Raw genomic sequence first — 57671 nt, 5'->3', positions numbered from 1 at the left:
CCGGTCGAACTGGCCTTCTCCCTGCATCGGTGGCTCACCGCGGAAGTGGGCCGGTGGGGACCAGCCGGGAGCGGACGCTGAAACGCGCCGTCAAGATCGACATCGTTTCATTCTGATATTAGAAGTCGTCTACGTGATATCCGGCCACGTAGGCGTTCGAAAGCAGTGCGCCGTGACATTCCGCCGTCGAAGGGCCGAACCCGATCGGAACCCAGAACCCGACGGTGTACCAAAAGGAGGAACCGGACGCGCAGTGGGCAACCACCCGGTAGGTTTCCGAGTGTCTCGGCAAGGAGAAACAGGTCGTGGAAATGCCCTCGCCGAAGAGGATTCCATAGCGGTTGCTGTCGCAGCCGTAGGGCGGGAACTGGTCTTCGGTCGCCGCGGAGGCCGGTGAGGCGGCCAAGAATACGGCCGCCGAAAAGGCGGCCATGACTAAAGCGGCGATTTTCTTCTTCATTGCTTTCTCCCGCGGCTCGTTCCCAATGGAAAGCCCAGATTAGCCGCACGGAAGAATTGTCGTGAATTCATCGGGCAGGTGAAACGAGAACGCGTGCGGTGAACCGCGCTGCTCCGAAAGAGCGTCGCCCGCCCCTCTTCTGAGTTCCCGGCTCCCCTTTTGGCCTAGCGTCGCCGGTAGTGGGCCGGCGACGTGACCGTGGACCGGTCCTCATAGGACCCGGGCCTGCCGCGGTCGACGTGGAACGTCGTCAGGGTGCTCACCGGCGAACGCGGGTCGCGCCGGTCGCCGATCACCCGCATGTGCGTGCTCCAGCGGCGCGGGGCGACCTCGTAGACGTCGTAGCCGTACCGGTCGCCCTCGAAGTACTTGAGATGCGGGTTCGCCGCGCCCATCTTCGGCCCGTTCGTGGCGTTCCATTCGGGGGAGTAGGCGCCGGAGGTGACCGAATGCGCGGTGAACTCCGTGCCGATCACCGGGGTGGCCGGATCCGCGAAGTCCGGGCGGATGTCGTCGACGAACGCGGAATGCCAGTCGCCGGTGATCACCACGAGGTCTTCGAGGCCGCTCTGGGCCACATGGGTCAGCACCTCCTTGCGTTCGGCGAGGAAGCCGTCCCATTGGTCCGTGAACATGTAGCCGCCGCCGGGCTTCGCGAGCTGGCTCAGCATGATCGAGTTCACCCAGCAGTGCCACGCCTCGCCGGCGCCGGTCACCTGGTCCTTGAGCCACGCCTTCTGGTCCGCGCCGAGAATCGTGCCGTCGGGCAGGTTCTGTGCCGACCGGTACTGCCTGAGATCCAAAATGGACAGGTCGAGCAGGTCGCCCCAGCGGCGCTGCCGGTGGATCCTCGGCGTCGAGGGGTGGTCCGGGCGCACCGGCATGTGCTCGAACCAGGCCTGGTACGCCGCCGAGCGACGCGCCCGCAACGACGGGGTGGTACCGCTGTAGTCGTTGACGACCTCGTGATCGTCCCAGGTGATGAACCAGGGGTGGGCCGCGTGGGCGTCCCGCGACGAAGGGTCGGATTTGTAGAGCGCGTGCCGCCGGCGGTACGCCGGCAGGGTCAGCACCTCGGGGCCTTCGTGGTCGCGCAGCGGGTTCCCTCCGACCTGACCGTGCTCGTAGACGTAGTCGCCGAGGTGGACGACGAAATCCAGGTCCTCCCGCGCGATCCCGGCGTGCGCCGCGTAGAACCCGTCGTGGAACGCCTGGCAGTTCGCCGAGGCGAACCGCACCCGCCGGACCGGCCCGACCGGCGCCGTGCGGGTGCGGCCGACCCGGCTGACCTTGCCGAGCGCGTGGAAGCGGTAGTAGTACCGCGAGCCCGGCTCCAGGCCGGACACCGGGACGTGCACGCTGTGCCCGGCCCCGGCGGTGGCGGCCGTCGTCCCGCGCGCCACGCGGCGGCGGAACCCGCGGTCGGTGGCGACCTCCCAGGCGACCTCGACGGTGTCGTCCAGTGGCTGCTCGAACTCCATCGGCTTCGGCGCGAGCCTGGTCCAGAGGGCGACGCCGTACGGGACCGGGTCGCCGGACGCGACGCCGAGCGTGAACGGCGCCTCGTCCCAGGTCGCGCCCAGCGCCACCGCGGCCTCCTCGGCCTGCGCGACCGTCATCCGCGAACTCAACGGCCAGGCCAGCCCCAGCGCACCGGCGGTGGCGGCGCCTCGCAACAGGTCCCGGCGGTCGACGGACATCGGTGGTCTCCTCGGCTCGGCGGAATCGCTCTCCGACACCGAACACTGCAGAGATGACCGGGGGCCCACGCGAGAACGAACATCAGACGGTGATGACGACCTTGCCGCGAGCGTGCCCCTTGCTCGCGTAGCGGATGGCTTCGGGCACCTCGGCCAGTGAATAGGTACGGTCGATCACCGGCTTCACTTTCCCCGCCTCGACGAGCGCGCGCAGCGTCTGGAGATCGTCCTGATTCTCCGTGGAGAACAGGCCGCGGAGCTTCTGCTTCACGAACGGTCCGAGCGACAGTGCCCGCAGATTGCGGCCGACCGGGCCGATCCATTTCCCCTCGCCCTCACCTCCGACGATGACGAGAGTCCCTTGCGGGGTAAGAGACCTGCGCAGCGAGGTGAGCGAGCGGTTGCCCGCGGTGTCGAGGATGAGATCGTAGCCGCCCCCGAAGTCCTCACGCGTGTAGTCGAAGACCCGGGTCGCGCCGAGCGAGCGGACGAGGTCGACCTTGCCCGTACCGCACACACCGTCCACCTCGGCGCCGAACGCCTTGGCGATCTGCACCGCGAAGGTGCCCACGCCACCTCCCGCGCCGATGACCAAGACCTTCTGCCGGGGTGCGACCCGCCCTTTGTCCCGAAGCGCTTGGAGCGCGGTGTAAGCGGAGATGGGGACGGCCGCCGCTTCGTCGAAGCCGAGCCGCTCGGGCTTGCGGGCGATTCTGTCCACTGTGGTCAGTGCGTACTCGGCGAAGGAACCTCGGCAGGTGCCGAAAACCTCGTCGCCGGGGCGGAATCGCGTCACGTTGGCGCCGACGGCGTGCACGGTACCGGCGAAGTCCAGCCCGCGGACGCGGGTCTTCGGTCTCCGTACCCCGAAACCCATCAACCGCACCAAGTACGGCGTTCCCTCCATGAGGTGCCAGACTCCGGGATCGACCGCCGCCGCCCGGATCCGCACGACCACACCGTCGGGCCCCGCTTCGGGCCGGGGCAGATCTGTCAGCTCCAGGACGTCGGTGGTGCCGTACTCGTTCTGGACGATCGCCTTCACGGCGGCCTCATTTCCTAGTCGGGATAGTGGAAAACGTCGTCGAGCCCGACGCCGAACACCCGGGCGATCCGGAAGGCCATCTCCAGGGACGGCGAGTAACGGCCCTGTTCGATGGCGATCACCGTCTGGCGTGTGACGCCGATCCGGTCCGCTAGTTCCGCCTGGGTCATTTCGCCCTTGGTGAACCGCAGAGCGCGGATGGAGTTCGTGACCTTGGTCGGTTTCACCATGCCTGGAATCCCCAGCGGTAGGCGGCGATCTTCGCGATCGAGCCGAGCAGTGAGGACAGGACGAAGGCGAGGTACACGGTGTTGGCGATCCAGAAGTGGTCCAGTTCCGCCATCGCCATGACGAGCGCCGCGATACCGCCGAGCACGACGAACGATTGTCCGATGTGCTCACCGAACCGGCTAATCTCGCGGTCGCGCTGGTCTTTGCCGCCGGCGTCACGCGGCGCGGCGATCGCCGCGCCGATGTGCAGCACGATCGAGGCCACGATGGCCGCCCCGACCGTCCACAACAACGTCGTCACGTAAGGGACGTCGACGAGCGGGCCGGAACTTGCCCGGCGGAGAACGACGATCAGGTATGCCGCGTAGGCGAAGACCGTGACCACCGCCATGATCCACGCGCGTTTCTCTTCCAGTGCCACGACATCCAAAGTAAAGAGTTCTAGACACCATGTCAAACATTCTTTACTCCGACGCGATCCACGACTTCCCCGGCCGCATAACGGAAAACCCCGTGCCGTCCTTGTGTGGCGACGACGGGCGATGGGTCAGGCTTCACAGGGGGAGTGGATCGGCCGGGCCTCGTGAGTGGTAGGGACGGTTCTATTGAGGGGTACGGCAACGGTGTCGAGTGGCGTGTCCGTGAAGGCCTCCTTGCCTACCTTGAGGGTCGATGCCAGGAACTTAAGGCCGGTGGAGCGGTCGCGTTTCAGGCATGTTCGCCCAGTTCGACTCCAGCAATACCGCCTGTTCGGGCGGTGATGGTTCGCCGACGCGGTTGGTGGATCCGTGAAGGCCTCCTTGAGGGACTCTGAGTCCCTCAAGGAGGCCTTCACGGACTCGAGAGCACGGGCAAATGATGCCCAATCGGACAATTCGACGCGGCGGGCGTCCTTTATGGACGGTCGGAGAAATCTCGGGCACTGCCGCTTAAGTTCCTGGCATTGACCTTGAGGGTAGGGAAGGAGGCCTTCACGGACACCCGAACGGCATCTGCGGCCAGGCGCACCAGCAGTCATGGCGGCGCCGCGTGAAGGCCGTGAGCGGTACATGATGGCCCCCTTCCTTGCGCTAGGCGCAAGGAAGGGGGCCATCATGTACTTGGGTCGACCGCCCGGCCGGGCTTCAGGCGTCGACGGTGAGGGTTTCTTCGAGGGTCGCCCGGTGCGTCGGCTTCGCCTCTTCGTAGCGTCGGCGGCCCTCGTCGGTCACGACGACGAAGATCCCTCGCCGGTCCGACTCGCAGAGCGCGCGCTGGACGAGTCCCTCGCGCTCGAGGCGGGCGACGAGTCGTGAGGTGGCGCTCTGGCTCAAGTGGACGACCTCGGTCAGATCGGCCGCGCGGCACTTGCCGACGACGCAGGTCACCAGTCGTTCGAGGGCTTCGAACTCGGTGACGCCGAGGCCGTGGCGCTCCTGAAGGCGGCACTCGAGCCGACCGAAGACCGCCGCGTGCCGGGCGGACAGTTCGCGCCACTCCCGCAGCAGGTCTTGTTCGGCGACGTCGCTCACGCGGCCCAAGATAGCATGCACGTGAATTTTATGCAAAGTCATTAAATGCGCTTGCATTAGATGCGTGTGCATGTACTGTACGGATCATGAGTTCTTCCGTGCAGCTGTCCACCAGCTCGACTAGGTGGGACGCGCGCCTCTGGGGTGTCCTGCTCACCGTGTCCACCGTCGTGGGCCTCGACGCGCTCGACGTGTCGATGGTCGGCGTCGCCCTCCCGTCCATCCAGGCCGAACTCGGCCTCTCGACCAGCGCCTTGCAGTGGATCGTCAGTGGTTACGTCCTCGGCTACGGCGGTCTTCTGCTCCTCGGCGGGCGCACCGCCGACCTGCTCGGCAGGCGCCGGGTCTTCCTTGTCGCCGTCGCTGTCTTCGCGCTCGCTTCGCTGCTCGGCGGCCTCGTCGACAATGGCGCGCTGCTGATCGCCACCCGCTTCATCAAGGGGCTGGCGGCCGCGTTCACCGCGCCGGCGGCCCTGTCGATCATCACCACGACCTTCCACGAAGGCCCAGCCCGTAACCGGGCGATCAGCATCTTCGCCGTGTTCGGCGCCAGCGGGTACTCCGCGGGCCTCGTGTTCTCCGGTCTGCTGACCGAGGTCGGCTGGCGCTGGACGTTCCTGCTGCCGGTGCCGATCGCGCTCGCCGCGTTCGCCGCCGCGGTCAAGCTGATCCCGAGCTACCGGCCCGAGACCGGGGGCGGCTACGACTTCCCGGGTGCGATCACCGGTGCCGCCGGTTCGCTCCTGCTGGTCTTCGCCGTGGTCGAGGCGCCGGAGATCGGGTGGGCCGCGCCGCGGACCCTGATCTCGTTCGCTCTCGCGCTCGCCCTGCTCGTCACCTTCGTGATCATCGAGAAGCGCAGCAAGCACCCGCTGCTCCGGCTCGGCATCCTGCGCTCCGGCCCGCTGGCCCGCGCCAATCTCGGCGGCGCGACGTTCTTCGGCGCCTACATCGGTTTCCAGTTCGTCGTGATGCTGTACCTGCAGACCGTGCTGGGCTGGTCCGCCCTCCAGACCGCGCTCGGGTTCCTGCCCGCCGCGCTGATCGTGGCCTTCGGCTCGCCGAAGATCGAGCCGCTGATCGACCGGCTCGGCACCTCGCGCACGATCCTCGCGGGCGTCGTCGCCCACGTCATCGGCTACGCGCTGTTCCTGCGGATCGACGAGACCTCCAGCTACGCCGGTTCGGTGCTGCCGAGCATGGTCCTGCTGGGCATCGGCTTCACGCTGGCGTTCTCTTCGCTGAACATCCAGGCGACCAACGGGATCTCCGACGACGAGCAGGGCCTCGCCGGCGGCCTGCTGAACACGTCGATCCAGGTCGGCGGCGCGATCGGCCTCGCCGTCGTGACCGCGGTCCTGACCGGCAACGCGGGTGGCGCCACCGGCCCGGCCGCGCTGCTGAACGGGTTGGCGCCCGCGCTGACCGTCGTCACCGGCATCGCCGTGATCAGTGTCCTGGTGGCGCTGTCCGGAGTCGTCGGCCTGCGCAAGGCCGAAGCCCGCTCCGCCGTCGCCGAACCGGAGTTCGCCGCGGCCGAATGATCAGGGGGTGAAGTGCCCCTTCCCGCGCTCGGGGGCGGGAAGGGGCACTTCGCTACCAGCGGATCGGCAGGGACTTCAGCCCGTTCTGGAAGTTCGACCGCAACCGCACCGGTTCACCGGCGAGTTCGACCTCGCCGAGCTGCTCCAGGACCGCTTCGAACATCGCGCGCAACTGCACCCTCGCCAGCTGGGCGCCGAGGCAGAAGTGCGGGCCGTGCCCGAAGGTCAAGTGATCATTGGGCGTGCGGCCGATGTCGAAGCGGTCCGGCTCCTCGAAAACGGACTCGTCGCGATTCGCCGCCGAGAACCAGACGACGACTTTGTCCCCCGCCCGGATGTCCACATCGGACAGAACGACGTCTTCGGTCGCTGTCCGGCGGAAATGCATGACCGGCGTCCACCAGCGCAGCATCTCTTCCACCGCACCGGGAAGCAGTGAACGGTCGGCGAGCAGCCGCCGGTACTGATCCGGATGCGACAGCAGCGCCAGCATCCCGCCGGGGATGCCGTTGCGCAGTGTTTCGTTGCCCGCCACGGAGAACAGCCAGAACAGGTTCTCGAACTCCGCGATCGACACCCGCCCGCCGTCTTCCACGTGACCCATCAGGTTGCTCATCACGTCGTCGCCGGGATGCCGGCGTTTGTACTCGCCGAGCGCGGTGGCGTAGGCGTAGAGATCCGGCATCCCTGCGCGGGTGCGCGGATCGGGCATCGCGCCGCCCGGCCCCGGAACCGGCCGCACGGCCAGCGCCGTTCGAGCGAGATCGGTGACCTCGCTCGCTTCGACGGTCGCGCTCACCGCGTAGTCGGCGTCCTGGTAGCCGATGACACGATTGCTCCAGTCGTACATCAGCCGCCGGTCCTGTTCGGGGATCCCGAAGACCTCGGCGAGCGTCAGCAGCGGGAGATCGGCGGCGACGGCGGCGAAGTCGCACTCACCGTCCGCCTGGACCCCGGCGATCAGCTCCCTCGCCCAGCCATGGATCCGCTCTGTCAGCCTGCCGACCGCGCGCGGCGTGAACGCCTTGGTGAGCAGGCCCCGCAGCCGGGCGTGCTCGGGCGGATCCATGTTGAGCATCATCCGGCGGACGTAACCGAGGTCCTGCTCGGTGGCCGGATCCCGGATCTGCGTCCCGCCCAGGCGTGACGAGAACAGCTTCGGGTTCTTCAGCACGTACTTGACGTCCGAATGCCGCAGCACGGCCCAGAAATCGTCCACCCGCACGACCGGCGACTCCCGGCGCAGCGACGCGAGGTGCTCGTACGGCACGCCCCGCGTGTACACGTCCGGATCGGTGATCACGGCTCCGACACTAGCCCGCGGACGGGGGACTGCGGAAAGATCCGTCCGGTGGACACGCTGAAGATGCGCACCGCCGGAACCGAAGGCCCCGCCGTGCTCCTGCTGCACGGCCTCGGCGCGACAGGCGCGGTGTGGGACGGCCTGATGCTGCAGCCCGGCTACCGCTGGCTGGCGCCCGACCTCCCTGGGCACGGGGCGTCATCACGCCTGGCGCACTACTCCTTCGGAGGCCTCGCCGGGGCGGTCGCCGACGTGCTCCCGGAACGCGGTCCGCTGCTGGTGATCGGCCACTCCCTGGGTGGGGTGGTCGGGCTCGCGCTGGCCAGCGGGTGGTTCGGGCTCCGGGTCGACGGACTGCTCGCGGTCGGCGTCAAGGTCGAATGGAGCGAGTCCGACCTCGCGAAGGCCGCCGACATGGCGGCGAGACCGCCCAGGGTGTTCCCGGCCCGTGAGGACGCCGAACGAGCGTTCCTCAAGATCGCCGGCCTGACCGGACTTGCCGAAGCGGATCCCGACGGCGTCGTCGAAACCGAAGGCGGTTGGCGGCTCGCGCTGGATCCCCGCGCGTTCGCCGTCGGCGCGCCCGACATGCCCGGCCTGCTCGGCGCGGCACGCTGCCCCGTCGCCCTCGCCGCCGGGACACACGACCCGATGAGCCGTCTCGACCAGCTGCGCGCGCTCAGCCCGGCTTCCGCTGAACTTCCCGGACTGGGCCACAACGCCCATGTCGAAGACCCGGCCGTGCTTCTGGCTTTCCTCGCGCAGTTCGCCGGCTAGCGCCGGATCCGCCCCAGCACGGCGATGCCTGCGGCGATGTCACTCGCCGGGCTCGCCCCGTAGCCGAGGACCAGGCCCGGATTCATCGGCCGCTGACAGTGCCACGACAGCGGCTGCACCTTCACACCCTGCTCCAGCGCGGCGGCGGCGAAGTCGAGATCGGAGAACTCCGCGTCGAAGGTGATGGTCAGGTGCAGCCCGGCGGCGGCGCCGTGCACCACGGCGTCCGGGAGATGGGTCCGGAGCGCGTCGATCATCGCGTCCCGCCGCCGGCGGTGCCGCTTGCGCACGAACCGCAGTTGCCGCTCCATCTCTCCGGACTCCATGAGATGCGCGAGCACCAGCTGCGGGAGGACGGCGTTGCCCAGGTCGGCGAACCGTTTGGCCGCGACCACCTCGTCCCGGTACCGCGGTGGCACCAGCATCCAGCCCACCCGGAGCGCGGGCGCGAGCCACTTCGACACGCTGCCCGCGTAACAGACCTGCTCGGCGAGCATCGAGCGCAGCGCGGGGACCGGCGGACGGTCGTAGCGGTGCTCGGCGTCGTAGTCGTCCTCGATGATCAGCCCGCCGTCCGCGGCCCAGCGCATGAGTTCGCGACGGCGTTCTCCGCCGAGCACGACGCCGGTGGGGAACTGGTGCGCGGGAGTGAGCAGCACGGCGGGTGCGCCGCTGCGCACGAGCTCGTCGACGTCGATGCCGTCGTCGTCGACGCGGATCGGCGGCGTCGCCAGACGACGGTCGTGCAGATGCTGCCGCGCACCCAGCGAGCTCGGATCCTCGACGGCGATCTCGGAGATCCCGTTGTCGCACAGCACCTGGGCCAGCAATCCGAGGCCTTGCGCGACACCGGCGACGATCAGCACGTCGTCGGCGTCGGCGGTGATGCCCCGGGTGCGGGCGATCCAGTGCGCGATCGCCAGCCGCAACGCGGGCGCGCCCCGCGGGTCGCCGTAGCCGAAGTCCGCCGCCGAGAGGTTGTTGAGCACGGTGCGTTCGGCGCGTAGCCAGGCCGTACGCGGGAACGCCGTCAGATCCGGCACGCCGGGGGACAGGTCGATCCTCGCCGGGGTCGCCCGCAGCGAGTCGAAGACGCCGATCCCGGGGGCGGGCTGGAAGATCGTGCCCGCCGACGGGGGACCGGGCGTCGTTTGCTCCTTGGTCCTCGCCGGTGCCGCGACGACCACCGTGCCCGCGCGGCCGCGTCCGGCGACGTGACCGTCTTCGACCAGCCGCTGGTAGGCCTCGGTGACCACGCCGCGGGAGACCCGCAGGTCCGCGGCCAGCGCCCTGGTCGCGGGCAGCCTGCTGCCGACCGGCAGGCGGCCGTCGGAGATGGCGTGCCGCAACCGCGACGCCAGCCAGTCCGACCGGCGCCCCGGTGGTGCGTCCCCGATGTCCAGCTGCAGGAAGTCCGAGCCCTCGGCAGTCACCCGATCATTGTGTCATTCGGGCTCGTAGGCGAGGTTCGGGCGGAGCCACTGTTCCACAGTGGACAGTTCGACGCCGCGGCGGGCCGCGTAGTCCTCGACCTGGTCCTTGCCCAGCCGTCCGACGGTGAAGTACCGCGACGCGGGGTGGGCGAAGATCAGCCCGCTGACGCTCGCCGCCGGCGTCATCGCGAAGGACTCCGTCAGCGCCATGCCGAAGCTGCCCGCGTCCAGCAGGTCGAACAGCTCCTGCTTCTCGCTGTGGTCCGGGCTCGCCGGGTAGCCCAGCGCCGGACGGATACCGCGGAACTTCTCGGCGTGCAGGTCTTCCAGCTTCGGATCGGCGTCCGGCTCGAACCAGTCCCGCCGCGCCTGGAGGTGCAGATGCTCGGCGAACGCCTCGGCGAGCCGGTCCGCGAGCGCCTTGACCATGATGGCGCGGTAGTCGTCCTGCTTCGCCTCGAACTCGGCCGCGAAGTCCTCGGCACCGAGGATGGTGACCGCGAAGCCGCCGAGGTGGTCGCCCGCGCCCGCCGGGGCGATGTAGTCGGACAGGCACCGGTTCGGCCGCTCCAGCGGCTTCTTGGTCTGCTGGCGCAGCATCGGGAATTCGACGCCCGACTCCAGGACGATGTCGTCGCCCTCGGAGTGCGCCGGCCAGAACGCGTACGCGCCCTTCGCCTGGAACCGCTCCTCGGCGATGATCTGGTCCAGCAGGGTGTTCGCGTCGTCGAACAGTTCCCGCGCCACCGGGTTGTCCAGGATCGCCGGGTACTTGCCCTTCAGCTCCCAGGCCAGGAACAGGAAGGTCCAGTCGATCATCTCGCGCAGTTCGGTGAGTGACGGCGAGACGTACCGGACGCCGGTGAACGCGGGGGTCGGGATGTCGTCGAAGGAGACCTTCTCCGGGTTGGCCCTGGCCTGCTCGACCGTCAGCAACGGGGTCCGCTGCTTGTTCGCGTGCTGCACGCGCAGCTGTTCCTGATCCTCGCGGTTCTTCTTGTCGAGGATCTCGGCACGGTCCGGGTCGAGCAGGTCACCGACGACGCCGACGACGCGGGAGGCGTCGAGGACGTGCACGGTCGTGTTCTCGTACGCGGGCGCGATACGGACCGCGGTGTGCTGGCGCGACGTGGTCGCGCCGCCGATCAGCAGCGGCAGTTTCAGCCCGCGCCGCTCCATTTCGGCGGCGACGTTGACCATCTCGTCCAGCGACGGCGTGATCAGGCCGGAAAGCCCGATGGCGTCGGCGCCCTCGGACACGGCGGTGTCCAGGATGACCGAAGCCGGGACCATCACGCCGAGGTCGATCACCTCGTAGTTGTTGCAGCCGAGGACGACGCCGACGATGTTCTTGCCGATGTCGTGCACGTCGCCCTTGACCGTCGCCAGGACGACCTTCCCGTTGCCCTGGCGGGTTTCGATCCGGCCTTCGAGGCGCGCCTTCTCCTTCTCGGCCTCCATGAACGGTTCGAGGTAGGCCACCGACCGCTTCATCACGCGCGCGCTCTTGACCACCTGCGGCAGGAACATCTTCCCGGACCCGAACAGGTCGCCGACGATCTTCATGCCGTCCATCAGGGGGCCTTCGATGACCTCCAGCGGCCTCGGCAGCTTCTGGCGTGCTTCCTCGGTGTCCTCTTCGATGTAGTCGACGATGCCGTGCACCAGCGCGTGGCTGAGGCGCGCCTCGACCGTGTTCTCCCGCCAGGAGAGGTCGACCGTGCGCTTGGTTCCCTTGCCGCTGACCGTTTCCGCGAACGTGACCAGCCTGTCGGTGGCGTCTTCACGCCGGTCGAAGAGCACGTCCTCGACCAGTTCCAGCAGGTCCTTGGGGATGTCTTCGTAGACCGCGAGCTGCCCGGCGTTGACGATGCCCATGTCCAGCCCGGCGCGCACCGCGTGCAACAGGAAGGCCGAGTGCATCGCCTCGCGCACGACGTTGTTGCCGCGGAAGGAGAACGAGAGGTTCGAGATACCGCCGCTGATGTGCACGCCGGGACAGCGTTCCTTGATCCTTGGCAGCGCGTCGATGAACGCCTTGGCGTACCCGTTGTGCTCGGAGATCCCGGTGGCGACCGCGAGCACGTTCGGGTCGAAGATGATGTCCTCGGCGACGAAACCGGCCTGCTGGGTGAGCAGGTCGTAGGCACGGGCGCAGATCTCGACCTTCCGGTCGGCGGTGTCGGCCTGGCCCTGCTCGTCGAAGGCCATCACGACCACGCCCGCGCCGTAGTCGCGGATGCGCCGGGCCTGCTGGAGGAACTGCTCCTCGCCCTCCTTGAGACTGATCGAGTTGACGACCCCCTTGCCCTGCACGCACTTCAGCCCGGCCTCGAGGACGGTCCAGCGCGAACTGTCGATCATGATCGGCAGGCGGGCGACCTCGGGTTCGGTGGCGATGAGGTTGAGGAACGTGGTCATCGCTTTTTCGCTGTCGAGCAGGTCGGCGTCCATGTTGACGTCCAGCAGGTTCGCCCCGCCGCGGACCTGCTCCAGCGCGACGTCGACGGCTGCCTGGTGGTCGTCGGCCTCGATCAGCTTGCGGAACTTGGCGGACCCGGTGACGTTGGTCCGCTCGCCGATCATGACGAACCCGGTGTCCTTGCCGATCTCGAACGGCTCGAGCCCGCTGAACCGGGTGTGCGACTTCGGATCCGGGACGGTCCGCGGCGCCATCCCGCGGACGGCGTCGGCGATCTCCTTGATGTGCGCGGGGGTCGTGCCGCAGCAGCCACCGACGACGTTGACCATCCCGGCCGTGGCGAAGTCGCCGAGCAGCCCGCCGGTCTCTTCGGGCGTCTGGTCGTACCCGCCGAACGCGTTCGGCAGGCCGGCGTTGGGGTGACAGGCGGTGTAGGTGCCCGCGAGACGGGACAGTTCGGCGATGTGCGGGCGCATCTCCTCGGCGCCCAGCGAACAGTTGACGCCGACCAGCAGCGGGTCCGCGTGCTCGATGGAGCTCCAGAACGCCTCGACCGTCTGCCCGGACAGCGTCCGGCCGCTCAGGTCGACGATCGTCACCGAGATCCACAGCGGCAGATGCGGTGCGACGTCGCGGGCCGCGGCGATCGCTGCCTTGCAGTTGAGGGTGTCGAAGATCGTCTCGATGAGCAGCAGGTCGACGCCGCCCTCGGCGAGCGCCTTGATCTGGTCGGCGTACGCGGCGTACACCTCGTCGAAGGTCACCGCGCGGAACGCCGGGTCCTCGACCTTGGGCGACAGCGACAGCGTGACGTTCAGCGGCCCGACCGACCCGGCGACGAACTTCCCGCCCGCCGCGTCCGCCGCCTCGCGGGCGATCTGGGCGCCGCGGATGTTCATCTCGTACGCGAGGTTCTCGAGACCGTAATCCGCCTGTCCGATGGTGGTGGCGGTGAACGTGTTCGTCGTCGTGATGTCCGCGCCGGCGTCCAGATACTGGCGGTGGATGTCGAGCACGACGTCCGGCCGGGTGATGTTCAGCAGGTCGGGGTCGCCGGTGATGTCGCGATGATGGTCCTGGAACCGCTCGGTGCGGTAGTCCTCAGGCTTGAGGCCGGCGTTCTGGAGCATCGACCCCCACGCGCCGTCGAGCACGACGATGCGCTCGTCCAGCAGCTTTCGCAGGGCGGTCGTTTCCATCCAGCGCTCCTCCCATGTCGTGGGAGGCGCCCTTGCAGTGAGGTCCGGGGCCGAGCGTGGCGGACCCCGCGGTCCGTTGCAGCGCCTCTCGACCTTGGCGATCAGAGTACCGGACTCGCACAAGGGCGCTCCGCCTGAATCGCTCAGCCGCTGGCCAGGGCGGGTTCGGCTTCCCGGATCGTGGGATGGGGCGGTGCGGGCCTGCGCCGGGCGACCACCTTGCGGCCGACCTCGATCATCGGCACCTCGACCCAGCGGTAGAGGACGTCGGAGATGACGAGGGCGACGACGGTCACGGCGATCGCGGTCAGTGTCCGGTGGGTGGCCAGCTGGGGAATCGACAAGGCGACCACGGTCGCCGCGACCCCTTGCAAGAGGTAGACGGAGTAGGACCGCTCGCCGATGAACCGCATCGGCGACGTGGAGAAGAGCCAGGCGATCGGACCGCGCGGGATCAGCGAGGTGATGAACAGCGCGACCAGTACCGCGTACGTGGTGCCGCCGACCGTGCCGCCGTCCTGGAAGAAGGCCTCGATGTCGGTCACGTGGATCTGGAGGATCACGAGAGCCGCGAGCAAGACGAAGGCGGCAATGGGGTGAGTGAAGACGCGAAGAACCGCGAAGCCCTTGCGGTAGTGGAGACCGATCGCGAGCGCGCAACCGATGAGGATGGGCGAGTAGGCGCCGGCGTACGGCATCACCGGGATCAGCGCGATCATGAGCGCGATCAGGCCGATCGCCAGGCCGAGCCGCTTCGGAAAGCTGAGCGCCGCGATACCGAAGGCCAGGAACGGCCAGACGAGGTAGAACTTCTGCTCGACTCCCAAGGTCCACGACTGGCCGAAGGGCGCGTTGTGGGCGAACTCGTTCGTGAAGGTGAGGAAGTACGGCATCGCTCCGGAGAGCCCGCTGGAGGTGTACTGGCCGCGCAGATACGTGAACACCACGATGATGCCCAAAACCGCGAAATACACGGGAAGAATGCGAAACGCGCGACGGATGTAGAAGTTCGCGAGCGAGATCCTGCCGTTTCGGTCTTCTTCACGCAGCGCCAGTGTGGTGATCAGGAAGCCGGAAAGAACGAAGAAGAGGTGGACGCCGATCCACCCATTGGCCATGGCCCACGACGGTCCTCCGTAGTGGAACACCACCACGAGGAGCGCGGCGATCGCGCGCAGCCCGTCGAGGGCCGGGAATCTCTTCGTGGACAGGTACTGCTCGTGCGTCATCATGCTTTGAACCCCCAGGAACGTCACCGGCAGCCAGGCCGATGCGTCACTCTAAAGGGTGAAATACTGGTTCCTGTGAGGGGGCTGTGTGATTTCTGTGTGTAGCAAAGGCGGTGACAGCGTGTGCTGTCACTTGGCAACGGCTGATTGCCATCAATGGTGATCTATTTTCTCGTGAGAGTCGAAAGCGGTATCGCCACCACGAGGATCAAGGGGAGGTCGACCGGCATGGACTTCGCGGCGTTCGACGCATGGCGCTCCTCCAGGAGGACATCGCCAGGCTCGAGGACGAACTCGACGTTCGTCCTCCTCCCCTCCCCGCAGTACAAGGAATTCATGCGAGCGGGTTCTCGACTTCTTGGTTCGAGGAGGAGGCTCGTGGAGCCTGAGGACCTGAGGGTGTGGATCGAACGGTCGTCGTCCCGGCTGAGCGCCGAGTTTTCGCTGCCGAGGGTGTCGACTCGGGCGATCTCGAAGAGCTCGCGAAGCTCGATGTCCCCACCGTACTGCTGGACTTCTACGCCTGCGTCAGAGAGGTGTCGTTGCCGGATCTCGGCAACGGTGTTTTCGTGCATTCGGCGAGACATGTGATCGCGGGACTGCTCGGTGCTCTGCCCACGCGACTCGCCGGGGCCGCCGAGGGCCGGATCACCGTTTTTGGATCGGATGGAGGAGGTTCGATGTTCGCCTTGAGCCGGCGGACCCGTCCACCGGCTGCGGGGAGGAGCCTTCCTCGACGGTGCCTACGAAGCCGATCAACAGGGAACGGCAGTGGTCGCGAACTGGAAGGTCAGGTCGTCGCGTGAGCCTCGAAGCGAGAGAGCGGCTGATCGAACTCATCCGCGCGCACGCCGGCATGGCGAACCACGCCGACGGAGAGAGCGACGCGAGCATCGGTGCCGCGGAACGGGCCCTTGGTGTCGCGTTCCCGCCCTCGTACCGCCGTCTCGTCGAGGAGTTCGGCACCTGGGACATCGCCGGAGAGGAATTCCTCGGCGTCTACAGGACTCTTGCCCATGGGACGGAGTTGCTCGGATCCGTGAAGGAGACCCTGGACCTCCGCCGCGATCACGGGCTTCTCGCCGAGCTGATCGTGGTGATGTTCGACGGCATGGGCGGGGTGATCGTCCTCGATTCGTCGAAGGTGGACCGCTTCGGCGAATACCCGGTCTTTGCCTGGTTTCATGTCGACGAGCCTCTTGAGAAACTGGGAGAGGACTTCGGCTCCTTCGCCCTTGAGCTGTGCGAGAAGGCGGTGAGGCAGTGATGCGTTCGATCGACTCCGCGCTCGGTATCGCACGAGATCTCCTCGACGGCCGGGTGCCCCAGGGAAAGCCTCCGACCGTCGACGAGATCGTGGCAGTTCGTCGTGACTTCGAGCCGATCGAATTCGACGGCACCGACGGCCCCGACGCTGACGGGTTCCTCTTTCAGTACTGCGAAGTGAGCTGGTTCTCCGAGCCGATTTTCGCGGTGGGATTCGTGCGGCAGCTGGAGATCGTCGACACGGACGGGGATCACGAAGAATATTCGCAGGTGGTGCTTGAACTCCGCTACTGTGTCGATGTCGAGCTGCGCTCGGTCGGCAGTCGCACCGTGTGGTGGTTCCGCAGCGGCGGTACTCGATTCGAGGACTGGCTCGAATCGGTGACACAGGATCCGATTTGGGTGACCCTTCAGGAGAAGGAACTCGTCGAATTCGACCTCTCGCAAGAGTCGGTCTGAACAGAAGGGCCTCTGGCTCCCGAACGCACGGAAGGTCATGACAGCAGTGATCCGGCTCGGGGTCGAAAGTGTCGAGCAAGTGTCTCAGGAGAAGGCCGTATGCGTTGTCCGGTGTCTCGGCGACCAGGTCTCGGTCGGTGATGTTCTCTCCACCGCGATCTTCGAGGACGGCACGTCGACGAAGGTCGACCTGCGAGTCGTCACGATTCTGCGTTACGAACGGCCGGTCGAACTGCTGGACTCGCCGCACAGCGCGAAGCTCGAGCTGGCGGGCGCGGGTGGACTCGAAGGAGCCCAGGAACTCCAAGGCAACCCGCGGTGAAACGGAACTCCCGGCGAACCAGCTGGATTTCGACGCTGATTTCCGTCATCGACGGAGGTTCGGACCGGATCGATCACCATCCGTGTCCGCGTTGCGAGACGCATCGGCTGGAAGTCAGGTATCTCGGCTATCCGGAGACCAGTCTCGCCACGGTCTATCTCTGGTGCAATGCGTGTCTGCGCGGCATTCAGATCTCGCGTGCCCGCGCTCCGGATGGGATGACGCTGTACCCGATCAAGGATCCGGCGTCGGCCGACGGGATTCCCGACTTCGTCCGGTATCGGCCCTGAGCGTGTTCGACATCGACGATTCGAAAGGCGGTCGACAGGTCGACCAGATTCACCTCCGGAGTGGAGCGGGTTCTTCGAGACGCCTGCTGGGAGCCGGGCAGAAAGATTGACACCGCGGGCTGGCGGCAGGAGCTTGAAGCAACCGGGATGGTGTGGATGCGCGAAGCCGCAGAACGGTTTCTCGCTGAATTCGGTGGGTTGAAGGTGGACATCGCCGGCGCGGGGATAGCGAAGGGACGAGAATCCTTCGAACTGAACCCGGGTGATGTGGACTCGGAGGTGGACAGGTTCGCCGATTGGGGAGCGGGGCTCGGCAAGTCCCTCTTCTAGCTCGGTGAACTCGACCGTGGTCTTTTCTTCCTCGGAATTTCAGAAATCGGCGAGGTTTCCTGGTCGAAGCCTGGGTGGCGAGTTTCGGGATCGGTGACACTGCCCTGGAAAACCTGATCTTGGGCATACGTCCGGAGATCGTCTCGGAATGAAGGTTGCCACGGCGTCGTTGGTGGCTGCGAAGAGTCGACGATGTAGGAATCGGGACGTTGAGTGTCCCAATTCCTACATCGTCGTGAAGCACTCCGATCTCCGGTCTTGATCAACGGAGAATCCAGGACGCTTCGATGGGTAGGTGAATGCCCTACCGTTCACCAGAAACCGACGGTCGCCTTCTGGATCTTCACCGGCTTCGCGGGCAGCCCGTCCTGCGGTCCGTTCGGATCGGTCGGGATGATCCCCGCGGCCACGATCCGGTCCAGGACGTCCATACCCCGCACGACCTTGCCCATCACCGAGTAGTTCTTCGGGATGTTCGCGAACGAGTGCACGATGAAGAACTCGCTGCCGTTGGTGCCGGGGCCCTGGTTGCCCATGGCGATGGTGCCGCGTTCGTAGGTTTCGGTGCCGTCGACCTCGTCCGGGAACTTGTAGCCCGGGCCGCCCTTCTCGGCTTCGTAAATGTCGCCGCACTGCAGGACGCCGAGGCGTGACGAGTTCGTCAGGCGCCAGCACTGGCTGTGGTCGTAGAAGCGCTGCAGGGCCAGGCTCGCCAGGTTGTGGACGGCGCATGGAGCGGCGCCGGCGCGGTTCAGGCGCACGGTCACCGGGCCGTAGTTGAAGCGGAAGGTGACGTCGACGGTGCCGCGGGTCAGCGCGAAGGGGAGTGGTCGCAGGACCGGGCGGGCCGCGGGGTTCTCCGGCGTCGGCGTGAACTCGCAGCGCACGATCGGCAGGGAAGACGTGGGCGCGGCCGTGGCCACACCGGGCAGCAGGACGGCGGCGAGAGCGGAAACGACGGCGGTGACACCCCAGCGCAGCTTCATGCGAGGGAACCTAACCCAAAAGGATGGTCGTCGGGTAGCGCTTCACGCGAGTCGCGGGTCGTGAGTGATTTGGGCCGTTAGAACGACCCAAATCACTCACGACGACCCAACGGACACCGCATGCTGAGTACGACCCTCGCGATTCTCCTCCTGCTCATCCCGCCCACCGAGATCCGGCCTGACCAGGTCGAACATGTCGCTTTGCCGTGCGTCCAAGCGGGCGCGTCCGCCGATGACGCGGACACGGCGGGCGCGCTCAACCAGCAACTCGCCACCAAGATGCGCGGCTACATGAACCCCTACAACACGTCGTGCGCCAGAGTGATCGTCGACACCGTCCAGAGATCGGGCCTCAACGAACGCGCGGCGGCCATCGCGATCGCGACGGTGATCGTCGAGTCGAGTATCGCCAATCTCGACGGCGGCCTCGGCGACTCGGTCGGGCTCTTCCAGCAGCGCGCGAGCTGGGGAAGCTTCGAGCAGCGGACCGATCCGGTCTGGGCGACCGGCCGGTTCCTGGCCGTGATGCGGCAGTTCTATCCGGATGACTCGTGGAACAACGCCGCCATCGGGGACGTCGCCGCGGCGATCCAGCGGCCGGCGGCGAAGTACCGGCATCGCTACGGGGTCGAGGCCGACGACGCGGTCAAGATCGTCAACGAGCTTTGGGCCCAGAACGGCGAATGGCCCCTGCCCACGAAGGTGGACAGGGGCCATTGAGCCGTGAAGGAACTACTTGCGCCAGGCCGTGCGCTGCTTGCGGATGTCCAGCACGAGGCCGAACACGAGCAGCAGGGACAGGCCGATCAGCCACAGGTTCTCGGTCCAGCCGTGGTGGTTGCCGTACAGCATCACCAGCAGGATGATCGCGCTCAACCAGCCCGCGACCCGCGTCGCCTTCGGGAAGGAACCGTGCCAGCCCCACTCGGCCGACGGCTCGTCGCGGGGGTCAACGGTGTCGACGCCCACCCGGCCGCGCTTTTCGACCGCCTTGCTCGCCACGATCAACTCCTCAAAACCCGATGGTCCGCTTGCCCGCGAATGATCCCACACCTGGCTGCACGCGCCCGACGGGCCCCGCGCGACAATGGCACCCGATGACTACCTCGCGAAGTGTGCTCGTGCTCGGTTCGACCGGATCGGTCGGCGCCCAGGCCCTCGACGTCGCCGCCCGTAATCCGGACCTGTTCCGGGTCGCCGGGATCGCCGCGGGCGGCTCCGACCCCGCCGCGCTGGCCGCGCAGGCCCTGGCGCACCAGGTCGACGCCGTCGCCATCAGCAGGCCGACGGCCGTGGAAGACCTGCAGCTAGCGCTGTACGCCGAGGCGCAGAAGCGCGGCTACTCCAGCGGCGACTTCAAGCTCCCGCGCATTTTCGCCGGGGCCGACGCGGTCGTCGAGATGATCGACGCCACCCCGGTGGACGTCGTGCTCAACGCGCTCCCCGGTTCCCAGGGGCTCCCGCCGACCCTGCGCGCGCTCGCCACCGGCGCCACGCTCGCGCTGGCCAACAAGGAGTCGCTGATCGCGGGCGGGCCGCTGGTGCTGGCCGCGGCCAAACCCGGCCAGCTGGTTCCGGTCGACTCCGAGCACTCCGCGATCGCCCAGGCCCTGCGCGCCGGACGCGAGTCCGAGGTCGCCAGGCTCGTGCTGACCGCCTCGGGCGGCCCGTTCCGCGGCCGCAAACGCGAGGAACTGGCCGACGTCACCGTCGAGCAGGCGATGGCGCATCCGACCTGGTCGATGGGCCCGCTCATCACGATCAACTCGTCCACCCTGGTCAACAAGGGGCTGGAGCTGATCGAGGCGAAACTCCTGTTCGACATCGAGACCGATCGCATCGACGTGGTCGTCCACCCGCAGTCGATCATTCACTCGATGGTGACCTTTGTGGACGGCTCGACGATCGCCCAGGCCAGCCCGCCCGACATGCGGCTGCCGATCGCGCTGGCCCTGCACTGGCCGGACCGTGTCCCCGGCGCCGCGGCCGCGTGCGTCTGGGACAAGCCCGCGAGCTGGACTTTCGAGCCGCTGGACAACGACGCGTTCCCCGCGGTCGAGCTGGCGAGGCACGCCGGAACCGTCGGCGGCTGTATCCCGGCGGTGTACAACGCGGCGAACGAGGAACTGGTGGCCGCCTTCCTGGCACAGAACACCGGCTTCACGTCGATTGTGGACACTATTGCCCAGGTGGTGGAAGCCGCCGACGAATGGCGTCGTGAACCTCGCGACGTGGATGACGTACTAGCTGCCGAGCGCTGGGCTCGCGCGCGTGCCGGTGCGCTGATCGGTAAGGGGAAGTAGCGCGTGGTCTTCATTCTCGGGATCGTGCTGTTCGCGCTGGGCATCTGCCTGTCCGTCGCGCTGCACGAGGCCGGTCACATGTGGGCGGCCAAGGCCTTCGGCATGAAGGTCCGGCGCTACTTCATCGGCTTCGGGCCGACGATCTTCTCCTTCCGCCGCGGTGAGACCGAGTACGGCGTGAAGTGGATCCCGCTCGGCGGCTTCTGCGACATCGCGGGCATGACCGCGCTCGACGAGGTCACCCCGGAGGAGTCGAAGCGCGCGATGTGGCGCTTCAAGACCTGGAAGCGCACCGTCGTCATGTCGGCGGGCTCGGCGATGCACTTCATCCTCGGTTTCGTCATCCTCTACCTGATGGCCGTCACCATGGGCCTGCCGAACCCGGCCGCGCAGGCCGCCCCCACCGAGGCGGTGATCAGCGCCACGTCGTGCGCCCGCTCGGCCACCACCGTGGAACAGCTGAACGACACGGCCTGCCCGCCCGGTGCCCCGACCCCCGCGAAGACCGCCGGCCTCCAGGCGGGTGACAAGGTCGTGTCCGTCGCGGGCAAGCCGATCCAGACCTGGCGCGAAATGCTCGCGGCCGTCCAGGTCGCCAGTGGCCCGACGCCGTTCGTGGTCGAACGGAACGGGCAGCGGCTGAACCTGACCGTCGACGTGCCGCGGGTGCAGCGGCTGGTCGCCGACGCTTCCAACAAAACCACGGTCAAGGACGTCGGCATGATCGGTGCCTCGCCGGTCCAGAACACCGCGCCGCCACTGCTGACCTACGGCCCCGTCGACGCGATCGGCGGGACGCTCAGCTTCACCGGCACGATGTTCTCCGAGACCGCCAAGCGGCTGATCGAGTTCCCGTCGCGGATCCCCGCGGTGGTGGATTCCATCTTCGGCGGTGAGCGCGACCCGAACACCCCGGTCAGCGTGGTCGGCGCCAGCCGTATCGGTGGTGAGGCCGCCGAGCGCGGTCTGTGGGAGATCTTCGTGCTCCTGCTGGCGAGCCTGAACTTCTTCATCGGCGTGTTCAACCTGCTGCCGCTGCTTCCGCTCGACGGCGGGCATATCGCGGTCGTCTGGTACGAGCGGGTCCGGGACTGGATCCGGAAACTGCGTGGCAAGGCGGCGGGCGGACCGGTCGACTACACGAAGCTGTCCGCGGTCACGATGGTGCTCGTCTTCATCGGCGGCGCGGTGACTCTGCTCACCGTCACCGCCGACATCGTGAACCCGGTCAAGCTGTTCCAGTGACGCGGGAGGGCGGTTACGGAGCGCGCTGTCAGCACCGTTGGGCTGCCCAGGTAATGCTGCTCACCGTGACGGCTGACGTCGTGTATGTCCGCCGATCGGGGTAGGTACGCTTGACGGCGTGACTGTCGCTCTTGGTATGCCAGCGCTTCCTCCTCCCGTCCTCTCCGAGCGTCGCAAGACCCGACAGCTGCAGGTCGGGCCGGTCGGCGTCGGCAGCGAGCACCCGATTTCGGTGCAGTCGATGACCACCACGCTCACCTCGGACGTCAACGCGACCCTGCAGCAGATCGCCGAGCTGACCGCTGCGGGCTGTGACATCGTGCGCGTCGCGTGCCCGTCGGCGGACGACGCCGAGGCGCTGCCCGCGATCGCGAAGAAGTCGCAGATCCCGGTGATCGCCGACATCCACTTCCAGCCGAAGTACGTCTTCGCCGCGATCGAGGCCGGCTGCGCGGCGGTCCGGGTGAACCCGGGCAACATCCGCAAGTTCGACGACCAGGTCAAGGAGATCGCGCGGGCTGCGAAGGACCACGGCACCCCGATCCGGATCGGCGTCAACGCGGGTTCGCTCGACAAGCGGATCATGGACAAGTACGGCAAGGCGACCCCGGAGGCGCTGGCCGAGTCGGCGCTGTGGGAGGCGTCGCTGTTCGCCGAGCACGACTTCCACGACGTGAAGATCTCCGTGAAGCACAACGACCCGGTGGTCATGGTGCGCGCGTACGAGATCCTCGCCGAGCAGTGCGACTACCCGCTGCACCTCGGCGTCACCGAGGCGGGCCCGGCGTTCCAGGGCACCATCAAGTCGGCCGTCGCGTTCGGCGCGCTGCTGCGCCAGGGCATCGGCGACACCATCCGTGTGTCGCTCTCGGCGCCGCCGGTGGAAGAGGTCAAGGTCGGGATCCAGATCCTGCAGTCGCTGAACCTCAAGGAGCGCAAGCTCGAGATCGTCTCCTGCCCTTCCTGCGGTCGCGCGCAGGTGGACGTCTACACACTCGCCGAGCAGGTCACCGCCGGGCTCGAGGGCATGGAGGTCCCGCTGCGCGTCGCGGTCATGGGCTGCGTCGTCAACGGGCCCGGTGAGGCGCGTGAGGCCGACCTCGGCGTCGCCTCGGGCAACGGCAAGGGCCAGATCTTCGTCAAGGGCGAGGTCATCAAGACCGTGCCCGAGCACGCCATCGTCGAGACGCTGATCGAAGAAGCCATGCGCATCGCCGAGGAGTCGGGCCAGACGATCGGTGAAGGAGAGCCCACCGTCACCGTCGGCTGAGTGGTCGAGACCTGTGCAATGAAAGGCCCCTTCATCGCAAAATTTGCGATGAAGGGGCCTTTCATCGCAGCCGGCGGCCCCGACCTGCCGAAGTTCTCTCAGCGTGTCGCGAAGCTTGCGTTCCGTTTATGCCGCTCATCTGGCACCCTGGAGTGGTGTTGCGGCTTGCAGGTGCACGGCTGCTCGATGATCGGGACTATCCCGCGGTCCGTGCCGCGCTCGCCACAGACCCGGTCGGCAGCTGCATGGTCAGTGCCAGGGTGGAGACAGCGGGTCTCGACCCCTGGCGGCTCGGTGGCGAGCTCTGGGCCGCCGACTCCCGCCCGGTTCGCGCGGGCAGGCTCCAAGGGCTGTGCTTCTCCGGGCCGAACCTGATCCCGTTGCGCGGCAACGCCTCCGCTTTGCGTTCCTTCGCCGACCGCGCCCTGCGCCGTCAGCGGAGCTGTTCGTCACTGGTCGGCCCGGCCGAGCAGGTACTGGGGCTGTGGGACGAACTCGAGCCGGAATGGGGTCCCGCCCGCGAAGTCCGGCACGACCAGCCGTTGCTGGCGCTCGACGGGATCCCCTCCGTGGCCGCCGACCCGCTGGTCCGCGCGGTGCGCCCGGAGGAACTCGACCGGTATCTCCCGGCCGCGATCGCCATGTTCATCGAGGAGGTCGGCGTCGATCCCCGCAACGGTGACGGGGGCGCCGGGTATCGCGCCCGCGTCGCGGAACTGATCGCCGGCGGCCGGGCATTCGCGCGGTTCGAGGACGGCGAGGTCGTCTTCAAGGCCGAGATCGGCGCGATGTCCTCGACGGTCGGCCAGATCCAGGGCGTCTGGGTCCATCCGGAACGCCGCGGCGGCGGGCTCGGCACCGCCGGGACGGCGTCCGTGGTGACCAGGCTCGTCCGCGGGATGGGCCGCACGGCGAGCCTGTACGTCAACGCCTACAACAGCCCGGCGCTCGCCGCCTATCGCAAGATCGGCTTCGAACAGGTCGGGCAGTACGCGACGGTTCTCTTCTAGCAACGGCGTTGCGCCGGGTGGGAAGCCGCCGGGACTGGCAGGATCCGAGGCATGCCAGCAGGTCGTCGTGTCGCCGTCGTCGTGCTCGCGGGGATGGTGGGCCTCTCGGCCGCCGGATGCGGACTCTTCGCCGATTCCGGTCCCGAAGACGCCGTCACGGGTTTCCTCGACGGACTCTCCTCCGGTGACGTCGCTGCGGCCGCTTTCTTCACCGATTCGCCGGACGCCGCTCGGGCGTCTCTGGAAATGGTGAGGAAGGCGCTTTCCCCCGAGTCGATCAAGGTCGCGGCCGACGAGGTCCAGCACTCCTCCGGGGCGGACAACGCGACGGCGACCTATCGGCTCACCTGGAATCTCCCACGCGGCCGTGTCTGGACGTACAAGGCCGACGCGCAGGTCCATTCCACTCAGGACGGCTGGAAGGTGCGCTGGCTGCCCACCGTGCTCCACCCGCAGCTGGCCGCACAGCAGAGCATCGCGCTGAAGGCCGAGCCGCCGGACCTCGCGCCGGTGCTGGACCGCGACGGGATGCCGTTGCTGCGCCCGCAGACGGTCGTCAGCGTGGTGCTCGACCCGGCGAAAGCGGGCGATCTGGTGGCGGTCACCGACAAACTCGGCGCGGCGCTCAACCGGTTCGAGCCGTCGGTGACCGGTCAGTCGATCCGCGACGGGGTGAAGACGCTCAAACCCGGTTCCGGCTATCCGGTGGTGAGCCTGCGGGCGAACAGCTACCAAGAGGTGAAACCCGAGATCTACGACCTGCCCGGCGTCCGGTTCAGCCAGCAGGAAAGGCTGCTGCCCGACGACAAGAACTTCGGCAAGCAGGTGCTGCCCGCCGTCCGCTCGCTCGTCGAGGACCAGGTGGAGGGCTCGGCGGGCTGGCGCGTCGTCACACTGGACACCGGTGGCGGCGAGATCACCGACCTGCACAACGAACATCCCAAACCGGCCCCCGCGGTCGTCAGCACGCTCAGCGTGAAGGCACAGGGTTCGGCGGAACGGGCGCTCGCCCCGGTCCCGACGGCTTCCGCACTGGTGGCGATCCAGCCGTCGACAGGCGAACTGCTCGCCGTGGCCCAGAACGCCCCGGCCGACACGCAGGGCGCGATCGCGCTCACCGGCCGGTTCCCACCGGGCTCCACGTTCAAGATGACCACCGCCGTCGCGGCGCTGTCCGCGGGTTCGGTGCGGGCGGACAGTCCCGTCGACTGCCCCGGTACGGCCACCTTCGAGAACCGGACGGTGCCGAACGAGGGCAAATTCGCCCTCGGCGTCGTCCCGTTGTCCACGGCGTTCGCCAAGTCCTGCAACACGACGTTCGCGAAGCTCTCCACCGATCTGCCGCCCGCCGCGCTGACCGACGCCGCGCGCGACCTCGGCGTCGGCGCCGACTTCGTGATCCCCGGCCTGACCACGATCACCGGTTCGGTGCCGCCGGCGAACACCGTCGCGCAGCGGGCGGAGAACGGGTTCGGGCAGGGGACCGTCGTGACGAGCCCGTTCGGGCTGGCGGTCGCCACCGCGACCGTCCAGTCCGGGAAGGTCGCGGTGCCGACGCTGGTGCGGGGGATGGCCGCGACGTCGTCCGGGCTGGGGAAACCGATCCGGCCGGAGGTGCTCGACGCCCTCCGCGGGATGATGCGCGAGGTCGTCACCGACGGCACGGCGACGCTGCTCAAGCCCTTGCCGGACGTCCGGGGCAAGACCGGGACGGCCCAGTTCGGCGACGGCACGCATTCGCACGGCTGGTTCGTCGGCTACACCGGGGACCTGGCCTTCGCGGTGCTGACGACCGACGCGGGGACGTCCAGGCCGGCGGTCGAGGCCGCCCAGCGCTTCCTGACGGGGCTCGGCTAGCCGGCAGGTCGTAGGCTGGGCTCATGTCCGTTCGCTCCCCCTTGAAGCCCGGCGTCCAGACGCCGAGGCGAGTCGTCCCCGCCGGCATCGCCCGTCCCGAGTACGTCGACCGGCCGGCGCCGAAACGCGACACGGGCAACGGGGTCCGCACGCCCGAGGTGATCGAGGCGATGCGCGTCGCCGGCCGGATCGCGGCGCAGGCGCTCGAGGAGGGCGGCAAGGCCGTCAAACCCGGCGCGACCACCGACGACATCGACAAGGTGATCCACGAGTTCCTGCTGGACAACCACGCGTACCCGTCCACCCTCGGCTACCGCGCGTTCCCGAAGTCGTGCTGCACCTCGCTCAACGAGGTGATCTGCCACGGCATCCCGGACTCGACGGTGATCGAGGACGGCGACATCTGCAACATCGACGTCACCGCGTTCATCGGCGGCGTCCACGGCGACACCAACGCGACGTTCCTGGCGGGTGACGTCTCCGAGGAGGCGCGCCTGCTGGTCGAGCGCACCCGCGAGGCGACCATGCGCGCCATCAAGGCCGTCCGCCCCGGCAGGCAGCTCAACGTGATCGGCCGCGTCATCGAGTCTTACGCGAAGCGGTTCGGCTACGGCGTCGTGCGCGACTTCACCGGACACGGCGTCGGCCCGGCGTTCCACACCGCGCCGACCGTGCTGCACTACGAGGAACCGTCGGTCGACACGGTCATCGAGCAGGGCATGACCTTCACGATCGAGCCGATGATCACCCTCGGCACCATCGACTACGACATCTGGGCCGACGACTGGACCGTCACCACCAAGGACAAGAAGTGGACGGCCCAATTCGAGCACACTCTCGTGGTGACCGAGGACGGCGCCGAAATCTTGACAGTGCCCTAGGTCGCGCGCTGACGTAACGCCTCGTGAGTGGTAAGGACGGTTCTAACCGTCCTTACCATTCACGAGCCGGTTTCGGTCAGCTCTCGTCTTGTTCCACCCGGGCCAAGAGTTCGTCCAGGAAACCGCACGCCTCGCTGGCGGCCCGGTCGGCGTCGCGGTCGGCGATGGCCTCGGCGAGCCCCTCGTGCCCTATCTCCGGCAGGTACTCGTGCCCCGGCGTCACGTTCGACGTGGCGGCCACGCTGGCCGTGATCACCTCGGTGAGGCCGCGGTACATCTCGGTCAGCAGGGTGTTATGTCCACTTTGGACGACGGCGAAGTGGAATTCCGCGTCGAGGCGGGCGAAGTCCTCCCAGTGGCCCTCGCGCAACTCGGCATTGCGGCGTTCCAGCAAGGAGCGCAGCTCGGCGACCTCCTCTTCGGTCCGCGACGCGGCCGCGAGCCGGGCGCCCTCGACTTCGAGGAGGCGCCGCACCTGCAGCACCTCGCGCAGTTCCGAACCGCACAACCGCCGGATGGCGCCCGATACCTCGCTCGTCGCCCGCACGTAGGTTCCGTCGCCCTGCCGGACCTCGAGCAGTCCCGTGTGCGCGAGCGCGCGAACGGCCTCGCGGACGGTGTTGCGCCCGACGCCGAGCTGTCCTGCCAGCTCCGGTTCGGTCGGAATCCGCTGACCGATGGGCCATTCTCCCTGCGTGACGGCGTCACGCAGCTGCTCGATGACCTGATCGACCAGGCCGGCACGGCGCGTGGTGGCCAATGGCACAGCGTTGTCCCTTCATCCAATCATCCTATGTATGTGATACTAGCCGACGTGCGTGTCGACTCCCGAGAACCCGTTTCCCCGTTCGATGAAAGTCTTGAACTCGAAGGCTCGATCGAAACGGAGTGGCGGCCGGGAGTGATCACCGGCGGCGTCCTGCTCGGCGTCGCGGTCATTCTGGTCGCCTTCAACCTGCGCCCGGCGATCACCAGCGTCGGCCCGATCCTCGGCGAAATGCGCGACGACCTCGGCGCCACGGCGACCTGGGCCGGCGTGCTCACCACGCTTCCCGGCCTCTGTTTCGCCGCGGCCGGACTCGCCGCTCCCGCGCTGGCACGCCGGTTCGGCATCGGCGCGGCCATCGCTTCCGCGCTTTCGGTGCTGGCCACCGGCCTGGTGCTGCGCGTGATCGACGGACCGTACGTCGTACTCGGGGGAACCCTGGTGGCCACGGCGGGAATCGCCCTGGCGAACGTACTGATCCCGGTCGTCATCAAGGACTCCTTCCCGGCGCGTGTCGGCATGATGACCGGCGTGTACACCGCCGCTCTGCAGGGCGGGGGCGCACTGGGGTCCGCGCTCACCCCTCCCCTGGAGAACGCGTTCGGCGGCTGGCGCCAAGGTCTCGGCGCCTGGTCGGTGCTGGCGGTACTCGCACTCCTCGTCTGGATTCTCGCAGCCCGCGGTGCGGGGCGTGCGCCCGTTGCCGAGGCAGGCAAGCAGGGTAGCGGGCGATCGCTCCTGCGTAGCCCCCTTGCGTGGATGGTCACGCTTTTCTTCGGCACTCAGGCCTTTTTGGCCTACGTCGTGATGGGCTGGCTGCCGGAAGTGATGATCGACGCGGGGGTGAGCAAGAGTGATTCCGGGTTGCTGCTCGGGCTGATGTCGCTCATCGCCGTCCCGATCAGTCTCGTGGTGGCGCCGATGGCCGCGCGGCAGAAGAGCCAGAGCCTGTGGATCGTCGGGCTGGGCGTCTTCGGCTTCGTCGGCATGGTGGGCATGATGGTCGCGCCGACCTTCTCGCCGCTGCTCTGGTGCGTTCTCATCGGGCTCGGGATGAGCGTCTTCTCGCTCGCGCTGACGGTGATCGCGCTGCGGGCGCGCACCGGCGAGGACACCGCGCGGCTGTCGGGGATGGCGCAGGGCATCGGCTACCTCATGGCGGCCGTCGGGCCGTTCCTCTTCGGGCTGCTCCACGACCTCACCCACGGCTGGACCGTGCCCTGGATCATGATGCTCGTCGTCTTCGTCGCGCAAATGACCTTCGGGGCCTTCGCCGGTCGCCATCGCTTCGTCTGAACGCGTTCAAAAAACTGCTTGACCCCACCTGGGGCGGAGCCATAGCCTGATCGAGTTGAACCTGTTCAAAACTCGGTTCTGGGGGTCGGCGTGGCGGAAGGACTGGCGTACGGGACGGCTCTGGCGTGTTTCGCCGCGGTGTGCGTCGCCGTCGCGCCAGGGCGGCCCGCGGCGGTTGTCTCGCCGCACGAGTTCCACCGCGCCGTGGACCGGGTGTGCGTGCAGGTGGGGAAGGACAGCGGCGCGGCGATCCGGCGCTACTGGCCGGATCCGAAGGGGGACGCCGCGACGGAGCTGCGCAAGTGGCAGCATTACGTCGCGACGAAGGTGGACGACGCCAAGGACATCCTCAAGGGGGCGACGGGGGTCCGGGCGGTGCCAGGAGGGGCGGCATCCGCGCGGGAGGAGTTCTTGGCGGCGATCCGCCGGTACGTCGAGGCGGGCGAGCGGTTCCAGCGGGACGGGGCCCGCTCGGCCACCTTGATGGGCGCCTCGGACATCGAGCGGAACGCGGTGAGAGCGCTCGCGGCGCGGAACGGCGCCCGCAACTGCGACCGCGTGGTCTGACTGACGCCGCGATCCGTCACCTGCTTGCGCCGGGTGAACCCCGCAAGCAGGTGACGGATCGCGGGAGGGGTCAGTCCAGCGGAAGGTTCAGCAGCGCGTTCTCGACCAGTTCCGGCATCGCCGGGTGGATCCAGTACTGCCCGCGCGCCATGCTCTTCGCGTCCAGTCCGAAGCTCATCGCCTGGATCAGCGGCTGGATCACCGAGGACGCCTGCGGGCCGATGATGTGCGCGCCCAGCAGCTGCCCGGTCGCCGGGTCGGCGAGCAGCTTCGCGAAGCCGGTGGTGTCCTCCATCGCCCAGCCGTAGGCGATGCCGGCGTAGTCCTGATGCGATGTCACGTAGGACACGCCACGCTCGCGCGCCTCACGTTCGGTCAGCCCGACCGAAGCGACCTGCGGCGAAGTGAACACCGCGTGCGGGACGAACCGGTGGTCGGCTTCGATCCGCTCGTCCGGGTGCAGCAGGTTGTGCTGCACGACGCGCTGCTCGTGGTTCGCGACGTGCTTCAGCTCGAAGACCGACGAGATGTCGCCGAGCGCGTAGATCCCGTCGACCACGGTCTGCTGGTACTCGTCGACCACGACGTGCCCGCGCTCGCCCGTGGTCACGCCGGTGGCGGCGACGTCGAGGAGGTCGGAGTTCGGCGTGCGGCCGGTGGCGACCAGCAGCACCTCGGCCTCGACGGTTTCCGCCCCCTCCGGGCCTTCGAGATCCAGAACGACGCCCGACGCGTTCTTGCGCGCGCGGACGGTCTTCCGGTCGAGCCGGACGTCGAACCGCCGCGCGGCCAGTTCGGTGAACCGGGCGCTGACGTCGTCGTCCTCGGAACGCAGCAGCGCGCCGGACCGGTTGACCACGGTCACCTTCACCCCGAACGAGGCGAAGACGTGCGCGAACTCGGCCGCGATGTACCCACCGCCGAGGATCACGATGCTCGACGGCAGTTCGTCGAGCCGCATCACCGTGTCGGAGGTGTGGTAACCGGTCTCGGCGAGACCGGGGATGTCCGGGATCACCGGACGGCCACCGGCCGCGAGCACGAACTTGTCCGCGGTGATCGTCTCCGGGGGGCGGCCGTCGGGATAGCTGACCCGCAGCTCCTTGTGCCCGGTGAAGCGGCCTTCGCCCTCGTACACGGTGACGTTCTTGTTGTCCTCGTGCTCGACGCGGTACTCGCGACCGCCGGCGGCGATCGGGTCGATCCGCCCGAAGATCCGGTCGCGCACGTCGCGCCAGCGGACCCCGGTCAGCTCCTCGTCGACGCCGAACTTCGACGACGACGCGGGAGTGGCCGCGACGTTGGCGGCGTGCACGAACATCTTCGTCGGGATGCAGCCCACGTTCAGGCAGGTGCCGCCGAACGTGCCCTTCTCCACGATCGCCGTGTTCCAGTCCGCGAAGCGCGGGTCGAGGATCGAGTTACCCGATCCGGTACCGACGATCACCAGGTCGTAGTGGGGCACGCTGTCTTCCTTTGCGGCGGGAGCGGGTGGTTCCGACTCTAGCCAACTTGTCGCGGCGGCCGGTTGTTCCCGGTTCAGCGCCCGTTGGAGCTGAAGTGCATCCGATCCTTCGGCGTCGTCCAGGTGCCGCCCCAGGTCCAGCCGATCGCGGAGAAGGCCGCCACGGTCCGGTCGCCGGGCGTGATCATCCCCGGCCGAGGGTTTCCCCGGTCGAGGTACGCCGACGCGAGCTCGGGCAGGACTAGGTCGCCCTTGGTGTACGGGTTGCAGAACGGATCGACGTCGATCGCGAGCCCGTAGGCGTGCGCGGACCAGTTCGTCTGGCCGCGGGCCGGACGGCAGACGAAGGCGTTGGTGTTGTTCCCGTCGCCCGTGGGGGGAGCGGTGAGTTCGGCGGGAGCGGTCACGCGCATCTCCTCGATCGGGAACTTCGCGGCGAACAACTGCCCGAATACGGTGACGACGGCGTCCGCCACCGAAGCGTTCACGAGTATTTCCCCGGTGTGCGCGTGGCCGTCGAAACCCCAGAACGACAACGTGAGATAGCGCAACTCGCCCGCCGCGACCGGGCAGCCGGGCTGCCAGGTGCTGCGCGCGAGCACCTCGGCGGGAACGGGATTCACCGTGCCCGCGAACCGGTTCCCGGCGGGCGGGGGAAGCAGGTCGGTGGTCGGCAGTGAGCGGTTCGCCAGCACGGGAGGAGTCGGGAGGATCTGCCCGAAACCGTCACGGCGCAAGGGAAGCGGCGTCGCGCCGACCTGCCAGGCCGGCGAGGGAGGCCCAGCCGATGTGCTCGGAGTCGTTGCCGCCGAAGAGGTCTCCGCGGGTTCGCCGGCCGCGGCCGAGGTGGACGGTGCGGACGTCGTGTCGAGCGGGGTGGGGCTCGTACACGAGGAGAGCAGAAAGGCCGTAGCCGCCAGAATCGTCGCCGTAGCCCGCACGGGGTCCAGCGTGACAGATGCGTTGGGTGAGTACAGTTTCACCCGTTTCAGTGACGCCGCATCGGGCTTTCTCCGATTAGGGTATCCGCGATCGCTCGTGTACGCGCTGGAGTCGAATGACTTCCCAGGGTTTGACCGTACGTACGCCCCGGTGAAGGGATAAAACACATGCCCAAGAAGTCACGTCGCACGCTGCTGCTCGCGGTCGGAGCGGTCCTCGCGACGGCCGTGATGGTGCCGGTCGCGGTCACCAGCGCGGCGGCGGACGACAGCTCGGTGAGCGGGCCGGACCAGGCCGCCCAGCCGAGGATCGTGGGCGGCGACAAGGCTTCGATCTCGCAGTACCCGTACGCGGTCTACTTGGCCGACCGCGGTGGCAACCAGTACTGCGGCGCGGTGATCGTCAGCTCCACGACGGTCGCGACGGCGGCGCACTGCGCGGTCGCGGTCAATCGCGCCGATGTCCGGGTGGTGGCGGGGCGAGAGGACAAACGTTCGCGGGACGGCGTGGAGCTGCGTGTTTCGCGGATCTGGGTCAGCCCCGACTACAGCGGCGATCCCGGCAAGGGCGACGACATCGCGGTGATGACGGTCAGCGGTCAGCTGCCGTACCGGCCCGCGAAGGTCGCTGACAACGGCAACGCCGACCTGTACAGCGAAGGCACGAGGGCGACGGTCCTCGGCTGGGGCCGTGTCGCCGACGGCGGCGCGCGGTCGGACTACCTGCGCAGCGCGGTCGTCCCGGTGGTCAGCGACAGGACCTGCCGCACCGCGTACTCGAGCTACGACCCGAGCGACATGGTGTGCGCCGGCTACCCCGAAGGCGGCGTCGACGCCTGTCAGGGCGATTCGGGCGGACCGCTCGTGGTGGGCGACACGCTGATCGGGATCGTGTCGTTCGGCGAAGGCTGCGCGAAGGCGGGCAAACCGGGTGTCTACACCCGTGTCTCCCACTTCGCGAACGAGATCTCCCAGCAGAACAACCGCGGGCTGATCGGCTGATCGATGCCTTCTTCACGCCCGATGTGCTAACAAGTGGGCGTGAGCACCGACACCCCGATCATCGAGACCACGTCGTTTCCGCTGTCCGTCGCCGGTGACGAGATCACCGCCGCGCAGCTGCACGGCATCCTCCGCCTGCGCGTGGACGTGTTCGTCGTCGAGCAGGAATGCGCCTATCACGAGATCGACGGGCGTGATCTCCTGCCCGGCACACGGCATCTCTGGGTCGGCGGTTCCGTCGCCGTCGACTCGTACCTGCGGGTGCTGCAGGACGCCGGCGGCACCTTCCGCATCGGCCGGGTGTGCACGGCCGTCCGCTCCCGTGGCAAGGGACTCGCGGGACGGCTGATGGAGACCGCGCTCGCCGGGATCGGGGACGCGCCGTGCGTCCTCGACGCGCAGACGTACGCGACGGATTTCTACGCCAAGTACGGCTTCGTGGTCGAGGGCGAAGAGTTCATGGAGGACGGGATCCCGCACCTCACGATGTGGCGCCGGGAGGCGCCGCGGCCGTGATCACCCCGACCGCGCGGTCCACGTCGGCCTCGGTGAGGTCGGCCCGCGCGGTCAGGCGCAGGCGGGAGATGCCGTCGGGCACGGACGGCGGGCGGAAGCAGCCGACCCGCACGCCCTGATCCGCGCACGCGGCCGCCCACGCGACGGCCGCTTCCGGCGACGGCGCTTGCACCGAGATCACCGCCGCGTCCGGGAGACTGACCCGGAAACCCGCCGATTTCAGTCGCATCGCGAGGTTTCCGGCTGCCTCGGTCACCTTGGTGGCCAGCTCCGGCTCGGCCTTCAGCGCGTTGAGGGCGGCCAGCGCGGCGGCGGCACTCGCGGGCGCGAGCCCGGTGTCGAAGATGAAACTGCGCGCGGTGTCCACGAGATGCTTGATCACGCGACGCGGCCCGAGTACCGCTCCACCTTGCGCCCCAAGGGATTTCGACAGCGTGATCGTGGTGACGACGTCCGGCGCGCCGGACAGTCCTGCCGCGTGGACGGCGCCGCGGCCGCCCTCGCCGAGAACGCCGAAGCCGTGTGCGTCGTCGACGAGCAGTGACGCGCCGTGCTCACGGCAGACACCGGCGAGCTGCTCCAGCGGGGCGATGTCACCATCGACGGAGAACACGGAATCGGTGACGACGAGCGCGCGCGGTTTGCGACGGGTCGCCAGCGCGTGCTTGAAGGCGTTCGGCTCGCTGTGCGCGACGGCGGCGATGTCCGACCGGGACAGCCGGCAGCCTTCGATCAACGAGGCGTGGATGTACTTGTCCGTGACGATCGCGGAATCCGCGCCGGACAGGGCCGTGACGGCGCCGAGGTTCGCGGTGAAGCCGGACGAGAAGACCAGCGCGGCCTGAGTGCCGCAGAAGCGGGCGAGCTCGTGCTCGAGTTCGGCGTGGACCTCGGTGGTGCCGCTGACGAGACGGGAGCCGGTCGCCCCGGCGCCCCACCGCAACGCGGCCGCGGCGGCCGCACCGGCGACGCGCTTGTCCCTGGCGAGCCCGAGGTAGTCGTTGCCCGCGAGGTCCAGCTCCGGTTCCTGCGCCTGCCGGATGCGCAGCTTGCGCACCAGTCCGGCCTCGGCCCGCTTCTCCGCCTCCACGTCGAGCCAGTCGAAGACCTGGTCGGGTGGGAGGTTCTGGGAAGCGGGGCCGGGAGAAGTCACGTCCCGCAGTCTTTCATCCGCCGTTCGCAAACTCGTCAGACGGGTGCCAGAACACGGAACTCGCGTGAATGAAGACGGGACTCGCGTGATCGGAGACGTAACTCGAGAGTTCCGCCTTCAATCACGCGAGTCCCGGTCAGGAACACGCTAAATACGACTCAGTTGTCGAAGCTGCGACGCGGGCCGCGGCCCGGACGCTGCGGACGGCCGTTGCCGCCACCGGACTCGCCACGACGCGGGCGGCCGCGGAAGCCGCCGGGACGGCCGCCTTCGCGGTGACCGTGACCCTCGCGCGAACCCTGGTAACCGCGGTCGCCGCCACCGTAGCCGCGGCCACCGCCACGACGCGGGGACTCACGGCGACGCTCCACGACCGGCTCGCCGCTCGGCTGCCGCGCACCGGTGATACGGGTGAGCTCGGCGTCGCCGGGGCGGATCGTGGTCTGCTCGGCCCGGACACCGGCGCGGTCGGTCATCCGGCGCACCATGCGGCGCTGGTCGTGGGTGACCAGCGTGACCACGACACCGGACGCCCCGGCGCGCGCGGTGCGGCCGGCGCGGTGCAGGTAGTCCTTGTGGTCGGCGGCCGGGTCGACATGCAGCACCAGCGAGATGTCGTCGACGTGGATACCGCGCGCGGCGACGTCCGTGGCGACGAGGACCGGTGCGTAGCCCTCCTTGAAGTCCGCGAGGACCCGGTTGCGCTGGCCCTGGGTCTTGCCGCCGTGCAGGGCCGCCGCGTGGACGCCCTTCTCGCGCAGGCGCTCGGTGAGGCGGTCCACGTGGTGCTTGGTGCGGACGAACATGATCGTGCGGCCCTCGCGGGCGCCGATCTCGGTGATGATGTCCTGCTTGTCCTGGTGCGACACCTGGAACACGTGGTGGTCCATGGTGGTGACGCTCGCGGTCGACGGGGCGACCGAATGCGTGACCGGGTCGGTCAGGTACGCGCGGACCAGCCTGTCGACGTCACCGTCGAGGGTGGCCGAGAACAGCAGGCGCTGGCCGCGGGCCGGGGTCAGGTCGAGGATCTCGCGGACCTGCGGCATGAAGCCCATGTCGGCCATCTGGTCGGCTTCGTCGAGCGCGACGAAGTTGACATCGGACAGCGACGCGGTGCCCTGGCGGACGTGGTCCGACAGCCGGCCGGGGGTGGCGATCAGCAGGTCGACGCCGCGGGAAAGCGCGTCGGCCTGGCGGGTGAAGGCCATGCCGCCGACGGCGGTGCGGCACCACAGGCCGAGGGACTTGGCCAGCGGGGTCAGCGAGTCGGCGACCTGCATGGCCAGCTCGCGGGTCGGGACCAGGATCAGCGCGCGGGGGTGCTTCGGACGGGCCCTGCCGCCGTTGAGCCGGGTCAGCATCGCGAGGCCGAAGGCCAGGGTCTTGCCGGAACCGGTCTGGGCGCGGCCGAGCACGTCGCGGCCGGAGAGCGCGTCGGGGATGGTCGCCGACTGGATCGGGAACGGGGTGGTGATACCGGCGTCGGCCAGTGCCCGCAGCAGCGGCTCGGGAAGGCCGAGCTCCGCCCAGGTCTTCGCCTTGACCGTCTCGACGGCGTCTTCGCGCAGCATCGCGTCACCCGCGGGGCGGGTGCGCGGCTTGCGGTGCTGACGCGCCGACGGTGAGACGTGGCCGGAGTTGAACGTGACTGTCACAAATGCCTCTCGGACGTGGCACGTCGCAAGGAGGCCCGGGCTGCCCGCACGCAGGCAAGGCAAGATGGTGTGCACAGATGGGCGTTCACAGGGACGAACCCGGCACACCGCGTCTGCGTGACACCGCGCGCCAATTGGTTGATACGGATACCGCGAGCCATTCGGTTGGCTTTGGAGGCGACGGACACCACTCATCCACGCCGCCGATTGCGGTCTGTCACTACTGTACCGGACCGTTATCCGGCCACCCAACCGGAGGGACCGATTGTGGGCAGGGTCTCCACGACGGCTTCTTCCGGCGCGTCGGGAAAGGGTCGTTCCCGGCGTGGCGCCTCGGGAACGACCCCTTCCTGACACTGTGGACGCCTCAGCGAAGGCCGGCGATCTCCTTCAGTTCCTCGATCAGCTCCGGGACCGCCGTGAGCCGCTCCGGCAGTCCCCGCGAGTGGAACCACGCCGCGATGTTCCGCACGTCCCGCGCGAGGAACTCGAGCCCGCCGGGATTGGCCACGATGTCGACCACCTGCGGCAGATCGATCACCATGATCCGCTCGCGGTGCACGAGCAGGTTGTACGCCGAGAGGTCGCCGTGCGCGAGCCCCTGCGACGCCAGCAGTTCCAGCATCGCCGAGGTCTGGAACCACAGTTCCCGCAACTGCTCCGGCTCCGGCCGGACCTGCGCCAGCCGCGGCGCGGCAGTCTCGCCGTCACCGAGGAATTCCAGCAGCAGCTCGGTGCCGTCGCGCTGCACCGGGTACGGCACCGGCGCGCCGACCGTCCAGAGCCTGCTCAGCGCGCCGAATTCGGCCACCGCCCACTGTTCGGCGATGAGGTTGCGGCCGAAGCTGCTGCGCGACTCCATCGCCCGCATCTCCCGCGAACGCCGCATCCGCCTGCCTTCGAGGTAACCGGCGTCGCGGTGGAACAACCGGTGCTCGCCACTGCGGTACCGCTTGGCGGCGAGCACGGTGCCCTCGGTGCCGGGCAGATTGCGCCGGACGAGGTGGACGTCCGCCTCCTTGCCGGTTTTGAGGATGCCGAGTTCGGTGTCCACCGCCGCCAGTTCGGTGATCACCCAGTCCGGCCGCGGCCGCGGCCCGTGCTCCGCTTCTCCCCAGGTGCTCCAGCGGTCGGCGCCGTCGGGGATGGCGGTTTCGGTGTAGGCGTCCTCACGCAGCCGGGCGAGGCGGACGCGTTCGGCTTCGGTGAGCCGTCCGCCGCGGGCGGGTTCGGGTTCGTCGTCGAAACGAGGACGACGGGTGCGGCGAGGACGTTGTTCGTAGGACTCTTCGAGATCGTGCTTGCGCACTGGTGGGTTCTCCTAGGTCAGGGATGCCCCACCGGGCGAGCGTCGTGGCTCAGCCTCGAGGGGCGAGTGGATGGGGGCGGCCAAGGCCCCGGACAGTCATCAGCACGAGGCACCTCCCTGTCGCATCCACCGGCTCCCTGCCGGATCGCGCACGATCATCCCCGGCACCGTCAGACCCACGCAACCGAATTAATTCGAGGGCGCGGTGAGGTGCCAAGTACATGAAGGCCCCCTTCCTTGCGCCTGGCGCAAGGAAGGGGGCCTTCATGTACTCCGGCGGGCGGGCTACGCCGAACGCAGCCCCGCCAGCTCGCTCCGCGACCGGACCTTCAGCTTCCGCAGAACGCTCGCGACGTGCTGCTCCACCGTGCGCCGGGACAGGAACAGCACCTCGGCGATCTCCCGGTTGGTGTGTCCGGCGGCCAGCAGACGGGCGACGTCGCGCTCGCGTGGCGACAGCTCGTCGCCGTAACCCCGGCGGCCGCGCCGCGAGGGGGCGACCGCGCCGGTGGACCGGAAGGCGTGGCGGCAGCGCGCGGCGTCACGGGTGGCGCCGAGGTGGTCGAAGGTCTCGGCGAGTGCCGCGAAGGTCTCGGCGACGTCCTCGTCGCAGGCCTGGCGGCACCGCGCGGCCCGTTCGGCGATCAGTGCCGCGTGATACGGCGCGGGGAGGGCCTCGAACCGGGTCCGTGCCTGCTCGAACGCCTCGATCGCCTCCGCGTGGTCGCCCCGGGACGCCGCGACGAGCCCGCGGTTCGCGGCCAGCGCGGCCCGGGTCGACGGCGCGTCGAGGTCGCCGATCTCACGTTCGAACTCGTCGGTCAGCGCTTGCGCCTCGGCGTCCCGTCCGGTGGCGCAGTACGCGTCGACGGCGGCCATGAGCAGATCGGCGCCCCAGGCCCAGACACCCTTGGCGCGCAAGAGTTCCAGTCCCTTCCCGGCCTGCGCGACGGCGGCCTCGCCGAGGTCCTGCGCGAGCAGCATGCCCGCCATCCCGGCGTGCGCGGCGATCGCGACCGGGGTGAACGCGTTCTCCGGCTGGTCCGCCGCGGTACCGGCGAACCGGGCCGCGGCCTCGTCCCATTCGCCGCGGGCGGCGGCGAGCAGGCCCAGCACGAGGCACAGTTCGCTGGTCACCGGCAGGAGGTCGCGGTACTCGTCGATCAGCGCGCAGGCCCGTTCGGCGAGGCCGTCCCAGTTTCCGGTGAGCCAGTCCGTGTGGACGGCCGTCGCGCGGGCTGTGCTGACGACGTACGGCGCCCCGCAGTCGGCGGCCAGCTGCATCCCGCTGCGCAGCAGGCTCTTCGCCCGCCGGTGGTGGCCCGTCCAGGCGCAGGCGTCGGCGCTGTTGCAGTGCAGCCGTGCCAGGTGCCGCTGTTCGTCGGCGGAACCGACGCTGGTCGGCGCCCGGTCCAGCATGTCCCAGCCGCGCGCGTCCCCGATGTGCAGCCGCGACGCCGCGTTGTTGGCCAGCAGGATGATCTTCAGCCGTCGGTCGGTGGCCCGGTCGATGAGTTCGTCCACCCGGTCCATCCATCGCCGGTGCTCCCGCAGCGGGGTCGCGCCGACCCACGGCTGGGCGAGGACGCCCATTCCGCGTCCGGCCAGGTCGGGCCGGTCGGAGAGGTCGTTGACGGCGATCTCGATCTCGGTCCTCGCCGCCTCCAGCCCGCCTGCCTGGCGCACCAGCAGGAGCCCGAGTCCCAGCCGGACCTCGCCGCTCAGCCGTCCGGACAGCCTGCCGTCGGTGAGCAGCCGCTCCAGCGCCGGGACGACCTCGGCCTGCGCGAGGCCGTTGCACGCCACCGAACTGAACTTGACCGCCAGTCTGTCCACATCGGACGGTTGCAGGCCCGGTTCGTCGAGCAGGACGCGAAGCAGATCCGTCGCGGTGGCGAGATCGCCGACCGCCGACGCCTGATCCGCGGCCGCTTCGCCGTACTTCAAGGCACCGGCGCGGTCGCCCGCCTTGCGGCAATGTTCGGCGAGGCGCACCAGTGACTGCGGGAGGCGGTCGCGCAGCAGCCGCGCGGCCCGGCGGTGCAGTTCCTGGCGATCGGGACCGGGGACGGCGCGGTACGCGGCTTGCCGGGCGAACGCGTGCCGGAAGTCGTACGTGCCCTCGCCCGTCTCCACCAGGACGTTGCTTTCGAGCGCGAGGACGAGCGCGCGACGGGCGCGCTCGGGGGTGAGCGCGGCCGCGGCGGCCAGCAGGTCCGGAGTGGACGGTGTGCCGAGGACGGCGGCGGCTTCGGCGATCCGCCGGGCGGCGGGCGGCAGCGCGACAAGGCGTTCGATCGTCGCCTCTCGCAGCAAAGCCGGGACTTCGACCGTGTCGAGCAGGCGCCGCGCGGTCGCGCCGTCGGCGTGCACCGCGCCCTCGGCGCCCCCGATCGCGTGCACGATCTCCTCGACCACGAACGGGATCCCCGCCGTCCGCTCGTGCAGCCGCGCGGCGAACTCGGCGGAGACGTTCGCTTCGCCGAGCAGGGCCGACACCAGCGCTTGGACGCCGTCACGGTCCAGTGGGCGAAGGGTGACGAGCGCGTGCGCGGTACCGGGAGCGGGCCGGTAGGCGCTGCCGAGCGGGATGCCGCCGGGCGTCTCTTCGCGCCGGTACGTGAGCAGGAGCGTCAGGCCCGCGGGCGGGGCGGTCATCAAAAACCGCAGCAGGCGGCGGGAGCCGTCGTCCGCCCAGTGGAGGTCTTCGATGAGGAGGACGTGCGGGCCCAGCGAGCCGAGCAGTTCCCGGACGGCGCGGAAGAGCTGGTGCCGTTCGGCTCTCGGATCGCCGAGCCGAGGTGGCGGCTGAGGCAGGAATGCCGCCAATTCAGGCAGGTAGGGCGCGAGGGCGCCGGTCACGGGGCTGAGGTCGCGCGCCGGGCGGACGTCCTTCAGCGCGTCGAAGACCACGCCGTAGGGGAAGGGCTCGCGCAGCGGCTGGCAGGCTCCGGTGAGGACCGGCCGTCCGGCCAATTCGGGGCAGGCCAGCAGTTCGGTGGCGAGCCGGGTCTTGCCCACCCCCGCTTCACCTTCGAGCATGATCACCGACGGCGAGCGCAGCACGCCGTCGAGAAGCTCGCGTAGTTCCGCCTCACGCCCGACGAGCACGGGCGAACTCGTCCTGCGTCGGCAACCACCGATCACCATTGCCGGGTCACCCCCGCTTCACGAACCACACCGTTCGAGTGAACGCAGCTTAAGCGCGGGTTCGGTGATCACGGAACCCGCTCGGACGGTCACACAACTTTCGTAGGGATGGTGAATGTCCCTATTAGATACGTAGTCCTACGGACCATTGCCTCGCTTGTTCGCGCAGGTCCCGCCACCCGAAAGTGATTCATGCGTGACCGCATGTCACGGCGCCGGCCAGGATTCCCGTCGGCGCGAACCACCTGTTCGAGTGAACGGAGCTCAGGAAATGCGTGGAGAACTTCGACGTCACCGGATCGCGGGTGCGGTGCTCGCCGGGGCCTGTGCGGCGGCCACCGTGGCCTTCGCCGGATCGGCCACGGCCGCCGAGGGACAGATCCGCGGCGCCGGTGTGCCGGGAGCCGTCACGGACGGGTACATCGTCTCGTTGAAGAGCGGCGACGCGGGCCTCGCGGCCAAGTACGGCGGCCAGGTGAAGGCGACCTACACCGCCGCGCTGAACGGTTTCTCGGCCAAGATGACCGAGGCGCAGGCCAAACGGCTCGCCGCCGACCCGAACGTCGACTTCGTCCAGCAGGACGCGGTCGCGCACATGACCGGCACCCAGACCAACCCCACCTGGGGCCTCGACCGGATCGACCAGAAGAACCTGCCGCTGGACAAGAAGTACACCTACCCGAACGACGGTTCCGGGGCGACGGTCTACGTCCTCGACACCGGTGTCGACTACCGCCAGTCCGAATTCGGCGGCCGCGCGACCAGCGGGTACGACTTCATCGACAACGACAGCGACGCCCGCGACTGCCAGGGTCACGGCACGCACGTGGCGGGCACGGTCGGCAGCGCCACCTACGGCGTGGCCAAGGGCGCCAAGATCGTCTCGGTCCGCGTGCTGAACTGCCAGGGCAGCGGCCAGTACTCGCAGATCATCAGCGGGATCGACTGGGTCGTGAAGAACGCGAAGGGCCCGTCGGTGCTCACCATGAGCCTCGGTGGCCCGGCGGACTCCGGTGTGGACGCCGCCGTGCGCCGCGCCGTGTCCGCGGGCATCACCAATACGGTGGCCTCCGGGAATTCCAACACGGACGCCTGCTCCACCAGCCCGGCCCGCGTGCGTGAGGCCATCACCGTCAACGCCACCCAGAGCGACGACCGCCGGTCCACGTTCTCGAACTACGGCAGCTGCACCGACATCTTCGCGCCGGGCACCAGTATCACCTCGCTGCGCAACGGTGGCGGTACCCAGCAGATGAGCGGTACCTCGATGGCGACGCCGCACGTCGCCGGCGCGGCCGCGATCTACCTGACCTCGAACCCGTCGGCCACCCCGGCCGCCGTGGCCTCCGGTCTGGCCAACGCCGCCACCAACGGCGTCGTGACGAGCCCGGGCTCCGGTTCGACCAACAAGCTGCTGAACGTGGCGGGTCTCTGATGCGCCGCGGCGTACGGGCCGGTGTGGTGGCCGTCGCGGCCACCGCGCTGGCCGCGCTCGCCGCCGGGAACGCCCTCGCCGCGCAGGCGGAAGGCGTTGTCGTGCAGGCGAATCAGCACTACGGCGACCAGTACATCGTCGTGCTCCACGACATCGGCACCATGGCGATCGAGCAGTCCTCGGCGGCGCTGACCGGCCGCTACGGCGGCGAGGTCCGGTCGGCGTACAAGAACGTGCTGCGCGGTTTCTCGGTCAAGGGGATGTCCGAGCGGCAGGCCAGGCGGCTCGCGGCCGATCCGGCGGTCAAGGCGGTCTACCAGGACGGCACCGCGCGTGCCGTCGGCACGCAGACCAACCCCACCTGGGGTCTCGACCGGATCGACCAGAAGAACCTGCCGCGTGACAAGAGCTTCACGTACCCGAACACGGGCGAGGGCGTGACCGCGTACGACCTCGACACCGGGATCAACCCCGAGAACCCGGAGTACGAGGGGCGCGCGTCCATCGGCAAGGACTTCGTGGGCGGCAACGGGAAGGACTGCAACGGGCACGGCAGCCACACGGCGGGCACCATCGGCAGCAAGACCTACGGCGTGGCGAAGAAGGTCAAGCTCGTCGGGCTGAAGGTGCTGGGCAACGACTGTTCGGGCAACGGTCCCGACTCCGCCATCGTGGACGCGGCCGAATGGCTGACCGCGAACGGCACCAAACCGGCGGTGGCGAACCTGAGCCTGCGGATGGACCAGGTCGGACTCGGCGACGACGTCATCAAGAAGTCCATCGCGGCGGGCTTCGTCTACGTGGTGGCGGCGGGCAACGAGAACCAGAACGCCTGCAACGTCAGCCCCGCCCGCATCCCCGAGGCGATCACGGTCGGCGCCTCGGACGAGAACGACAACAAGTCCTCGTTCTCCAACCACGGTTCGTGCGTGGACATCTTCGCCCCTGGCAGTAACATCACGTCGCTGTCCACGTCCAACGGTGGTTCGGCGAACATGAGCGGGACGTCGATGGCCACGCCGCACGTGGCCGGGGCGGCGGCGATGTACCTCGCCGCGAATCCGGGCGCCACCGCGCAGCAGACGCGGGACGCGCTCGTGAACAACGCCTCCGACGGTGTGCTCAAGGGACTGCCGTCCGGCACGGTCAACAAACTGCTGAACGTGTCGTTCATCGGCGGCGGTGGCCCCACGCCGACGTGCGGGGCCAAGTCCAACACGACACCGGTGTCCATTCCGGACGCGGGTGACGCGGTGACCAGTTCGGTGACGCAGGAAGGCTGTGACGGCAAGGCGTCGGCGACGCTGCCGGTCAAGGTCGACATCGCGCACACCTACACCGGTGACCTGGCGATAGACCTGATCGGGCCGAGCGGTGCGGTGTTCGGCCTCAAGCAGGCGGGAGGGATCGGCGAGGCGAGCGGCGTGCACACGTCGTACACGGTGAACGCCTCGTCCGAACCGGCGAACGGGACCTGGAAACTGCGGGTCCGTGACGTCTACCGGTTCGACAGCGGGACGATCGAAGGCTTCTCCATCACCTTCTGAGTCCTTGCGAACGGCGGTGCGCCGCGGTCACGATGACCGCGGCGCACTGTCGTTTCGCTGGGAGGCTTGGAATGGAGTCCTATGACGTGGTCGACACTGTGATCGTCGGCGGCGGGCACAACGGCCTGGTGGCGGCGGCCTACCTGGCCAGGGCGGGTCGCTCGGTGCTGGTGCTGGAACGGCGGGACGAGGTCGGCGGGGCGGCGGTCTCCTTCCGTGCCTTCCCCGGCGTCGACGTCCGGCTGTCACGGTACTCGTACCTGGTGAGCCTGCTGCCGCGCAAGATCATCGCGGACCTCGGGCTCGGACTCGATCTCAGGCGGCGGCGGATGTCGTCGTACACGCCCGTCGGTGACGGCGGTCTGCTTGTCGACACGGGCGACGACGGCCGTACCTCGGCGTCGTTCTCCGCGCTCACCGGGTCCACAAAGGACTTCGAGGCCTGGCGACGGTTCTACGCGATGACGTCCCAGGTCGCGGAGCGGACGTTCCCCACTTTGACCGAGCCCTTGATGTCCAGGGAGGAACTGCGCTCGGGCATCGAGCCGGAGGCATGGGACGCGCTGTTCGAACGCCCGATCTCGGAAACGCTCACCGGGATGTTCGGCGACGACACCGTCCGCGGCGTCGTCCTGACCGACGCGCTGATCGGTACTTTCGCCGGCGATGGCGACTTCCGGCAGAATCTTTGCCTGCTCTATCACGTGATCGGCAACGAGACCGGCGATTGGGACGTGCCGGTGGGCGGGATGGGCGCGGTGACCGGGGCGCTCGCGTCGGCCGCGCGGACGGCCGGGGCGCGGCTGGTGACCGGTGCCGAGGTGCTGTCCGTCGACCCGGACGGCTCCGTGCGCTATCGGCTCGGCGAAGACGAACGCGCCGTGCGCGGCGGGCACGTGCTTTCGAACGTCGCGCCGCGGACGCTCGCGCGGCTGCTGGGGGAGGAGCCGCCGGAGGCGCCGGAAGGCGCGCAGCTCAAGGTGAACATGGTGCTGTCACGGCTCCCGCGGCTGCGGGATCCGGGCGTCGATCCGCGTGAGGCGTTCGGCGGCACGTTTCACGTCAACGAGGGTTACGGGCAGCTGGCGGCGGCCTACGCCGAGGCCGCCGCCGGCCGGATCCCGTCGCTGCCGCCGTGCGAGATCTACTGCCATTCGCTGACCGATCCGTCGATCCTCGGCCCGGCGGAACAGGCCGCCGGGGTGCAGACGCTGACCCTTTTCGGGCTGCACATGCCCACGAGGCTGTTCGAGGGACGCGACGACGCCGCGCGCGACGAGGCGCTGCGGGCGACCCTGTCCTCTTTGGACAGTGTGCTGGCCGAGCCGATCGAGGACTGTGTCCTGCGTGCACCGGACGGCCGGTTGTGCATCGAGGCGAAGACACCGCTGGACCTCGAAGCCGAACTGGGGCTGCCCGGGGGACACATCTTCCATCGCGATCTTTCGTGGCCTTATGCCGCGGACGCCGCTCAGGTGGGGCTTTGGGGCGTCGAGACGGAGCATGAGCGAGTGCTGCTCTGCGGTGCGGGCGCCGTGCGTGGCGGTGGGGTCTCCGGTATCCCCGGGCACAATGCCGCCATGGCGGTGCTGGCGAATTCCTGAAGTCCGTGAAGGCCTCCTTGAGGGACCCAGGGTCCCTCAAGGAGGCCTTCACGGACTTGTCTGCTTACTGGACGGTGAGGGTGTACGTGGTGGTGGCGGTCTTGCCCGCCGAGTCCGTCGCGGTGACGGTCACCGGGTAGGTGCCGCGCTGGAAGGGCGCGACCACCTGCATGGTCGAACTGCCGCCGCTCGAAATCGTCCGCGGGTTGAAGAAGGGCGCGAACGGCAGCCCCTGCCCGGACGCCGACAGGGTGATCGCGCCGGTGCCACCGGTGGCGGAAACCGTGACGTTGCTGAAGAAACCGGGCTGGACTGTGCCGCTGCCGGGGCTCACGCTCACCTTGAGGTCACCGGGCTGCGGCGCGCCGGCGCCGACGGTCAGCGTCAGTTTCGTGGTCGCGGTGTCGGTGGTGCCCTTGCCCGAGATGGTGACCGCGTAGTCCTTTTCGGCCGTTCCGGCAGGAACCTCGATGCTCACCTTCGCCGACTCACCCGAGGTGATGGACGAGGGCTGGAAGGTGGCCGTCGCGCCCTCCGGAAGTCCCGAAGCGCTGAGATCGACCTTCTCCGCGCCGTTCTTGCCCGGCTTGCTGGTCACCGTGGCCGACACGTACTTGCCCGGCTCGACCTTGAGCGAGGACGGCGTCACCGCGAGCGAGAACGTCTCCGGGTTCTGCGGCTCACCGATCTGCTGCTTGACCCAGTCGCCCATGTCGTTGTTGAGCCTGCCGTACACGCTGTACCACTTGAAGTCGCTGCGGCTCCAGGACGCGACGCCGACGACCTTGCCGTCCACGATCAGCGGTCCGCCGCTGTCACCCGGCAGGATGGTGACGTGGCCGTCGCTGTAGCCGCTGCAGATCATCGTGGCTTCCTGGAAGCCGGCGCCGACACCGTTGCAGTTGCTGCCCTGCACGATCGGCAGGGTGAACTTGTGCAGTTCGACGTTGCGGGTGTCGTCGTTGAAGTCCTTCTTGCCGTAGCCGAGCCCCAGTCCGGACTTGCCCGGCTTGTTCAAGTCCGTGTCGGCCGAAGTCGCGACCTTCGCGTACTGGCCGCCCGGCACCGGGATGTCGGCGTCCGTGGTGACCACCGCGACGTCATAGCCCTGGTCGAAGTTGACGTACTTCGGGTGCTTTTCGTAGCTGACGACGCCGATCCGTGTTCCGCCACCGGCGTTGAGATCGTCCAACCCGTAGAGGAAGGACTTCTCGCCGGCCGCGTCCTTGCAGTGCGCGGCGATCAGGATCTTGCGCGGCGCGATGACCGAACCCGTGCAGGTCTGACCCTGCGGCCGCGTTCCACCTTCGCGAAGGCCCGCGATGATGAACGGGTAGTCCCTGACCGATGCAGGGGTACCGCCGATGGAGTTCGTGTGCGGTCCACTGGGGACGACCGCTTCATCCGTAGGGGTGACGGCGGTCAGATTCGCGGCGGACGCGGGCGCGGGGAGGAGGACCGAGAGGCAGCCGAGGGTGGCGGTGGCGATCCCCAGTAGCCGTTGTCTTCTGTTCACGGTGGTTCCTTTCAGGTGGCTGGAAATCACTTTCCGCATCCGCGCCTGGTGGAACAACCGAGGAAGAAGCCCGTAGGGGTACGGAACTAATGCACCCCGTCCCCGGTGAGCAGCTCGATACTGTGGTCCCCGGTGCGTTCGACGTCGAGGCCCGCCTTCGACAGCACCCGCATCAGCTGTTCCACAGTGGACGGTTCGCTCCGGGACTTCGCCAGCTCCGCGGCCAGCCGTCCCTTGTACGCCTTGTTGAAGTGACTCACCGTGGTCCGGTTGCCCCGCGCGTCCTCGGTCACGACGCGCACTGTCACCGCGTCCGGGCGGAGCTTCGCCAGGGCCGAGTAGGTCCCCGACCGCAGGTCGACGACGAGCCCCTCGATGCCCTGGAGCACCGGTTCGAGGACCGGCTTCCACACGCTGCGGACGGTCCCGAGCGATGGCAGGGCGTTCCCGCCGGAAAGCCGGTACGCGGGGATCGGGTCGGTCGCCGCGACCACCCCGAACAGTGCGGAAGCGACGGCGAGACGCTTCTCGGCCTTCGCCAGCGTCGCCTTGGTGAAGGACTTCACGTCGAGTGCGTCGTAGAGGACCCCGGTGTAGCGGCGCAGCGCGGGCATGGTGGGCGAGGTCCACAGCTCGGCGTTGCGGGAGACCTCGTCGGCCTGGCGCGGCGTGATGCCGAGCGCGGCGACACTGGCCGGGACGTCGCCCGCCAGTTCGGCCAGCGCGTCGGCCAGCTTCGCCCGGGCCGGGTTCAGTTCCGGGAACGAAAGCGCGCCGAGATCCAGCGGCGCGCCGGTGCCGCCGGCGGCCTTGGTTTCGGAAGGGGGGAGCAGCACGAGCACCACGGAAGCGTAACTAAATGGAGTGCGTCACTCCGAGGCGCGGGCTTAGCCTCCTCCGCATGAGTCTGACCTGGCGCCCGCTGACCATGGACGACATGCCGCGGCTGGCCGAGACCTTCGCCGAGGCGGAGCGTGTCGAGCCGATCGAGGAGCACTACAGCGCGGAGGATCTCGCCGAAGAGATCGGCTCGCCGAATGTCGACTTGCCTACCGCGACCATCAGCGCCTGGGACGGTGACAAACTGGTCGCTTACGGTCTGCTTCGGCGGCGTGACGCGGCGAATCCGGTGCATATGATGCGGGTCGAGACGCTCGTCCACCCCGGATACCGTGACGACGCGATCGCCGCGCGCCTCACCGGCTGGTTCGAGGAGGCCGGCAAGGAGATCCACGCGAAGTCCCACCCGGACGCGCCGCTGGAACTGCACGCCGCGGCCAACACCAAGCAGCGCTGGCTCTCCGACGTGCTCGTGGACGCGGGGTACGAGCACGCCCGGTGGTTCGTCGACATGCGGGCCGACCTCGGCTCGATCCCGCCGGTCAAACCGCTGCCCGAAGAGTTCCCGCTCGTCGCGTATGAGGAGAAGTACGAGGGCCTCACGCTGCGGTCCCGCAACGAGACCTTCGCGGACCACTGGGGGAGCACGGAACAGTCCCCGGAGGCTTGGCGGCATCTGGTGGTCGGCGCGAAGGACTTCCGGCCGGATCTCTCGTTCCTGCTGCTGAGCCCGGCCAAGGACAGGGTGGTCGCGATGGTGCTGAGCGCGTTCTTCGCCTCCGACGAGGCCGCCACGGGTGTGAAGGACCTGTACGTCAGTCACGTCGCGACCGACGCGGGGCTTCGCGGGCGCGGGATCGCGGGCGCGCTGCTCGGGCACACGCTCGCCGAGGCCGAGGCCAAGGGTTTCCAGCGAGCCTCGCTCAACGTCGACCAGGACAACTCCTACCGCGCCCTCGGTGTCTACGAGCGCGTCGGGTTCAGCGAGCATCAGCGCTGGGCCGGGTACGTGAAGCCCGTTCCGACCTGACCGGTTGCCACCCGAAAGGGTGGATTTCGGTACAGTCGATCTTCTCGGAGAGATCGCTGGGGGTGGTAGGGCGTTGCCGGTTTCCGCACGCCTCGGCTGGCACGATCTGCCGTCGGCGACGCGTGACGCCGTGGAGCGTGAGCTCGGGTCGGTGATCCGTCGTTCGTTGTGGCAGACCCCGGAATTCGACGGCGGTGTCGCCGCGCGACTCGAACTCGAACGCGATCATCGCTGGATCTTCCTGAAGGCGATCCCGGCGGGGAGTCCGCGAGCGGGCGGCTACCGGACGGAGGCCGCCATCGCGCGACGGCTTCCCCCGGAGGCGCCCACGCCGAAACTGCTGTCCTTTGTGGACGGTGATTGGCTGGTGCTCGCGTTCGCCGACTTCGACGGCACCAGGCCGAACCTGCGCCCGGGATCGCCGGACCTCTCCGCGGTTCTGGCCGCCTTCGGCGCGCTCGGGCGCACGCTCACGCCATGCCCGCTGCCCGACGTCCCGGACGCGCTCGACGATCTCGGCCCGCTCCTGCGCGGCTGGCAGGAACTGGCGAAGGAACCGCCGGACGACCTCGACGGGTGGGCCGTCCGCAACCTCGACAGGCTCGTCCAGCTGGAGACGTCCTGGCATCCCTGGGCGGCAGGGGACACGTTGCTGCACAACGACATCCAGCCCGAGTACCTGGTGCGGACCGGGTCAGGCAGGGTGCTCGTCACCAACTGGCGTTATCCGGCGAGGGGCGCGGGCTGGCTCGATCTGGTCGCTCTCGTCCCGTACCTGCTCGACGCCGGGCACGAGCCCGCCGACGTCGACCGCCTGCTCCGGCGGCGCCCCGTGCTGACCGGTGTCCCGGTCTGGGCGGTCACCGCGTTCGGCGTCGCGCTGGCCGGGCACGCCGAACGAGCGTGCCGGCTACCGGAACCGCCCGCGACGACAGGGGTCCGCGCGGCGCAGCGCCGTCTCGCCGCGGCCATGCGCGACTGGCTCGCTTACCGGACCCACTGGCCGTAGTGCACCGGCTCGTGAGTGGTAAGGACGGTTCTAACCGTCCTTACCACTCACGAGGTTCAGCGGCTCTTCGCCGGCGGCGTACCGGCGCAACTGCTCGGTGACCAGCCGCTTCGCGCGTGGGTGGAACGACGCCGATCCACCCGCGATATGCGGCGTGATGATCACCCCTGGTGCGGTCCACAGGGGATGCCCGGCGGGCAGCGGTTCCGGATCGACGACGTCCAGCGCGGCGCGCAACCGCCCGGAGACGGTCTCGGCCGTGAGCGCCTCCGTGTCGATCGCCGAGCCCCGCCCGACGTTCACCACCAGGGCGCCGTCCGGCAGCGCGGCGAGTTCCGCGGCACCGAACAAGCCCATGGTCGAGGGCGTTTCGGGCAGGATCAGGACCACGATGTCGGCGGACGGCAGCAGTTCCGCCAGTTCGCTCACGCCGTGCACCCGCTCCGAGGGCCGGGCCGTGCTCGCCACCCTGGTCACGATCGCTTCGGCCGCGGCCAGCTGCCGCTCGATGGCCTGGCCGATCGAGCCGTGGCCGACCAGCAGCACACGGCTGTCGGCCAGCGAGCGCGTGTGCTCGCGCTCCCACGACGCCGACGCCTGCTGCGCGAACCAGCGTGGCAGGTCCCGCTGTGAAGCGTGGATCAGCGCCAGCGCGTGCTCGGCCACACTGAGGTCGTGCAGGCCGCGGCCGTTGGCCAGCTTCACTCCCGCCGGCACCAGCGGGATCAGCTTCTCCACCCCGGCCGACAACGACTGCACGAGCTTGAGCGACGGAAGCCGGGCGATCAGCTTCGTCGGTTCGGCACCGGAGTCGTACGGCAGCACGTAGACCTCGACCTCGTCGAGGCCTTCGTCCGGTAGCGGGCCAATACCGTCGTAGAGCCGCGCGCTCAGCCCTTCGGGCAGCTCGATGTCGGACCAGGGCAGGATGGCTCGCTCCGTCATGCCGCCATTCTGACCATCGCGACCTGCGTCACCCCTCGTGGGTCGCGACGCGGAATTCGTTGCCGACGGGATCGGCCGGCACCGCCCAGGCGAAGTCCGGCATCTCGCGACCATGCCCGGTTCGATACCCGTGGAGGCACGCCAGCGGCGCCCACCGACAAAACCGGGCGCCCGCGATAACCGGTTGAACCGGCCCGGGGTGGGGTGACTACGCTGCGCAGAACGTCTAAGCACGTAATTCCAGCGAGGAGCCCAGAAGTGATCACCAGGATGTCGTCGTTGTTCCTTCGCACCCTGCGTGAGGATCCGGCGGACGCCGAGGTACCGAGCCACCGGCTCCTGGTACGCGCCGGCTACGTCCGCCGGGTGGCCCCGGGCGGCTACTCCTGGCTGCCGCTGGGCCTGCGGGTGCTGCGCCGTATCGAGAACGTCGTCCGTGAAGAGATGAACGCCATCGGCGCGCAGGAGATCCAGTTCCCCGCGCTGCTGCCGAAGGAGCCTTACGAGGCCACCGGCCGGTGGACCGAGTACGGCGACGCCCTGTTCCGCCTCAAGGACCGCAAGGGCGCCGACTACCTCCTCGGCCCGACGCACGAAGAGCTCTTCGCGCTTACCGTGAAGGGTGAATACAGCTCGTACAAGGACTACCCGGTCGTCCTGTACCAAATCCAGACGAAGTACCGCGACGAGGCGCGTCCCCGCGCCGGCATCCTGCGCGGCCGCGAGTTCGTCATGAAGGACTCCTACTCCTTCGACCTCGACGACGAGGGCCTGGCCAAGTCGTACGAGCTGCACCGCCAGGCCTACACGAAGCTGTTCGACCGCCTCGGCATCGAGTACGTCGTCGTGAAGGCGACCTCCGGCGCGATGGGCGGCTCGGCTTCCGAAGAGTTCCTCGCCGTCGCCGAGACGGGTGAGGACACCTACGTCCGCAGTACCGAATCGGGGTACGCGGCCAACGTCGAAGCGGTCACCACGCCCGCTCCCGAGGCGAAGCCGGTCGAGGGCCTGCCCGAGGCCGAGGTCCACCACACGCCGGACACCCCGACCATCGAGTCCCTGGTCGCGTTCCTCAACAACGCCGATCTCGGCCGCACCTTCACCGCCGCGGACACGCTCAAGAACGTCCTGGTGAAGACCCGCCAGCCGGGGGCGAAGGAATGGGAGCTGCTGGCCATCGGCCTCCCCGGCGACCGCGAGGTCGACCCGAAGCGCCTCGAAGCGTCGCTCGAGCCCGCCGAGTTCGAGCTTCTCGAAGAGGCCGACTTCGCCAAGAACCCCTTCCTCGTGAAGGGCTACATCGGCCCGAAGGCGCTGAAGGACAACGGCGTCCGCTACCTGCTCGACCCGCGCGTCGTCGACGGCACCGCCTGGGTCACCGGCGCCGACGAGCGCGACCACCACGTGGTCGACCTGGTCGCGGGCCGCGACTTCAACGGTGACGGCACGATCGAGGCCGCCGAGGTCCGCGAGGGCGACGCGTCGCCCGACGGCAAGGGCACCCTGGTCGCCGCCCGCGGTATCGAGATCGGGCACATCTTCCAGCTGGGCCGCAAGTACGCGGACGCGTTCGAACTCGACGCGCTGGGACCGGACTCCAAGCCCATCCGCATCACCATGGGTTCCTACGGCGTCGGCGTTTCGCGGCTGGTCGGCGTGCTCGCCGAGCAGAACCACGACGACCTCGGCATCGTCTGGCCGCGCGAGGTCTCGCCGTTCGACGTGCACGTCGTCATCGCGGGCAAGGACGAGACGGTCGCCGCGGGCGCCGAGAAGCTCGCCGCCGAACTGGACGCCGCCGGCATCGAGGTCGTTCTCGACGACCGCAAGGCCACCCCCGGCGTGAAGTTCGCGGACGCCGAACTCGTCGGTGTGCCGACGATCCTCGTCGTCGGGCGCGGCCTGGCGAACGGTGTCGTCGAGGTCAAGGACCGCCGCACCGGAGACCGCGAGGAGATCGCCGTCGACGCGGTCGTGGAGCACCTGGTCAAGCTCGTCCGCCCGTAATGGGACTGTTCGGCAAGAAGCGCGGGGATTCCCCGGGCTACGAGGACAACGCGGCGCTGGACGGGTTCGGGGGCTATCAGCCCTCGGACTCGTCCGGCTACACGCCTGCTCCCGAGACCCCAGCTCCAGTCGAACCCGAACCGGCGCCGGAGCCGCAGAAGCAGCCGATGTCGCGAAGCGGGCGAAGGGCCATGTACGGCTTCTTCGCGACGCTCGGTGTCATCGCGGTCGCCGCGCTCGCGAACAACAGTGACCGGACGTCGGAGAGCAGCGCGCCGACGACCCGGGCTCCGATCGTCTACACGCCTTCGCCTCAGGTCGTCGCGCCGCCGGTGACCGAAGGCTGGCAATCGGTGGCCGGGAAAGACGGCGTCTACGCCTACGACGTCCCGCCGAACTGGACGCCGAAACCCGGCACGATCCATGGCTGGGAGAAAGGCACCCAGGTCCCGGGCATCACCATGGTCGCGAGTGCCTTCGTCGGGGACGGCTACTGCCCGCAGGAGAAGCGAAGCAGGATCGGCGGCAGCGGCGTGACGAACGTGAAGCTCGCCGAGCCGGCCGCCGCGGCGCGGAAGGCGGTCGACGACCTCGCCGTCAGCGCCTACAACCCGGAGAACGGCCCGCTGACGGCCAAGATCACCCCGGAACCGCCGCAGGCGACCGAGTTCACGCTCGGTTCCGGCAAGAAGGTCGCCGCGAGCATCGTTCTCGCGGAGGTCGTCACCCCGCCGGGTCCCTGTGGCGCGCGGCGCGCCCTGGTCGGCGTGATCGCGCCGCAGCTGGGCGACGCCTCGGCGGCCCTGGCCGTCTATTCGGGCCAGGACACGCCGGGTGGCGCGGACCGTGAGCAGATCCTGAAGATCCTCAAGACCTACCGGGGTGTCCCGGAGGCCGACCGCAAGACCATCACGCCGCCGCCTTCGACACTGCGCTGAGGCTTCTTGCCGGAGCGCGCGAGCTTCGCCAGCCGCAGCAACCCGGTGTTGGGCAGGTAGGCCCTGCCGAGCGCGATCCCGATCCGGGGCAAGTCCGCTTCGTCGCGGAACGCGAGGTACAGCGGCACGTGGCGCGGCTGGAACTTCGCCTTGAACGCGTGCAGCGAACGGAAGCCGTAGAACGGCTCCATCATCGTGCCGAGCGCGTCGAGCACCCGTTCGACGGCGTGCGCGGGTTCGCCGGAACTCGCCAGCGGGGCGCCGGACAGCGAGACGAACTTCGCGCCTTCTTCGCGGAAGGCCAGGCACGACGACGCGATCAGGAACTCCATCGACGGGCGGAACCCGTCGGCGCGTTTGCGCATGACGTCGAGCGTCCAGCCGCCGATCGCGCCCGCACCGGTGTACACCGGCAGCCACGACGTCACGCCGTGGACCACGCCATCGGCGTCCACCGCGAGACCCACGCGGGTCTCGGGATCCATCGCCTCGTCGACCCCGCCGAGGGTGAAGCCCATCTCCGGCATGCCCTTGTCGCTGATCCACTCCTCGGAGATCGCACGTACCTGCGAGATCACCGCGCGCGGCTGGTCGGCGAGCCGGACGAGACGGAACTCGATGCCGTCCTTCTCGGCCCGGTTGAGCGCGGTCCGCACGTCCTGCCAGCGCTTGCCGCGGAACTCCAGCGTTTCCAGTTCGATCAGGGTGTCCTCGGCGACCTGGACCTGCTTCCAGCCGAGCTCTTCGGTCTTGGCGGTGGTGTCGCCGGTGGCGGAGAACAGGCACGGCACGAGACCGGTGTTCTCGCACATCGTGATGAACTCGGCGATCGTCCGGTCGGCGGCGCCGTCCGGGGCGATCGGGTCGCCGAGGGCGATGGCGACACCGGCGTGGCGCCGGTAGGCGAGGTAGGACTTGCCGTCGGCGGCCACGAAGTACGAGTTCTGCGGCCAGGTCGTCATCCACGAAAGCGTGCTTCCGCCGTGACGGCTGAGCAGCGTGCGGGCCAGCGCGGGGTTGCCCATCCGGCCGAGACGGCGGCACTTGCGCCGCGACGGCACGCGGAAGGCGCCGCGCGAGGAGATCAGCAGCGCGAATTCGACCGTCCACAGCAGGTTGTCCACGAAGAACAGCGGCGGATCCATCAGGCCGGCGTCCTCGCCGAAGATCTCCGCCAGCGTGAGCACCCCGCCGTAGACCATCACCTGCAGGATGACGAACGAGGTCAGGATCATCGCGCCCCACCAGGCGGCCTGACTGCCCTTGCGCAAGCCGTTCATGATCGGCACCACGATCAGGCACAGGACGACGACTTCCCAGGTGGACAGCGAAAGCTCTTCGGACGAACCGAAGGGACCGTTGCCCGGTACGAAGGACATCACCAGTTCGGCGACCGTCAGCACCAGCAGACCGGCCATCACGTAGAACCGCCACTCGCGCAGGCTCGGCCTCCGTTCGCGCGAGGAATCCTTGGCACCGAGGAACTTCCGCCCGAACGGCAGGGCGAGGACGAGTGCGAAGAAGTGCACGAGGTCGGCGAGCGTGCCGACGAAGATGATCGCGATCCCGGCGTAGACGCACAGCCCGGCGCGCAACCGCAGGCGCCACGGCGGGCGCAGGGTGGCACTGGCGACCGCGACCGCCGCGAGCGCGCCGCCGGAGAACCCGACGTCGAGACTGCCCGCGACCCGTTCCGCCCATTCCCAGCCGGAGTTCCGGCTCAGCGCCAGGAACTGGACCGCGACCAGCACGCTGACGAACTGGCCGCCGATGGCGACGGCCATCGCCCGCCGGGTGCCGAGGCGCCATTCCGCGAACCCGGCGAACAACGCGAAGCTGAGCACCATCGGCAGGTAGTACAGCGGGACGACCGCGAACAGCGGTCCGGTGAACAAGGTCCACCACCGGCCTGATTCGAGCGACGGCAGCCCATACGCGATGTACGGGTACACCGCGCGATCCTCGGCGGCAGACCAGAGCGCGCCCGTGGCCAAGGCGAGCGCGAGCATGGTCCCCGTGACGAGGGTGGTGAAAGGCAGCCGGTGCCTCAGCACCGTGGCGATCTTGTGCGTCCGGCCCGGCGCGGCCGTCCCGCTTCCCCCTTTTGGCATGGAACTCAAATTAGGGGCGGGAGGGGCTCGGACACATCCGGCACGGGACCCATATTTCCCTTAGGGGAGTGCTACTCGCGACGGATGCTCTCACCCATCTTGAGGACGACACCCCTGGCTATCGCGCCGGGGATCCCCTGGTCCGCCAGCACCAGAAGGACGTGGTAGCGACCTGATCCCGGCAGTGCGCGCAGCGGAAGGGCGATCGCGGTGATCGCGACCGACGGGGCAGGGCACGGTCCGCCGGGGGCGGGGACGACGGTGGTGGTCACGGCGGTGGCGGTCGTACCGCCGTCCAGGACCGGCACCGGCCCGGCTTCGCCGATCTCCGCCTTCGGCGATCGTCCGTACGCGGCTTCGGCCCATCGCAGCGTCGTTTCCTCCGCCGCCTGGGCGAGACCGCCGACCTCGCCCTCGTCGATGGTGGTGAATCCCGCTATCGCGCGCGCCGAGAGATCGGAGCCTGGACAGAAGGCACGGCGGTACCGTGCGACGCCCTGCAGGGTGACGAGATCCCCGGCCGGGGTCTCGTAGCCGATGGCGGCGTCGGGCTCTTCGAGCTTCCAGTCCGGCGGGACGTCGTAGACGAGTGGGTGATCGTCGGACAGCACCGGTTGCCAGCCCTCGATCACGGGCTCGATCTGGGTGGCGGGCACCGGGTCGGGCAGGACGAGGTCCTGGGCGGACGGCGGTGGGGTCGCGGTCTTGGCCTGGTAGGTGGCCGTCGTGCCGACAGCGAGGACGACGGCCAGCCCGAGGAGGCCCAGCGCCGGCCTGAGGCGGAAGCGGCGGCGCGGCGGGACGGTGTCCCGGATGACCGGGAGCGGCCTCGTCTGTTCGGCTTCGGTCTCCAGCGGCTGCCCGGTGAGCGGATCGACGAACCACGGCCGGGGTTCGTCGATCCGCCCACCGGGGCCGGTCATTGCCGAGGCCTCAAACTCGCGAGGATCTTCTGGGCGTCCGCTTCGGGCAGCGCGTCGGGTGTGCCCTGGTCGATGGCCATGACGAAGCAGATGGTCCGGTCACCGGATTTGAACGCCGCCGAGGTCACCTTCACGCTCGGCGCCCGGCATTCCTCGGTCTCGGCCGGGGTGAACGTCCCGGTCGAACTGACCGCCTGGATCGAGCCGTTCGCGATCGGGACCTGCGTGATGGCGGGCATCGGCACGTCGTTCTTGCCGGTGGCGGACTGGATCCAGAGCCGGACCGCGCCCCTGGCGGCGTTCTCGACCGGGATCTGGTCCGCGGTGGCGAAGCCGACGACACCGCGGTTCGAGCCGCGGGCATCCGGGCAGGCGCCGAGTTTGTACGTCGACGCCTCGTGGATGACCATCTTGAACTCGCCCTCGTTGTAGCCGACGATCTGGCCCGGCTTGGTCTCCCAGCCCGACGCGGGCAGGTCGTAGGCGGTTTTGTCCTTGACTGACAGGATCCCCTGCCAGCCGGGCGTCGTCGAGGGGACTTTGTTGTCCTGCGGGGCTCCGCTGCTCGTGGACGGCGATTTCGCCGCCGAAGACGACGGTGGCGGAGCCGGCGCGGAGGAAGGCGGCGGCCCGGCCTGTGGCTGCGGGTCTTCGCCGTCACGCAGGACGAAGAACAGCGTGGCGCCGACGGCGATCACCAGGACGAGCGCGCCGAGGCCGATCCACAGCCCCTTGTTGCCCTTCTTCGGCGGTTCCGGCGCGAAACCCTGATACGTCTGCTGCGGGAACTGCTGGAACCCCTGCTGCTGGTAACCCTGGTACTGCTGCTGGGGGTCCTGCGGGTACTGGGCGTACTGAGGCGGATTCTGG

52 protein-coding genes (2 of these 52 running past the window's edge) are annotated in these 57671 nt (G+C 68.9%); 26 read left to right on the top strand and 26 right to left on the bottom strand.

Translation table 11 applies throughout. From position 1 onward, the window contains the following. A protein-coding gene (locus H074_RS25060; protein ID WP_007032866.1) for an alpha/beta fold hydrolase crosses the window boundary here: on the top strand, positions 1-81 show its 3' portion. It extends 783 nt beyond the left edge of the window; only the last 81 of its 864 coding nucleotides appear in the window; its start codon lies beyond the left edge, outside the window; it ends in the stop codon at positions 79-81. Between the two features lie 37 nt (positions 82-118). On the opposite strand, the gene H074_RS25055 is transcribed toward H074_RS25060, so the two are convergent. The 6 genes from H074_RS25055 to H074_RS25030 all read right to left on the bottom strand — a co-directional run bounded on the left by H074_RS25055 (position 119) and on the right by H074_RS25030 (position 4947). Further along, on the bottom strand, positions 119-460 hold the full coding sequence (locus tag H074_RS25055; protein WP_007032865.1) for a hypothetical protein: 342 nt from the start codon (positions 458-460) through the stop codon (positions 119-121). A 164-nt stretch (positions 461-624) separates the two neighbouring features. Next, positions 625-2160: an alkaline phosphatase D family protein gene (locus H074_RS25050; protein WP_007032864.1), complete on the bottom strand. Its 1536-nt coding sequence runs from the start codon at positions 2158-2160 to the stop codon at positions 625-627. An 82-nt stretch (positions 2161-2242) separates the two neighbouring features. Next, positions 2243-3205, bottom strand: coding sequence for an NAD(P)-dependent alcohol dehydrogenase (locus tag H074_RS25045; RefSeq protein WP_007032863.1), 963 nt, complete (start codon positions 3203-3205; stop codon positions 2243-2245). A gap of 14 nt (positions 3206-3219) precedes the next feature. After that, entirely contained in the window at positions 3220-3435 is a 216-nt protein-coding gene (locus H074_RS25040) for a helix-turn-helix transcriptional regulator (RefSeq protein WP_007032862.1), read from the bottom strand. Continuing rightward, complete coding sequence (locus H074_RS25035) at positions 3429-3857, bottom strand: hypothetical protein (protein WP_007032861.1); 429 nt, start codon at positions 3855-3857, stop codon at positions 3429-3431. Before H074_RS25035 ends, H074_RS25040 begins: the two co-directional genes overlap by 7 nt. Positions 3858-4560: 703 nt before the next feature. After that, the gene (locus tag H074_RS25030) at positions 4561-4947 is read right to left on the bottom strand and encodes a MarR family winged helix-turn-helix transcriptional regulator (protein WP_007032860.1); all 387 of its coding nucleotides are present in this window, start codon (positions 4945-4947) and stop codon (positions 4561-4563) included. Positions 4948-5033: 86 nt separating this feature from the next. On the opposite strand from H074_RS25030, the gene H074_RS25025 reads away from it, so the two are divergent. Continuing rightward, positions 5034-6491, top strand: a complete 1458-nt coding sequence (locus tag H074_RS25025) for an MFS transporter (RefSeq protein WP_039923340.1) — start codon at positions 5034-5036, stop codon at positions 6489-6491. Between the two features lie 52 nt (positions 6492-6543). On the opposite strand, the gene H074_RS25020 is transcribed toward H074_RS25025, so the two are convergent. After that, positions 6544-7794, bottom strand: a complete 1251-nt coding sequence (locus tag H074_RS25020) for a cytochrome P450 (RefSeq protein WP_007032858.1) — start codon at positions 7792-7794, stop codon at positions 6544-6546. 48 nt (positions 7795-7842) lie between these two features. Here H074_RS25020 and H074_RS25015 point away from each other — a divergent pair, with 48 nt between their 5' ends. Further along, the gene (locus tag H074_RS25015; RefSeq protein WP_007032857.1) at positions 7843-8571 is read left to right on the top strand and encodes an alpha/beta fold hydrolase; all 729 of its coding nucleotides are present in this window, start codon (positions 7843-7845) and stop codon (positions 8569-8571) included. Here the strand turns inward: H074_RS25015 and pdxR are convergent. The 4 genes from pdxR to H074_RS24995 form a co-directional block, all read right to left on the bottom strand. Continuing rightward, positions 8568-10004, bottom strand: a complete 1437-nt coding sequence (gene pdxR / locus H074_RS25010; RefSeq protein ID WP_007032856.1) for a MocR-like pyridoxine biosynthesis transcription factor PdxR — start codon at positions 10002-10004, stop codon at positions 8568-8570. The two genes, H074_RS25015 and pdxR, sit on opposite strands and share 4 nt — an antisense overlap. A gap of 12 nt (positions 10005-10016) precedes the next feature. Then, positions 10017-13625, bottom strand: coding sequence for a methionine synthase (gene metH, locus H074_RS25005; RefSeq protein WP_007032855.1), 3609 nt, complete (start codon positions 13623-13625; stop codon positions 10017-10019). A 143-nt stretch (positions 13626-13768) separates the two neighbouring features. Further along, the gene (locus tag H074_RS25000) at positions 13769-14857 is read right to left on the bottom strand and encodes an acyltransferase family protein (protein ID WP_007032854.1); all 1089 of its coding nucleotides are present in this window, start codon (positions 14855-14857) and stop codon (positions 13769-13771) included. Positions 14858-15018: 161 nt separating this feature from the next. Beyond that, positions 15019-15429, bottom strand: a complete 411-nt coding sequence (locus H074_RS24995) for a hypothetical protein (RefSeq protein ID WP_039923339.1) — start codon at positions 15427-15429, stop codon at positions 15019-15021. 164 nt (positions 15430-15593) lie between these two features. On the opposite strand from H074_RS24995, the gene H074_RS24990 reads away from it, so the two are divergent. From H074_RS24990 to H074_RS39490, 5 genes are read left to right on the top strand one after another with little or no spacing between them, the layout of a single operon-like run. Further along, complete coding sequence (locus H074_RS24990) at positions 15594-16121, top strand: SMI1/KNR4 family protein (protein WP_338022558.1); 528 nt, start codon at positions 15594-15596, stop codon at positions 16119-16121. Then, positions 16121-16579, top strand: a complete 459-nt coding sequence (locus H074_RS38820) for a hypothetical protein (protein WP_007032851.1) — start codon at positions 16121-16123, stop codon at positions 16577-16579. Before H074_RS24990 ends, H074_RS38820 begins: the two co-directional genes overlap by 1 nt. Before the next feature lie 37 nt (positions 16580-16616). Next, positions 16617-16901: a hypothetical protein gene (locus tag H074_RS24980; RefSeq protein ID WP_152521483.1), complete on the top strand. Its 285-nt coding sequence runs from the start codon at positions 16617-16619 to the stop codon at positions 16899-16901. Then, positions 16898-17191, top strand: coding sequence for a hypothetical protein (locus H074_RS24975; protein ID WP_007032849.1), 294 nt, complete (start codon positions 16898-16900; stop codon positions 17189-17191). The genes H074_RS24980 and H074_RS24975 overlap by 4 nt, the downstream gene beginning before the upstream one ends. Before the next feature lie 60 nt (positions 17192-17251). Next, on the top strand, positions 17252-17521 hold the full coding sequence (locus tag H074_RS39490) for an SUKH-3 domain-containing protein (protein ID WP_161630695.1): 270 nt from the start codon (positions 17252-17254) through the stop codon (positions 17519-17521). A gap of 311 nt (positions 17522-17832) precedes the next feature. Here the strand turns inward: H074_RS39490 and H074_RS24965 are convergent, their stop codons facing one another. Continuing rightward, a complete protein-coding gene (locus H074_RS24965; RefSeq protein WP_007032847.1) occupies positions 17833-18507 on the bottom strand; it encodes a peptidylprolyl isomerase in 675 nt (224 codons plus the stop codon). Positions 18508-18627: 120 nt separating this feature from the next. Between H074_RS24965 and H074_RS24960 the strand changes: the two genes are divergently transcribed. Beyond that, positions 18628-19227: a hypothetical protein gene (locus H074_RS24960; RefSeq protein WP_007032846.1), complete on the top strand. Its 600-nt coding sequence runs from the start codon at positions 18628-18630 to the stop codon at positions 19225-19227. Between the two features lie 12 nt (positions 19228-19239). Here H074_RS24960 and H074_RS24955 read toward each other — a convergent pair whose 3' ends face one another. Next, the gene (locus H074_RS24955; protein ID WP_007032845.1) at positions 19240-19509 is read right to left on the bottom strand and encodes a DUF2631 domain-containing protein; all 270 of its coding nucleotides are present in this window, start codon (positions 19507-19509) and stop codon (positions 19240-19242) included. Between the two features lie 95 nt (positions 19510-19604). Between H074_RS24955 and dxr the strand changes: the two genes are divergently transcribed. The 6 genes from dxr (at position 19605) to map (ending at position 27073) form a co-directional block, all read left to right on the top strand. Then, the gene (dxr, locus tag H074_RS24950; protein WP_039923337.1) at positions 19605-20810 is read left to right on the top strand and encodes a 1-deoxy-D-xylulose-5-phosphate reductoisomerase; all 1206 of its coding nucleotides are present in this window, start codon (positions 19605-19607) and stop codon (positions 20808-20810) included. 3 nt (positions 20811-20813) lie between these two features. Next, positions 20814-22055, top strand: a complete 1242-nt coding sequence (locus H074_RS24945; protein WP_007032843.1) for a M50 family metallopeptidase — start codon at positions 20814-20816, stop codon at positions 22053-22055. Between the two features lie 118 nt (positions 22056-22173). Next, positions 22174-23325, top strand: a complete 1152-nt coding sequence (gene ispG, locus H074_RS24940; protein WP_007032842.1) for a flavodoxin-dependent (E)-4-hydroxy-3-methylbut-2-enyl-diphosphate synthase — start codon at positions 22174-22176, stop codon at positions 23323-23325. Positions 23326-23480: 155 nt separating this feature from the next. Next, the gene (locus tag H074_RS24935) at positions 23481-24335 is read left to right on the top strand and encodes a GNAT family N-acetyltransferase (RefSeq protein ID WP_007032841.1); all 855 of its coding nucleotides are present in this window, start codon (positions 23481-23483) and stop codon (positions 24333-24335) included. A 51-nt stretch (positions 24336-24386) separates the two neighbouring features. Further along, positions 24387-26192 (top strand): penicillin-binding transpeptidase domain-containing protein, encoded by a 1806-nt coding sequence (locus H074_RS24930; RefSeq protein ID WP_007032840.1) that lies wholly within the window; start codon positions 24387-24389, stop codon positions 26190-26192. Positions 26193-26215: 23 nt separating this feature from the next. Further along, positions 26216-27073 (top strand): type I methionyl aminopeptidase, encoded by an 858-nt coding sequence (gene map, locus H074_RS24925; RefSeq protein ID WP_007032839.1) that lies wholly within the window; start codon positions 26216-26218, stop codon positions 27071-27073. 76 nt (positions 27074-27149) lie between these two features. Here map and H074_RS24920 read toward each other — a convergent pair whose 3' ends face one another. Then, a complete protein-coding gene (locus tag H074_RS24920; RefSeq protein ID WP_039923334.1) occupies positions 27150-27839 on the bottom strand; it encodes a FadR/GntR family transcriptional regulator in 690 nt (229 codons plus the stop codon). 48 nt (positions 27840-27887) lie between these two features. Between H074_RS24920 and H074_RS24915 the strand changes: the two genes are divergently transcribed. Further along, a complete protein-coding gene (locus tag H074_RS24915; protein ID WP_007032837.1) occupies positions 27888-29135 on the top strand; it encodes a CynX/NimT family MFS transporter in 1248 nt (415 codons plus the stop codon). A gap of 90 nt (positions 29136-29225) precedes the next feature. Beyond that, entirely contained in the window at positions 29226-29702 is a 477-nt protein-coding gene (locus tag H074_RS24910; RefSeq protein WP_007032836.1) for a hypothetical protein, read from the top strand. A 70-nt stretch (positions 29703-29772) separates the two neighbouring features. Here H074_RS24910 and H074_RS24905 read toward each other — a convergent pair whose 3' ends face one another. After that, a complete protein-coding gene (locus H074_RS24905) occupies positions 29773-31167 on the bottom strand; it encodes a mycothione reductase (RefSeq protein WP_007032835.1) in 1395 nt (464 codons plus the stop codon). A gap of 74 nt (positions 31168-31241) precedes the next feature. Beyond that, positions 31242-32108: a M15 family metallopeptidase gene (locus H074_RS24900; RefSeq protein ID WP_235096868.1), complete on the bottom strand. Its 867-nt coding sequence runs from the start codon at positions 32106-32108 to the stop codon at positions 31242-31244. Between the two features lie 168 nt (positions 32109-32276). On the opposite strand from H074_RS24900, the gene H074_RS24890 reads away from it, so the two are divergent. Beyond that, on the top strand, positions 32277-33110 hold the full coding sequence (locus H074_RS24890; protein ID WP_007032832.1) for a S1 family peptidase: 834 nt from the start codon (positions 32277-32279) through the stop codon (positions 33108-33110). A 33-nt stretch (positions 33111-33143) separates the two neighbouring features. After that, positions 33144-33626, top strand: coding sequence for a GNAT family N-acetyltransferase (locus tag H074_RS24885; RefSeq protein ID WP_007032831.1), 483 nt, complete (start codon positions 33144-33146; stop codon positions 33624-33626). Here H074_RS24885 and H074_RS24880 read toward each other — a convergent pair. The 4 genes from H074_RS24880 to H074_RS24865 form a co-directional block, all read right to left on the bottom strand. Beyond that, positions 33592-34779 (bottom strand): 8-amino-7-oxononanoate synthase, encoded by a 1188-nt coding sequence (locus tag H074_RS24880; protein ID WP_007032830.1) that lies wholly within the window; start codon positions 34777-34779, stop codon positions 33592-33594. The genes H074_RS24885 and H074_RS24880 overlap by 35 nt on opposite strands. A 158-nt stretch (positions 34780-34937) precedes the next feature. Further along, positions 34938-36437 carry a DEAD/DEAH box helicase gene (locus H074_RS24875; RefSeq protein ID WP_007032829.1) on the bottom strand — a complete coding sequence of 500 codons (1500 nt, stop codon included), beginning with the start codon at positions 36435-36437 and terminating at the stop codon, positions 34938-34940. Positions 36438-36804: 367 nt separating this feature from the next. Beyond that, positions 36805-37746 (bottom strand): serine protein kinase RIO, encoded by a 942-nt coding sequence (locus H074_RS24870; protein ID WP_007032828.1) that lies wholly within the window; start codon positions 37744-37746, stop codon positions 36805-36807. Between the two features lie 285 nt (positions 37747-38031). After that, complete coding sequence (locus tag H074_RS24865; protein ID WP_007032827.1) at positions 38032-40857, bottom strand: ATP-binding protein; 2826 nt, start codon at positions 40855-40857, stop codon at positions 38032-38034. Between the two features lie 310 nt (positions 40858-41167). On the opposite strand from H074_RS24865, the gene H074_RS24860 reads away from it, so the two are divergent. From H074_RS24860 to H074_RS24850, 3 genes are all read left to right on the top strand, one after another. Beyond that, positions 41168-42331, top strand: a complete 1164-nt coding sequence (locus H074_RS24860) for a S8 family peptidase (RefSeq protein ID WP_007032826.1) — start codon at positions 41168-41170, stop codon at positions 42329-42331. Then, entirely contained in the window at positions 42331-43878 is a 1548-nt protein-coding gene (locus H074_RS24855) for a S8 family serine peptidase (RefSeq protein WP_007032825.1), read from the top strand. The genes H074_RS24860 and H074_RS24855 overlap by 1 nt, the downstream gene beginning before the upstream one ends. Before the next feature lie 71 nt (positions 43879-43949). Further along, a complete protein-coding gene (locus H074_RS24850) occupies positions 43950-45482 on the top strand; it encodes a phytoene desaturase family protein (RefSeq protein WP_007032824.1) in 1533 nt (510 codons plus the stop codon). A gap of 64 nt (positions 45483-45546) precedes the next feature. Here the strand turns inward: H074_RS24850 and H074_RS24845 are convergent, their stop codons facing one another. After that, a complete protein-coding gene (locus H074_RS24845; protein WP_039923368.1) occupies positions 45547-46998 on the bottom strand; it encodes a trypsin-like serine protease in 1452 nt (483 codons plus the stop codon). A gap of 86 nt (positions 46999-47084) precedes the next feature. After that, the gene (gene yaaA / locus H074_RS24840; RefSeq protein WP_007032822.1) at positions 47085-47840 is read right to left on the bottom strand and encodes a peroxide stress protein YaaA; all 756 of its coding nucleotides are present in this window, start codon (positions 47838-47840) and stop codon (positions 47085-47087) included. 59 nt (positions 47841-47899) lie between these two features. Here yaaA and H074_RS24835 point away from each other — a divergent pair, with 59 nt between their 5' ends. Then, positions 47900-48868 (top strand): GNAT family N-acetyltransferase, encoded by a 969-nt coding sequence (locus tag H074_RS24835; protein WP_007032821.1) that lies wholly within the window; start codon positions 47900-47902, stop codon positions 48866-48868. Positions 48869-48941: 73 nt separating this feature from the next. Continuing rightward, the gene (locus H074_RS24830; RefSeq protein ID WP_007032820.1) at positions 48942-49877 is read left to right on the top strand and encodes a hypothetical protein; all 936 of its coding nucleotides are present in this window, start codon (positions 48942-48944) and stop codon (positions 49875-49877) included. Between the two features lie 30 nt (positions 49878-49907). On the opposite strand, the gene H074_RS24825 is transcribed toward H074_RS24830, so the two are convergent. After that, positions 49908-50822 (bottom strand): 2-hydroxyacid dehydrogenase, encoded by a 915-nt coding sequence (locus tag H074_RS24825; RefSeq protein WP_007032819.1) that lies wholly within the window; start codon positions 50820-50822, stop codon positions 49908-49910. Positions 50823-51080: 258 nt separating this feature from the next. On the opposite strand from H074_RS24825, the gene H074_RS24820 reads away from it, so the two are divergent. Both H074_RS24820 and H074_RS24815 read left to right on the top strand, forming a co-directional pair. After that, positions 51081-52829 (top strand): proline--tRNA ligase, encoded by a 1749-nt coding sequence (locus H074_RS24820; protein ID WP_007032818.1) that lies wholly within the window; start codon positions 51081-51083, stop codon positions 52827-52829. Continuing rightward, positions 52829-53767, top strand: a complete 939-nt coding sequence (locus tag H074_RS24815; RefSeq protein ID WP_007032817.1) for a DUF8017 domain-containing protein — start codon at positions 52829-52831, stop codon at positions 53765-53767. Before H074_RS24820 ends, H074_RS24815 begins: the two co-directional genes overlap by 1 nt. Here H074_RS24815 and H074_RS24810 read toward each other — a convergent pair. The 3 genes from H074_RS24810 to H074_RS24800 form a co-directional block, all read right to left on the bottom strand. Beyond that, positions 53704-55878, bottom strand: a complete 2175-nt coding sequence (locus H074_RS24810) for a bifunctional lysylphosphatidylglycerol flippase/synthetase MprF (RefSeq protein WP_085941007.1) — start codon at positions 55876-55878, stop codon at positions 53704-53706. The two genes, H074_RS24815 and H074_RS24810, sit on opposite strands and share 64 nt — an antisense overlap. 71 nt (positions 55879-55949) lie before the next feature. Beyond that, positions 55950-56801, bottom strand: a complete 852-nt coding sequence (locus tag H074_RS24805; RefSeq protein WP_007032815.1) for a DUF8017 domain-containing protein — start codon at positions 56799-56801, stop codon at positions 55950-55952. Further along, positions 56798-57671: the 3' portion of a DUF8017 domain-containing protein gene (locus H074_RS24800; protein WP_007032814.1), read on the bottom strand. It continues 92 nt past the right edge of the window; 874 of the gene's 966 nt are visible here — the last part of the coding sequence; its start codon lies beyond the right edge, outside the window — the gene reads right to left on this strand; the stop codon is at positions 56798-56800. The genes H074_RS24805 and H074_RS24800 overlap by 4 nt, the downstream gene beginning before the upstream one ends.

The sequence above is a fragment of the Amycolatopsis decaplanina DSM 44594 genome (assembly GCF_000342005.1).
GTDB classification, from domain to species: Bacteria; Actinomycetota; Actinomycetes; order Mycobacteriales; family Pseudonocardiaceae; genus Amycolatopsis; species Amycolatopsis decaplanina.
This window is presented reverse-complemented; position numbering and strand designations above follow the sequence as displayed.

Excerpts from the sequence above, each read along its gene's own strand:
- H074_RS25055 (WP_007032865.1), bottom strand. The coding sequence starts at position 460 with ATGAAGAAGAAAATCGCCGCTTTAGTCATGGCCGCCTTTTCGGCGGCC.
- H074_RS25050 (WP_007032864.1), bottom strand. The coding sequence starts at position 2,160 with ATGTCCGTCGACCGCCGGGACCTGTTGCGAGGCGCCGCCACCGCCGGT.
- H074_RS25040 (WP_007032862.1), bottom strand. The coding sequence starts at position 3,435 with ATGGTGAAACCGACCAAGGTCACGAACTCCATCCGCGCTCTGCGGTTC.
- H074_RS25025 (WP_039923340.1), top strand. The coding sequence starts at position 5,034 with ATGAGTTCTTCCGTGCAGCTGTCCACCAGCTCGACTAGGTGGGACGCG.
- metH (WP_007032855.1), bottom strand. The coding sequence starts at position 13,625 with ATGGAAACGACCGCCCTGCGAAAGCTGCTGGACGAGCGCATCGTCGTG.
- H074_RS25000 (WP_007032854.1), bottom strand. The coding sequence starts at position 14,857 with ATGATGACGCACGAGCAGTACCTGTCCACGAAGAGATTCCCGGCCCTC.
- H074_RS24995 (WP_039923339.1), bottom strand. The coding sequence starts at position 15,429 with ATGCACGAAAACACCGTTGCCGAGATCCGGCAACGACACCTCTCTGAC.
- H074_RS38820 (WP_007032851.1), top strand. The coding sequence starts at position 16,121 with ATGCGTTCGATCGACTCCGCGCTCGGTATCGCACGAGATCTCCTCGAC.
- H074_RS24980 (WP_152521483.1), top strand. The coding sequence starts at position 16,617 with ATGACAGCAGTGATCCGGCTCGGGGTCGAAAGTGTCGAGCAAGTGTCT.
- H074_RS24965 (WP_007032847.1), bottom strand. The coding sequence starts at position 18,507 with ATGAAGCTGCGCTGGGGTGTCACCGCCGTCGTTTCCGCTCTCGCCGCC.
- H074_RS24960 (WP_007032846.1), top strand. The coding sequence starts at position 18,628 with ATGCTGAGTACGACCCTCGCGATTCTCCTCCTGCTCATCCCGCCCACC.
- dxr (WP_039923337.1), top strand. The coding sequence starts at position 19,605 with ATGACTACCTCGCGAAGTGTGCTCGTGCTCGGTTCGACCGGATCGGTC.
- H074_RS24930 (WP_007032840.1), top strand. The coding sequence starts at position 24,387 with ATGCCAGCAGGTCGTCGTGTCGCCGTCGTCGTGCTCGCGGGGATGGTG.
- map (WP_007032839.1), top strand. The coding sequence starts at position 26,216 with ATGTCCGTTCGCTCCCCCTTGAAGCCCGGCGTCCAGACGCCGAGGCGA.
- H074_RS24890 (WP_007032832.1), top strand. The coding sequence starts at position 32,277 with ATGCCCAAGAAGTCACGTCGCACGCTGCTGCTCGCGGTCGGAGCGGTC.
- H074_RS24860 (WP_007032826.1), top strand. The coding sequence starts at position 41,168 with ATGCGTGGAGAACTTCGACGTCACCGGATCGCGGGTGCGGTGCTCGCC.
- H074_RS24855 (WP_007032825.1), top strand. The coding sequence starts at position 42,331 with ATGCGCCGCGGCGTACGGGCCGGTGTGGTGGCCGTCGCGGCCACCGCG.
- H074_RS24850 (WP_007032824.1), top strand. The coding sequence starts at position 43,950 with ATGGAGTCCTATGACGTGGTCGACACTGTGATCGTCGGCGGCGGGCAC.
- H074_RS24835 (WP_007032821.1), top strand. The coding sequence starts at position 47,900 with ATGAGTCTGACCTGGCGCCCGCTGACCATGGACGACATGCCGCGGCTG.
- H074_RS24825 (WP_007032819.1), bottom strand. The coding sequence starts at position 50,822 with ATGACGGAGCGAGCCATCCTGCCCTGGTCCGACATCGAGCTGCCCGAA.
- H074_RS24815 (WP_007032817.1), top strand. The coding sequence starts at position 52,829 with ATGGGACTGTTCGGCAAGAAGCGCGGGGATTCCCCGGGCTACGAGGAC.
- H074_RS24810 (WP_085941007.1), bottom strand. The coding sequence starts at position 55,878 with ATGCCAAAAGGGGGAAGCGGGACGGCCGCGCCGGGCCGGACGCACAAG.
- H074_RS24805 (WP_007032815.1), bottom strand. The coding sequence starts at position 56,801 with ATGACCGGCCCCGGTGGGCGGATCGACGAACCCCGGCCGTGGTTCGTC.